This is a genomic window from Enterobacter cloacae complex sp. 677-3DZ2D5B (genome assembly GCF_004136695.1).
Lineage (GTDB): Bacteria > Pseudomonadota > Gammaproteobacteria > Enterobacterales > Enterobacteriaceae > Enterobacter > Enterobacter hormaechei_C.
On record NZ_QFLS01000008.1, the window covers coordinates 1 to 57,671 of the forward strand.

The following is a 57,671-nucleotide window of genomic DNA, read 5'->3' on the forward strand; positions in this document are numbered from 1 at the left end:
TGATCGGGGAAGACCCATATAAATACAGCGGTTTTGGGTGGGGTAAATTTGGAATTTGCGAGGAGGATTCAGGAAATAGGGTTGGGTTCATTAAGGTCATATTTTTGTTGGTTACGGGTTGATTGGTCTGGGTTTTGCGAGCATCATCGCAATTATTTACCTTCTTCCGTAACGCGATGGCTTCCAGCAAAACTCTCGAACAGGCTATTGCCGACATCACTATCTGGCACAAAGGCAAACAGCGTGCGCCGCATAAGCCTTTATTGCTTCTGTATGTGCTGGCGAACTATCAGCAGGGGCATGCGCGACTGTTTGATTACGGAACTGAGGTCCACGAGCAGCTGCTTAGCCTGTTAGAACGCTTTGGCCCACAGAGGAAGGCGCATTACCCAAATATGCCCTTCTGGAGGCTCAAAGGGGATGGATTTTGGGATCTGAAGAATACTGAGTTCTGTTCGACCATTGGCAGTAAGCAACCGCCTGTTAAAGAACTTGTGGAACATAACGTCGCAGGCGGGTTTGATGAAGAACACTTTGCGCTGCTAAGTAAGAACAAAAACCTGATCGGCTCGCTGGCGCAGCAGATCCTTGAAGCGCACTTTCCTGAAAGCATTCAGGAAGAGATCGCGGATGAGATGGGCTTTAATATTCAGCAAATCCGTAAGGTTCGCGATCCGCTGTTCCGGCAGCAGGTGCTACGTGCTTATAACTATGAGTGCGCAATCTGCGGGTTTAACATGCGACATGATAACGCCTCTGTTGGTCTTGAAGCCGCGCATATCAAGTGGAAGCAGTTTGGTGGACCGTGTGAGATCCCAAACGGGCTGGCGCTGTGTGCGATTCATCATAAGGCGTTTGATAAGGGATCGATTGGACTAGATGAGAGTATGCGGATACTGGTTTCCGAGGCGGTGAATGGGGGCGGGATTGTTGGGCAGCTGTTCTGGGATTTTGCCGGGAAGCAGATTGCGCTACCAATGGTGAAAGGGAACTATCCAGGAGAGGGGTTCGTGGAGTGGCATTGGAGAGAGGTGTTTAGAGGATGAGTGCGAAGGCCGGACTCGAATTTCACACCTAATAGACTGATATAAATGTTGTTTATAAGCAGAGATAAATAGTTATACCCGCACTTGTACCCACAAGTTAAAATCCGTACAAAAAATAGACATCGCGAGTGGGTATTAAGCCATACCAGTAGAACACTGATATGGCTGTTGAAGCAAGACTCAGGCAGGCAGGAACGTTTTCTTCAGAGGCACCAAAAGTTTAGTCTCGATATCAACTTGTTCGTAGTTCTCAATAAGCGCACGGACGAGATCATCAAGTGTCCAGAGCGTCAGTGGTATTGTCGAACGGTCGGCTTCATATCGAGCATCTTTCGTAAAACCCCCTGTACTGACATAAAGCCCGCGATCGTCTTTATGGCGACCGCCGATAAAGCTGCGTATCTGTTGGCTTCCCATCTGTTCCCTGCGGTGCTTTACTTCAACGACGATACGTGGATTCTCGAATCCAAATCCATCAGGCGAAGCAATGATATCCTTCCCACGATCAGGACCCACAGGAGACACCTGTGTTTTATATCCCATGCTGCGTAAAACACCTGCAACCAGATATTCCATCTCTTTCGGATCGAGCCCATTAACTCGATCTTTAATACCTTCACGCGCCAATGACTCCACATCGCGAAGCGGATCAGAAACGACCTCATCTTCATCTGCCGCTGTTGGATTTTGAGCAATAACCTCTACAGTGGGTTTCTTATCCTGCAAAAGCTCTTCTAGCGCATATTCTGGAAGCTGGAAAACCGTCAGCGTAGAACCCAATGTGTTTTTGGTAGCAACAGACAGTCTATCGCGGTCGATTTCTTGAGTATTCCATTTAACCTGCCGAGCGATACCCATCCCCTCTTCCACCCATTCAGGATGATACTGGAAGTCTGAAGTAACTTTGCCTAGCAAATAAGTACGGTTGGCTGGCGAATAGGTAATAACCCAATCTCCCTTTTGGATCTCATTCACAAAACGCCAGACCTGCGATGCGCCAGAACGCGCAGTTCCGAGCTTTGTTAAGGGAGCAGCCTCATGGTATAAGGCGAGTAACTGGGCTCGGGATAGGCCGGGTTTGACTAATGGAGCCAGCTGAGACCAATCGATACCTACAATTTGCTTATCGCGAAAATCGTCATAGAGCTTGCCGCCGTCACCGCGGATCATCCACATTCTGTTGCCCATACCAGTCCCTTCATGAGGAAAAGAAATTATGCTGGATCATAAGCTTGTTCGAAGTATGCGTCAAAACCATCAACAACGACGGCCCAGCATTCCCGGATTGTGCTTGCGATAATGTGCCCAGTTAAAATTACAGCTTCAATTTGCATGATATTTCGTCCATATAAGTAAAAGCACCAACCAGCATCGGCAGGTGCTTTTTGGAATGAGTAAAAAAGTAAGACTGCAATGTGAATCAGGGAGGCTATTCCCAATGTTCACCGTGCCGTGCTAGTACGATCTTTTTTCAATAAACCAGTTGCCTGTCGCGCCCGCAGAATATCGACTGCCCGCAGATATGGGGACTGTTCTTGCCAGTTGAATCCCCTGCGGTCAATACGAACCAGCCCGTACTTTTCCACCAGAAAATTAACGGCATCGGCCAAAGATATACCGGCATCGATATGTTCCTGAATTACCGTTTCATCACTGAATGGCGTGTCGTTGAGTGTCAGGCCATAATGTTGTTCCAGCAGGCGTGCAAGCAGCATTTGCCAGACAGCCACGGGCGACAGACATAGCTTCGCCGCCTGCGGATTTGTTGCAGGTAGAGTTTTCATATTTGCTCTTGTGAAAGTAGTTAACGATGGGTGGAGTAAACGGCGATGTATACGTAGCCGTAACTGCCGAGGGTAACGCAGTATTCATGTCAGATATTCCTCAGTCGATGAGATGCATAATGGCGCTGCATTCCGGATGCTTTAGCGCGAAGTCACGTAAGCGATAATAATGCTCAGTCATCGCATCACATTCGGTACGACAAGCGTGGTGGCTGTAAGCCATCAGACAGGCGACTATCCCTGCAGCTTCACTGGTAAGCTCTGCACCATTACCGTTCATGCTGTTAAACAATGCCCACGTTTTATCGTTCTCTGATTCAGGAGCCATGAAAGCACCGCCGTTACCGAGCGTCGAAAAGTGCCAGATACCACCGTGGTAATCGGCACACAGCCGGTCCATCCAGCCAAAAATACAGGGTTCAAGGGTTATCCATTGTGGAATGGAGCCAAAGTGCTGCGGCCAGAAGGCAGTACGCTGTTCATCAGGTACGGGCGTACACACGATGCACACTGTATCAGCGTGTGGTGAAGCGGGGGATCTAGCCACTGTGCTGGTCAGGGTGAGAATGTTGTTCATTTAGTTTCCTTCGTATTTTCATATGGGTTGCCGAAACGAAGTGACGGGCAGGACTGCATGTAGCCATCCTCATGACAGAGCTAAGGCCTGCTCCCCTCAGTGATGTTTAAACTGCATTGGTTGAGTTCACCGAGTCGATAAAGAAGGTGTGAGCACCATGCGCACAAGTCGTCATCTGAGATGGAGCGGCTGCATGGATTATTCTCCAGGGCGGTCGGATAAAGTGTGGCCTGCCGGGCGCTATCAGGCAGCGGTGGCATCAGCTCAGCGCCTGCCGCAGTTCTTCCGCCATCATCCAGAGTGCCCGGTTGAGCTTAACGTCGCCGTCTATGCCTTTAACCGCGCGGGTATGGCTGCGTTTGCCTTTGGCCGTGCGTCCTGGCAGCCCCCCTTTCAGCAGGTTCTCCTGCAGGCGGTTGAATACCGTCCACAGGTTGTCCTGCCGATCTTCATAGCGGCGGGGTGTCAGTATCTGTGCCGCAGTGACCGGCTGGTGCTCTTCACCAAAGCGGTACGTCAGCGCGGCTCTGGCAAACGCCTGCTGTGCCGGTGGAGGAAGTAACAGCAACTGCATGGCATCCCGCTTCTCTTCCACCCGGTCAAATATCCCCAAAACCTCGTAAGCCCCTTCAATGACTTTCTCCACCACATTGCCTTTGTGCGGCACGCGTATCTCACCAAAGGTTTCACCACAGACAAGTCCGTTCTGACAGACAAAGCGAAACAGGCCCGGCAGCATCTGGTATGAGCTGGAGCCGTCGTGACTGTTAAGCAGGATAATTTCGGGGACCTGTTTGCCGGTGATTTGCCCCTCACGCCTGAAACGCAGCATGTGCTTTGTGTGGTCGCGTTTATTCAGGTCGCGCACGCGTGTCTGGCAGGCAAAGAACGGCTGAAACCCTTCGCGCTGCAGGTTCTCCAGCAGGGTAATCGTCGGTATATAGCTGTAACGCTCAGAGCGTGACGTGTGCTTGTCTTCGCTGAAAACGCTGGGAACATGTTGCATCAGTTCTTCACGGGTTAACGGACGGTCACGGCGTATCTGGTTAATCCGGCCAAAGCGGCTGGCTAAGCGCATGGGTAACTCCTTTGATTACATAAATGAAAAGGCCATACCTCCGGAAGGAAGTACGGCCTTTTAGTGAACAAAAATAACGGGATTAATACCCGGGTGAATACGGTCAGTACCAGGGATGTCAGACGAGCAGGCTGTAACCCAGAACAAGGACTGGGACGTAAACAATGCAGGATGTCAGATAGATAACACCTGCTATCATGTCAGTATCCTTACTGATGGTCGACCAGTCGCGCGAGAGAGGCAATACGGGTTTCACCCTGTGCCAGGCTGCAGTTATTTGCCCTGGCGGATACCAGTGCGCCAGCTAGCGCAGGGGCCAGTTTCCGGGCCGGATATTGCCAGCTCCATGCAAGTGGACCGTGATCGGATACGCCGTCATTTTCATAGAAATGGAAAACAAAGCTTCCCTTTTTATAATCCAGCATACGTGACGCTGCGCGTGTAAGATCCGGAGATAGCTGGCTGTCGAACAGTGTCAGTGGCTGCTCCGCATGAGCCTTCATCTGATGTTCCCTCTCCGGGTAATATTGGATGGTCATACCCGTTGCGCCTGATGCCTTGCCACCAGTGATATCTTTCAGCCAGTAGAGAATGTTCAGGCGCTTTTCCGGACCGTTACAGGTAAGAATAAGCTTCTGCGTTTCCTTACCTTTTGTGGCGCTAATGATAAAATCATCCACGCCATCCATGATGTGGTCATGCATGACCTGTACATTTCCTGCCACCTCGCCTGTGACGAGAACGGGTTTAATGTCATATGCAGCAGCGCGGCTCACCTGAGTCCATAACACCGCGACGACAATCAGCAGCCGGGCGATAACGTTTACCGTTTTCATCTTTTTCACTCTCCCGCTTCGGGTAAAACGACATAAATATCCCGGCCCCTGACCTCAATGGTCACGGGCTCCTTTACACCGGTATTCAGCAATGCCTGCGCCTGCCAGAAACGACCGCGGACCTCTTCATGCATATCCATCACGCGGATACAGCGCTCATCACTCCCCTCTTTATGCAGGATTTTCGTCACGACGGCACAGGCACTCTGCGCCAGATTTTCCGTACCTGACTGCCGGTTAAGGAGATATATTCCCGCAAACGACATGGCAGTACATAACAACCAGACCTGCATCAGTCGCCAGGGTTTATCCTGCATCTGGTCACGCTGACGGAGATACACCACCGGGAACCAGAACCAGATAAAGGATGGCGGCGAAATGCCCTGTTTCACCAGGTTAGTACGGTCCAGCAACACCCAGACCAGGGCAATGACCAAATAAATGACAAGCGCGAGAGCTTGCGGAAAATTCAGAACCAGGACAAACCAGAGGATCGGGAGAACAACCGCAAGGCACCAGGCGAACAGGTCTGCACGAAGCAACGGATAGGATCTCATCCCATTTCCCCCCGGAATGTTATTTCCTCATTGAAGACAGTGACGAACAAAAACATCGAAAGACTCCTTTATAAACAACTTACTGGAATGGTTAAGGAAGAGGCTGCGGGTTATTTTCAGCGCAGATCGTACTGCCTAACTTTCTGGTGTGATAATCGTTAATTCAGATCGATAATTGATTACCGATCGTTATTTTCTATCGAGAAAGACGATCAATAAACTTAATTTGATAGTTAATATCTATTGAATAATTTCATTTCGATCGTCGAAACAGATCGAACAGGTGCTGATAAAAGACACGATAAAATCAGAACAGGAGATGCCAGACGGCGCGGGCAACAGTCAGCAACCGGTGGCGGAGCTGGTGGAGATAGCGAACCAGCATCCCGGAAGTCTTCAGAGTGTTCACCGCTTCATCAAATATCTCCCCGGTCACGCGGACAAATCCCTCACGCGCTGTCTCCCTGACCGTGTCGGTCCGAAGTTCGGGGTGAAGATGTCGGGAAACAGCGCTGCCGCTGTGTACCGGTAACGCCAGTATCAGGGCCTCCACCCAGTGATGCAGGTTGTAGTGCTCTGCAGCAGAGACGGCAACGACCGGGTGGGCGGTGGCGAAAAGGGTTTCGGCCAGCCGGGTTTTGGCCTGCAGGTTATGTTGCTGCTGCTGCGAGGGCCGGTGATTCAGCCCATCCCATTCCCGGCAGGGCTCTATTTTATCTGCCTGGCTGAGGACAAACAGAAAGCGTGCCGGTACTGCTCCGCTGCTAAGTAACTCGCGGTAATAGCGGATATCCTCGTTCCAGGCCCGTTCATCGGCTTTGAGTACCCAGACAATCAGGTCCAGCCTGCGGGACCACGCCTGATACAGGCGACGGTAAAGGCTGTCCAGCTCCGGAGTTTCGCCAATACCCGGAAAATCTACCAGTGTCAGGGTATGTGTGCCGTGAGTGACCCGATAGCGCTGAACGGTACGGGTACAGCCGCTGATAGCATCAACCCTGGCGGGAGGTGGACTGAACAGGGTATTGCAGAGGCTGGATTTCCCCGCGCCACTTTTTCCCATCAATCCGATACAGGGTTCATAACTTATGATACTGCTGAGTTGACGGTATATCTTTTCAGTAGCATCAGCAGGCAGCCTGGAGAGGAGCTGCCTGAATGGCGTTTCTTTCGGAGATTCAGTGTACATATTTCACCTGTAATAAAAAGAATCTTGTTCACTATCACAGGAGTAATGTAGGGCTGAAGTTATTTACAACTAACCTGGAAAATTTAACATCTTCTTTGAATGCCTTTTCTTTTGAGTTTCATTCATTGCTTTTAATTTCAGACGTTCTTTGTGGAAAGAAACATCAACCCCCTTGATAAGGACGCGCCCAGGGTTGTTCTTTTCTGGAAATTTCATGGGTAACGTTGACACCGGTATAAAGAATGCACCGGTTTTATCTTTAGCGGATATCTCCGCCACCTTACAAAGCCCTCCGGGAATTCCCCGCCCCGCCTTTGCAATATCTTCATATTTTATATAGCGTATTTTTTCGAAATTGAACCTCCCGTCGTGCTTATCCCATAACGTCCTGTTGACGATAATAACTCTGCATGTTGCGGTGAACATCCCTTCGTAAATACCAGATTGAGCACAGGGGCCACTGTAATAACAGGCGATATATGTCTTTAGCACAACCAGAAAGTGGCCTTCATTTTGTTCCTCACGTTTAAAACTATCTTGTTTAATGACATCTTCATGAATTTTTAACTCGATCGCCTCCATTAAAGATTTGTGCTTTAACCGCATCAAGGCGCTTTCTTTTTCCTGTGGCTGAACTACGTGAGCAAGTCCCCAAAATGTAATCTGGCCGCTCACAGTGAATTCACGTGACGTAGTAAATTCGGGAAAAAGTTGTACTGAAGCGGGTTGACTCTTACCCTCGTTATCAGCCTGATGTTGGCCTTCTCTTTCGTTCGTTACCAGAGAGTAAAGATAGTGGGATTCGCTTCTTTTCCCATTGGTCTTCACCGCCTTGCCGAGAAGAAACGCTTTCGTCTCCTCATCTGAATAGTACATCGTTGACTTAAATTTATATGCCATAAATCCTTATCCCTCTCCTGTTTTCCCTGAGCTTATCTTTTGATTTGCCTTCCATCTCTGCAACCTGTCCATGTCTGATATCGTGCAAATGCACCTTATAATAATATAAATAAAAAATATTAAGTAACCTATTTGTTAAGTGTTTAAGGTTACTTGTGATTTTAACTATAAGAAAAAAGTGACCTACAATAGTAGGTCACTTTTTGTTTTATGCATTAAATACAATTAATTATGAAATTTTATATCAATCTGCGATTCCTCCCTGTACACCTTTCCCCAACCTACTCACTCCCTTAGCAATCTCATGGAAAAGATGCTTCGTTAAAAAAATACTACACCATCAATCTCCACTGCAGCGATCCACTGTGCGCTATGAACTGAGTTCTCGTGGCACCGGTCCGGTTAGAAGAGGCGGCGTTTAACGCTTCACTGACGCGCCAGCTGAAAGCAAAAACCCTTATGCCTCATTAATTTTTTACACGGTCTTCCATCCCCTGAGGAAGGCTGCAACACAACACTGAGAACCAGTCATTCCTCCTTTCACTTTTACCTTAAAGGAGATATCCCCATGAACACATCACCTGCTCTGCTGAACGACCAGCTTGTCGATATGGCATTCATCACCACCTATACCGAAATGACAGATAAATGGTTCTACAAACTCATCAGTGAAGGACTCTTCCCTAAGCCAATCAAACTGGGTCGCAGCTCGCGCTGGCTAAAGAGCGAAGTGGAAGCCTGGGTGCAGCAGCGCATAGCAGACTCCCGGGGTAACTGAGCATGGCTGTAAAAGAGTGGAAGCAAGGCTTAGCTCCTGGTGGCCTGGCAGAAGCAAAAATGGATAAAACAGACGTTGTCCATGAGCACTTCCAAATGTCCTGATTATCAGATTTTCATTTATGTTCTGAATTGCTAACCCTGGAGTAAATTCTGAACACCAATAATATAAAGCCCCGCATGTGAAAAGGCTTTGGTATATATCAGCTATCTTCCATCATACAGTATATATATTATATGCAAAGTAATTAACATATAAAATAATTATTATATATAAAGAGATTAGTATATGATGAAATGATATGCAAAGATATTCACATATAAGGGGGTTAATATATGTAACCATGGATAAGCAAGCTAGTGGCATATACTGGTAGATATGTATGTGGATATGCAAGGTGATTAGTGAATTATTTATTGGAGTGTGGGTGATTTTATTTGAAAATGTGCGATCCTGGCAAGCTAAACGTAAGTGTAACAGAATGTGCGTAAGGGGGTGGCTTATTTAAGCTACATGCGTTACTTCACTTCAAATAGCTTGGTGCACATTCAAAAAAATAATTGTTAAATATCAAGAGCAAGAATGGTCTCATCTCACAAAAAGCAATCACACTGTCCATCCCTCAATAACCGCCAGGCGATGATAACGGGGAAATAACGAAACCTTCCCTGTCCCAGGCAACATATAAAGTTCAAACCACCAACGCATTTATTACTGCCATTCGCTCTGGCAGAGGTTTCTCTCGCCTGAGAAAAAACGCAAAAGGAGTAATACCTATGACTAACCTTAAATTTGGGGAAATCAATCCGGGCTATATGAATCGTATTACGGATATCATCAACTTCGCGACAACAGCCCACGCTAGGACATCCGTATTCACCTTCGTACTCAGGCTGCCTGAACATCGTGATACAGGCGACAGTATTGCCTGTGCCCCTGACCTGAGTTCAGGATTGATGGAACGAGTAACTGGGGCGCTGAGAGCTCGTCTCACAGCCCATCAGAAACGACGTAAGCGAGAAGGCCTTCAGGTGTGTCCAACGGACCTGAGACACTTATGGGTACGAGAGGTGGGAACCAGTGGTAAATCCCATTACCACATGGCGATATTCGTCAACAAAGATACGTTTAATGGATTAGGGAATTATTCGAAAGAAGACCATAACCTGGGGAGTTACATCTGCGAGGCATGGCTAAGTGCGCTGGGGCTGCTCGAATTTCCTGAGTACAGGACGCTCGTTACTTTCATCAACAAGCCACATTATCTGGAGCGTCTTCGGGTGGATCGTTATGGTCAACAGCTCCTGAGTTTACGGAGCCACTTGGAATACTTTGCCAAAGAGCGTACCAAGGCATACACCAAAGAAGAACGCTCTTTCGGGGGAAGTACGAAATAAACCACATGCCAGGGATGTGCTTAAATGGCCCCCAGGCCTGTCATCTAGAGGGGCTACTGGAAATTATCTCTCGGCAACAATACGCTGGCACCTTTAGCTGATGATTTATAACACAGCCAAAGTAACAGTTTTTATGGGGAAAAAGGGCTCATTCAGGAATACAAATGCTGAGTCAATTCGGGGACTCTTATGTCTCCTTAAACATGTCACACCTCAACCGCAAAGCAGCTTGCGGCTATGCAAAGATGCATACACGTAAAACCCATGATAGACTCAAAATGACTCTCAGAAACAGATAAAACAACTACCCACACATAAACTCAGAACGGTGGATTGCAGTTGAAAAGGTTGCCCGGCATCAGTATGTCCCCAAGGACACCGTCTACTGCTCGAGAGAGTAAGAGATTTCCGCACATCGTGTATGTGGTTAAGGAACTTCCAATTGTCCGAGATAGGCGAGTTGAAGAGGGCAATGACGTAACTATAAAAGAGTGTCAAAAAGAGAATTCAGGGCATTCAAACACAATGGCATTAACAAATCTGTGTGACAGTTAGGATAACTTTTTTGGTATTTGGGGCAGGATTCATGGCAACATCAGAACAACACATCGAAAATGACCTGATCGCTAAGCTCAGCGACCTAAAATATACCTACCGTCCCGATATCCGCGATCTTACTACGCTAAAAGCCAATTTTCGTGAAAAATTCGAGGCACTTAACCGGGTGCATCTGACGGATAGCGAATTTCAGCGACTGATCGATGGCATTATCACACCCGATGTGTACAACGCTGCCCAGATACTGCGAAGTATCAACAGCTTTGAGCGCGACGATGGTACTCCGCTTAACTACACCTTAGTAAACATTAGAGACTGGTGCAAAAACGACTTCGAAGTAATCAATCAGTTACGCATTAATAACGATAACAGCCATCATCGCTACGACGTAATACTGCTTATCAACGGTATACCAATGGTGCAGATTGAGCTTAAAACGCTGGCCGTAAGCCCGAGACGTGCCATGCAGCAGATCGTGGATTACAAAAACGCGCCTAGCAATGGCTATGGTAAAACGCTGCTGTGTTTCATCCAGCTCTTTATCGTCAGCAACCGCAGCGATACATGGTACTTCGCTAACAACAACCAGCGACACTTCAGCTTTAATGCCGACGAGCGTTTCCTTCCTGTCTACCAGTTTGCCAGCGAGGACAATAAGAAAATCACCCAGCTTGACCGTTTTGCTGAGAAGTTTTTGGCAAAGTGTACCTTGGGTCAGATGATAAGTCGCTATATGGTCATTGTAGCCAGCGAACAGAAGCTGCTCATAATGCGGCCATATCAAATCTATGCGGTCAAAGCAATTGTCGAATGCATTAACCAGAATTGTGGCAACGGGTATATTTGGCACACCACAGGCTCGGGCAAGACTCTGACCTCCTTTAAGGCCTCTACCCTGCTTAAAGACAATCCGGATATAGACAAATGTCTGTTCGTGGTAGACCGAAAAGACCTCGATCGTCAGACCCGTGAAGAGTTTAACCGTTTTCAGGAAGGCTGCGTTGAGGAAAATACTAACACCGAAACATTGGTGCGCCGTTTGCTGTCCGACGACTACGCAGACAAGGTCATTGTCACCACTATCCAGAAATTGGGGTTGGCATTAGACGGCACCAATAAACGTAACTACAAAGAGCGGCTAGAGCCACTGCGCAAAGCTCGCATAGTATTTATCTTCGATGAATGCCACCGCTCACAATTTGGTGATAACCATAAAACAATAAAGGACTTTTTCCCCTACGCCCAGCTCTTTGGCTTTACAGGCACACCTATTTTTGAACAAAACGCCAACTATCAGCAGGTCGAAGGTCAGAAGGCCAGTTACCGCACGACCGATGATTTGTTTCAGCGCAGCCTGCATGAATACACCATCACACATGCTATCGAAGATCGCAACGTATTGCGTTTTCATGTGGACCACTTCAAGCCCGAGGGCAAGAAGCCACCCAAGCCCGGCGAAAGGATTGACAAAACCAAGGTCATTAAGACCATACTGGCTAAGCACGATGCGGCTACTAATGAGCGCAAATTTAACGCCATACTGGCTACTGCGAGTATTAATGATGCCATCGAATACTTCGAGTTGTTCACAAGCATTCAAAGTGAGCAAGCGGAGCAAGACCCTGATTTTCGCCCTTTAAGTATTGCTTGCGTGTTCTCACCGCCAGCTGAGGGGAATAAGGATATACAGCAGATTCAGGAAGACCTGCCCCAGGAAAAGCAAGATAATCAACAGGATCCAGAAGGCAAGAAAGAAGCACTCAACAATATCATCACAGACTATAATATTCGCTTTGGCACCAACTACCGTATAAGCGTTTTTGATCTGTACTATCAAGATGTGCAAAAGCGCATCAAGGATCAACAGTATCCCAATGCCGATTTTCCGGCTGCGCAAAAAATCGACATCACAATAGTGGTGGACATGCTGCTCACGGGCTTTGATTCCAAATACCTCAACACGCTTTATGTGGATAAGAACCTCAAACACCATGGTCTGATCCAAGCATTTTCGCGAACCAATCGCGTGCTTAACGACAGTAAGCCCTACGGCAATATCCTTGATTTTCGCCAACAGAAAACGTCAGTAGACGAGGCTATCGCACTATTCTCCGGCGAGAAGATCGATAATCCTCGCGAAATCTGGCTCGTAGATCCTGCTATCAAAGTAATCGACACACTACAAATCGCCACCCAGAAGCTGGCAGATTACATGCATTCACAGGGCCTAGCTAATGCTCCGGAAGAGGTCTCTAATCTTAGAGGTAATGCGGCTCGTGCACAGTTTGTTAACCTATTCAAGGAAGTACAGCGCTTAAAAACGCAACTTGATCAGTACACAGATCTCACCGATGAGCAAAAGACATTGATCGCGCAAATTGTACCACCTGATCAGTTGCAAGGGTTCAAGGGCGTATACTTGGACACGGCTAAACAACTAAAGGAACAGCAAGATCGTGACCAAGCACCGTCTGAAGTACAACAACTTGATTTCGAGTTTGTTCTCTTCTCCTCCGCAGTGATTGATTACGATTATATAATGGATCTCATTGCAAAACTGACACAACAGAAACCCGGCAAGAGCACAATGAGTCGTGAGCAACTCATCGGCCTGATCCAATCCGATGCCAAGTTTATCGATGAGCGTGAGGAGATTGCTGAGTATATTCGAGGTCTCCCAACCGATGAGGCATTGAATGAAAAACAAATACGTGATGGCTTTGCTAGGTTCAAAGCAGAGAAAAAAACGCGAGAACTCGCCAACATTGCCAACCGTCACGGGCTTTCGCTCGATGCCCTTCAAGTGTTTGTAGATGAAATCATGCGTCGATGTATTTTCGACGGCGAAAAACTCACTGACTTTCTGAAGCCGTTAGGGCTCAACTGGAAGAGCAGAAGAGTGAAAGAGTTGGCACTTATGGAGGAATTAACTCCAATACTGCATAAACTTTCGCAAGGTCGAGAAATAGCTGGTCTAGCGGCTTATGAGGAAGAACGATGATAAGTATAGATTTCGTACAAAGGTTACGGGTAATGGATTCCTGGTCACTTATCGATTTTGTCGATGAAAACGCACGCTGTCTATTTATGGTACTACAGGAAGAAGTAGTATGACTGGAAACCAAAAATATTCACTAGTGCCACAGTTGAGATTTCCTGAATTTCGGAATGCGGGGGAATGGTTCACAATCGAACTAGGTGAAATATCTCAATTTGTAACTGAAAGGGCTGGTACTACTATCTGCACGCCTTATACAATTACATCTGGGGTTGGCCTTATTAGCCAAGAAGAAAAACTTGGTCGCACCATTGCAGGTAATTCTCTGAAAAACTATATAGTCCTGCAGAAGAATGACTTCGCATACAATAAAAGTGCTACAAAAGCATATCCGCAAGGTTTTATTGCCTGCTATCTCGGCGATGATCGGGCTGCTGTTCCGAACAGCATATTTACGTGTTTTCGCGTAAATAAAAAGCTAGTTATTCCTGCTTTTTTGGATGCGCTTTTTTTTAATAATCTGCATGGAAATTGGCTGAGAAATCGTATCGCAATCGGTGCTCGCGCTCATGGCTCACTACAAGTTAACGATGATGATATAAGGGCGATACCAGTACCGTTACCTAGTGGTTCTCTATCCCTTGCAGAGCAACAAAAGATCGCTGACTGCTTGTCTTCCCTTGATGAACTTATTACAGAAGAATCCCTCAAACTGGATAGACTCAACACTCACAAAAATGGCTTGATGCAGCAGCTTTTTCCTCGCAAAGGCGAATCCATAGCACGGTTGCGGTTTCCTAAGTTTCAGAAAGATCCTGAGTGGCGACAAGTATTGCTTGGCGACCTTTGCCATATGCAAGCCGGGAAATTCATCGCTGCAGCCGATCTTTCAGAAGAATTTTCAGATGGTCTTTACCCTTGCTATGGTGGTAACGGTCTACGCGGTTATGCCAAGAAGTTTAATCGGTCAGGAAGATTTTCACTTATTGGCCGCCAGGGTGCCTTATGTGGGAACGTCAATCTTGTTGATGGCAATTTTTATGCAACCGAGCATGCAGTCGTAACGATGCCTAAACCTGGAGTAAGTACAGATTGGCTTTATTATTGCCTAAAATTCCTAAATTTGAATACTTATGCCACTGGACAAGCCCAACCAGGACTTTCTATAGAGAGTCTTGAGAAGGTTCCATGTGTCATTCCCCAAGACAAAGATCAAGAAGAACAACAGAAAATCGCCGATTGTTTATCTTCCGTTGATGACCTGATCGCGGCTCAAAGCCACAAAGTTTATCTTCTAAAGACATGGAAGAAAGGCTTGATGCAAAAACTCTTCCCTAAGTTCGCTGAGGTGTGTATATGAGTGGCATTCGAACCTACAAAAGCCTTCGTAATGTAGTGACCCGGTTACGTGATGATCTGAATCAAAAGGAAACCGTTTCTCAGAAAAATATAATCAAGAACCCGGCTTCCATAATTCTCATATATGCTTATAACCGGACCGGAAAAACTCGGCTCTCTATGGAATTCAAGAATGCCGGAAAACGGAAATCCAAGAAAAATCCTGAGAGAAAAGCAGATACTCTATATTTTAATGCGTTTACTGAAGATCTATTTACGTGGGAAAACGATTTGGATGGCGATAGTGTACGCTATCTGCAGCTTAACAATAAATCCAAGTTCTTCAAAGCAATGGATGAGCTTGCTTTAGATGAAGCAATAGCTGGTTTTGTCAGCCATTACGCCGACTTTGATTTTGATATTGATTATGGAAATTGGCAGGTAGCTTTTCGAAAAGGTGACGAAGAAAACATCAAGATATCTAGGGGTGAACAAAATATTTTTGTCTGGTGTCTTTTCATGGCTATTTGTGAACGTATGCTTGATGGGCATGAATCCTACCAATGGGTGAAATACCTTTATATAGATGATCCTATTTCTTCTCTTGACGACAATAACGCAGTAGCGATTGCCTGCGATCTTGCCAAGCTTCTCCGCCGCGCTGCCAATAGGAAAAACAGCAATGGTGAGTCTGTCCCAATTAAGATTATCTTTTCTTCTCATCACGCTCTTTTCTTCAACGTGATGTGCAATGAGATTGGCAGATCAAAGGAGGGAGAGCCTAAAGTGACCCACAAACGTTATTTCCTTCACCGTCCCAATGGCGGCGAAGTATATACATTGCGTGCGACAGAAGATACGCCTTTTTTTCATCATGTTGCGTCTCTTGCTGAACTACAGCGTGCAGCTTTCCACACTTCAGGTACTCTCTACACTTTTCACTTCAATGCGATGCGTAGTATTATGGAGAAAACAGCATCTTTTTTCGGCCACTCTAATATCTCCTTTTGTCTTAAGACACTTAATAATGAGGATGACAGAATACTCTATAATAGAGCACTCAATCTCCTTAGCCATGGTAAATACGCCATACATGAACCAACCCAAATGGGTGAGGATACAAAAGAATTGTTTCGCCGAATTCTTAGAGACTTTGTAGCCGAATTTCAATTCGCTCTCCCGGAGATTTTAGGCGCATCAGTTGATGGAAATCTGCAAATCTCTTCACAAAAAGTCGCTCTAGAAAAGAAAGAGCAGGAAATAACATGACAGATCTTGAAAAGCAAAAACTTGGTAAAACCCTTTGGGCTATTGCGAATAAACTACGTGGTGCAATGAATGCGGACGACTTTCGCGACTATATGCTGGCTTTCTTGTTCCTGCGTTATTTGTCGGACAACTACGAGGCTGCCGCACAAAAAGAGCTAGGGTCAGACTACCCACAGCAAAATGAGGATTCAACTTTCACACCATTGCAACGTTGGTACGAAAGTAACCTAGAAGATGTCTCCGAGTTTGAGCAACAGATGCGCCGTAAAGTGCATTATGTGATCAAACCTGATTACTTGTGGGGTAATATTGCTGAGATGGCACGAATACAAGATGCCACATTACTCAGCACATTACAGGAAGGATTTAAGTATATTGAGGAAGAGTCTTTCGCAAGTACATTCCGAGGATTATTTTCTGAAATTAACCTAGCCTCAGAAAAACTTGGCAAAACCTACATCGAGCGTAATACTCTGTTGTGCAAAGTTATTGCCGAAATTGCTAAAGAACTGCGCGAATTTTCCACCGACAGCGATACCCTAGGTGATGCCTATGAATATCTAATTGGCCAATTTGCAGCCGATTCAGGCAAGAAGGCTGGTGAATTCTACACGCCTCAGCAAATTTCCAGCATTTTGTCGGCAATCGTCACGTTAGATGGGCAGGAACCCGCCACAGGCAAGCGCCCACATCTTGATAGTGTATTTGATTTTGCCTGCGGCTCTGGCTCTTTGTTGCTAAATGTACGCCATCGAATGGGTCAGCATGGGATCAATAAAATTTTCGGTCAGGAAAAAAACATCACCACCTACAACCTTGCGCGCATGAACATGCTACTACACGGTGTGAAGGATTCGGAGTTTGAGATTTTCCACGGCGATACTTTGCTTAACGACTGGGACATTCTGCGTGAGACCAATCCGGGCAAAATGCCGAAGTTTGATGCAGTGGTGGCAAACCCACCATTTAGCTACCGATGGGATCCGAGTGAAGCGCTGGGCGAGGACACACGATTCAAAAACCACGGCCTTTCACCCAAGTCGGCGGCAGATTTCGCTTTTCTGCTGCACGGATTCCACTTCCTGAAACAAGACGGCGTGATGGCGATTATCCTACCTCACGGCGTATTGTTCCGTGGCGGTGCCGAGGCGCGAATCCGCACTAAGCTACTTAAGGATGGTCATATCGACACAGTCATCGGATTACCAGCTAATCTGTTCTTCTCTACCGGTATTCCAGTGTGCATCCTGGTGTTAAAGAAGTGTAAGAAACCTGACGATGTATTATTTATCAATGCAGCTGAGCACTTCTCTCCAGGGAAGCGTCAGAACCAGCTATTAGATGAGCATATCGACAAGATCATCGCCACTTATCAATTCCGTAAGGAAGAGCCACGTTACTCGCGGCGTGTAGATATGGAAGAGATCGAGAAGCATGAGTTCAACTTGAACGTATCACGTTATATTAGTACTGCTGAGGATGAGAAGGAAATAGATCTTACCGCTTCACATGCAGACCTGTTAGCCGTCGAAGGTAAGATCATTTCAATTAAGGAGACGCATAACCAGTACCTGGCAGAACTGGGTCTGCCCTTATTGCCGTAATCACAGTCGGGTATAGTGTAATATCTATGGCGCTACATAGCCGGAACGTCCTAAAATCGGTTTTTTAGTCACATACTACCTATACTTTCGGATAAGCGGAGCCTGGTAGCAGGCTCCGCTCAAATCTCTCAAGAGCAATTTATGTCACCAAGTGGTGCTTCTCACAATGCAATTTCCTACGAGATGTTCCTGCTTGCTCGGTTTTTATTTTTATAGCCCTTACGAGACAGTTAGTAGTTGGCAAATGTTAGCTCATAAGATGTTATCTCAGTGTATGACTTTTTGTTGCCGTTTCGAGGTATGGCGAATTCGACAGCCATGCTCAGGCACACATCTGCGTTGATTTAGGGTACTAAAGATATCAGGGACAACGATTAATATTGAATCAAATACGTTTGTAATCTAGAGAACAATCGGGCAAAAATGCATACCAAATGTCCCCTAACAATATGAAAGCCAATCTCAATTCAATTTAGCAAAATCAAACGGACTAACTCCCTTCTCCCGATTGGCATCCAGATAATCAGCCCACCACTGCAGCATCAACCTACGCTCCCCCATATGCTCCGCCTTATGGATATAAGCCGCACGCACAGTGTTACGCTCCTGGTGACTCATCTGCCTCTCCACAGCATCTCTCGACCACAAACCTGATTCAATCAGGGAGCTACAAGCCATCGTCCTGAAACCATGCCCACACACTTCCGTTTTAGTGTCATAGCCCATCACTCGTAAAGCCTTGTTCACCGTGTTCTCACTCATGGGTTTACGCGGATCGTGATCGCCAACGAAGATCAGCTCTCGATTCCCATTCATGCTTTTGATCTTTCCCAAAATAGCCAGAGCCTGCCGCGACAAAGGAACAAGATGGGGAGTCCGCATCTTTGAACCACGCTGCGAATGTTTAACGCCTTCCAGCGGTTCACGCTCACCTGGAATCGTCCACATGGCAGTATCAAAATCAACTTCTGACCAGCGAGCAAAACGCAGCTCGCTTGAACGGATGAAAACCAACAATGTGAGTTCAACCGCCAGTCGAGTTAAGGGCCTGCCAGAATAGTGATCAATGCGATGAAGTAATTCAGGTATGCGATTCAGTTCAAGAGCTGCACGGTGTTGTCTTTTAGCCGTAGCAACCGCACCTGCAATCTCTTGCGCGGGATTGTAGTCGATTAAGCCACTCTGAACGGCAAAGCGCATAATCGAGGTAGTACGCTGCTGTAAACGGGCGGCAACTTCGAGTCGTCCGGATGATTCCACAGCCTTAATGGGTACAAGCAAATCTCGTGTCTTCAGTTCAGAAATGTTTCGCTTACCTAGGGTAGCGAAGAGATTATCTTCGAGGCTTTTCAACACACGAGCGCTATGCGATGCCGACCATTTCTGATTGCTGGCATGCCAGTCTCTTGCGACCACTTCAAACGTTATCGCCTCTTCTTCCTGCTCTACTTTAACGGCTTTCTTGTTCTCACTTGGATCGACACCATTAGCTAACAGCTTACGGGCTTCATCTCGACGAGCCCTGGCATACGCCAGCGAAACCTCAGGGTATTTCCCTAGCGCCAGCATCTTCTCTTTACCACCGAAGCGATAACGTAGCCGCCAGTATTTGGAGCCGTTAGGGTGAACCAGCAAAACCATACCGTCGCCGTCAGTCAGTTTATAGGCTTTTGCTTCAGGCTTAGCCGAACGAACCTTCACATCACTTAGAGCCATAATGAATATCCTTTCAAGGGTTCTGTGTGGGTACAAACATTATCGAACCGGGATATACCCACAGTTGTACCCTCATCAGTAAGTTGATGTAGATTGAATCAGGTTGACTTAGATTGAGTGAAAAAGCGAGGAAACCCTTGCGGATACTGGATTTCAGGCACAAAAAAAGACGTCTGTTGACGTCTATTGATGTTCCGATGGTGCCGAAGGCCGGACTCGAACCGGCACGTATTTCTACGGTTGATTTTGAATCAACTGCGTCTACCGATTTCGCCACTTCGGCACTGAAGGGGATGCGGAAACGTTGTGGATTATACCTGTCGCGCGCCGCCATGCAAGCGACGACGCGCTAAACCCGCGCTAAGTGCCCAAAAAACCAGCGCCCTTCGTCAGTCCAGCTCAGACACCGCCAGCCGAATCACCCTCGCCGCCTTCTGCTCCGGCAGCACCAGCACCTTCGCCCACATCTCCTGCACCATATCGCAAGAGAGCTTCTCTTTGCCCGCCGCCTTCTCCGGCATCTGCAGCAGCTGGATGTCCTCGCCGTACTTATCGGCAAGTTGCTTCATAATCGGTCGCACATCTTCGACAGCCGCCTCGCGTTCGGCGGGGGTCACGGTGTGGCGGTTTTTGCCATAGGCCGCGCGCATCATGTCGGCGTCGGCCTGCATGCGCCGCGCCATCAGGTCTTTATCCAGCATGCGCATCGGGTTGATGCCGCCCTTCACCATCGGGTAGAGGAAGCGGAAACAGGCGTCGTCGCTCACCTTCTGGATGGCGGCGGTCTGCTCCATGTTGATGGTCATGTAGTTCACCACGTTGGCGTCCGGGGCGTTTTGCAGGCGCGTCATCTGCAGATGCAGGATCTGCGGCTGGATGGTGTCGATAATCTGCTGCTCCGGCTCGCCCGCGTTTTGCAGGGCGGCCATCTGGTCGAGGATGCGCTGATGCAGCGCGGGCTCCTGCTCCTTAATCACCTGCCAGGCGGGCATCGCGTTGAGTGCGGAATCCATCTGCCGTTCAGGGGCGCGCTGCCTGTCGAAAAACACCCAGAACGCCACGGCGGCAGCCGCAATGACGACAATCACAATACGGGTCCACGTTTTATTCATCTCGCATCCTTATCCTTGAGTTATGCCGGTTTACACCGGCACGCCGCTGTGGAAGCGAAACTCGTTGTCCGGTGTCGAGATAAGTGTGGCTTCAATTTCGCCAAAATGCTGTATGCGCGGTGAGATATCGTCGTCGCTTACCTGCTGGGCCAGCGTCAGGTAGTCCTGATAGTGGCGCGCTTCCGAGCGCAGCAGCGAGAGATAGAACTTCTGTAGGTCGTCGTCGAGGAACGGGGCCAGCGCGGCGAAGCGTTCGCAGGAGCGGGCTTCGATGTAGGCGCCGCAGATGAGCTTGTCGATCAGCGTCAGCGGTTCGTGGGTGCGCACGTCCTTCAGCATCCCTTTGGCGTAGCGGCTGGCGGTGATTTTGACGTACGGAATGTCGCGCGCCAGCATCGCCTCGCGCACCTGCCAGAAGTGGTGCAGCTCCTCTTTAATCAGCAGCACCATGCTGTCGATGAGCGCCTGGCCCCACGGGTCGTCGGTTTTGGGCATCACGCTTTTGCCAATCTGCCTGTGCAGGGCGATGAAGTCCGGCTCCGGGCCGTCGCGGAAGGTGAACTGTTCGTAGGGTTTGAGCCACTCGAGCAGCGCGTCGGCACCGCTTTCGTCGGCGACGTATTTACGTACCAGCAGCAGCGCGGTCTGGGCGGCCTTGAGCTCGCACACCATGTGGTCGGTGAGCAGCAGCGGCAGGTTCGCCGGGTCGCGGGCTTTATCAATCCATGCTTGCGGGGTCGGGCACTGGAGGAAGTTGAGTACGGGGGCGAGTATCTGCGGGTAATCCATGGTTCTGCCTTGAAAAAGCGGTGGCGCGCGCCACCGCCTGAAACGCTTAGTGACGCACGCCGTCGTCGTCTTCGTCGACGTAATCTTCGTCGTCGCCTTCTTCGCCGTCTTCACCGTTCGGATCTTCGAAGTAGGTTCCCCAGCCGTCGTACTCCACCTCAAACTTCTCGGCCAGGTTCATCAGCTGTTCTACCTGCGCGTCGATCAGTTCCGCCTTCAGCGCGCCTTCGCTCAGGATGTCGCAGCAGATGACGGTGTCGCCCTCTTCCACTTCCAGCTCTTCCGGCTCGGTCACTTCGTAACCCAGCTTAAAGGCTTCCACGGCCATTTTTTCCAGCGCGTCGAAATCATCCGCAGAGAAATGGTGCTCGATGGTGTACAGCGCGTCCGGATCGCTACCGTCTTCCAGCAGCTCTTCAATAATCAGACGCGTCTCTTCGCGTTGCTCTTCCAGTAATTCCGGGTTTGCCATGGCTCAATCCTCTTTAAAGTGCGGCAGATACTTCTATTTTCACACACGGACGGGTTTGCCTCCACCTTTGTTGGAAAGATTTGTGAAACGGGGTTGCAAATGAATAATTACACATATAAAGTGAATTTTAATTCAATAAGTGGCGTTCGCCATGTGAGGATAAAATGTCTGTTCTGTACAAGAAACACTTTCTGAAATTGCTCGACTTTACCCCTGCACAGTTCACTTCTCTGCTGACCCTTGCCGCACAGCTCAAAGCCGATAAGAAAAATGGAAAGGAAGTACAGAAACTTACCGGTAAAAACATCGCGCTCATCTTCGAAAAAGACTCGACCCGTACCCGTTGCTCTTTCGAAGTTGCCGCATTTGACCAGGGTGCGCGCGTTACCTATTTAGGGCCGAGCGGCAGCCAGATTGGGCATAAAGAGTCAATTAAGGACACCGCGCGCGTGCTCGGGCGGATGTACGACGGCATTCAGTATCGCGGCCACGGCCAGGAAGTGGTCGAAACGCTGGCGCAGTATGCGGGCGTGCCGGTGTGGAACGGGCTGACCAACGAGTTCCACCCGACGCAGCTGCTGGCGGACCTGCTGACCATGCAGGAGCACCTTCCGGGCAAGGCGTTTAACGAGATGACGCTGGTCTATGCGGGCGACGCGCGCAACAACATGGGTAACTCGATGCTGGAAGCGGCGGCGCTGACCGGGCTGGATCTGCGCCTGGTGGCCCCGAAAGCCTGCTGGCCGGAAGAGAGCCTGGTGGCAGAGTGCAGCGCGCTGGCGGAAAAGCACGGCGGGAAAATCACCCTGACGGAAGACGTGGCGGCGGGCGTGAAGGGCGCAGACTTTATCTATACCGACGTCTGGGTGTCGATGGGCGAAGCCAAAGAGAAGTGGGCGGAGCGGATTGCGCTGCTGCGGGGGTATCAGGTGAACGCGCAGATGATGGCGCTCACCGGCAACCCGAACGTGAAGTTCCTGCACTGTCTGCCGGCGTTCCATGACGACCAGACCACGCTCGGCAAGCAGATGGCGAAGGAGTTCGACCTGCACGGCGGGATGGAGGTGACGGACGAGGTGTTTGAGTCGGCGGCGAGCATTGTGTTCGACCAGGCGGAAAACCGAATGCATACGATTAAGGCGGTGATGGTGGCGACGCTTGGGGAGTGATTGACTCCTCTGCGGTCTGGTGCCCTCACCCCGGCCCTCTCCCACGGGGAGAGGGAGAAAACACTAAAAACGACAACAGCGTTATCGTCGGGCAGAAAAATTCATTTTACTGACGCTTTCTCAGATAGGCATGAACCATAATAGATATTTATTTTTTTATTGACCATTATTTACTGAGTAGATAATGGTTAATATCAGGTCATTATCAATTACAAAAGACCGTATATTATCGGCGTAATATTTCCTTATTGCTGCATTTCGTTAATAAGGATTATTTATGTCATGGAATAAGCATGAAGCTGTGTCATACGCCCGTAGCCACGCGCACCATTACAGCACGGGTTACTGCGCTCGCGCCGTAGCCGCGGCTATCCGCGCCGGAGGATTAGAAATTAATGGCGCTGATGCAAAAAACTTCTGGCGCTCTCTTGAGAAAGCAGGATTCAGCAAGGTGTACGGCACCCTCATTGAGGGTGATGTTGCAGTCATTGACGCATTGCCTGGTGCGCATCAGAACGGGCATGCATGCATCTATGACGGTTCAGGTACCTGGTATTCAGATTTTAAACAGAATAGTCTTTATCCCGGCCAGAGATATCGGAAGATACAGCCAAAAATCACCTTTTACAGGCACTACTGATATGAAAAGCACCTTACTTCTTTGCTGCCTGTTTTCTTTCTCTGCTATGGCCGGCCATTCTGACCCGATTGAGCGTGCTGTAAAATTTAACAGCTGGTACGTAAATCAAATCAACAAAGACGTATTTCCCATTACTGATGGAAACGAAATAGATAAATATGTCACAGCATCAACAATGAAAAAACTCCGTCACGCGCAGGATCCTCGCTATGCAGACGAAGAGTTTTACGAGGCCGATATATTTTTAAAAGCGCAATACATCGGCGATGACTGGCCGCAGAATGTAACAGCCATAGCCGGGGATACCGATCCAGTCTGTGTCAACGTATACATTGCATTCGGTAAAAAGAAGGACCACATAGTCATAGACTGCATGGTTAAAGAAGACAACTTATGGAAGGTACAGTCAGTTTCTGCTGTTGAATTTTCAAGAAACCTGACTATACCGAACTGAGCCAAACGACGTACCGGCAAAAATATTGATACTGCGCGCTCTTTTTGCCGGGTGGCGCTGCGCTTACCCGGCCTACACAACCCGTAGGCCCGTGCAAGCGAAGCGCCGCCGGGCGAATCAGGCCAGCTCCATTTCATTGATTTTTCACCCCGAAAAAGGTACGTTTTCGCCTTAATTCCAGCGTGGACATACCAGCATTATGCCGATTATTCAGTCTGTTGAACGTGCGTTGCAGATCCTCGACCTGTTCAACGAGCAGGCCACCGAGCTTAAGATCACCGACATCAGCAAACTGATGGGGCTGAGCAAGAGTACCCTCCACTCGCTGCTGAAAACTCTGCAGCTTCACGGCTATATCGATCAGAACCCGGAGAACGGCAAATATCGCCTCGGCATGAAGCTGGTCGAGCGCGGCCATTTTGTCGTGGGCTCCATCGATATTCGCCAGAAGGCGAAGGGCTGGCTGACGGAGCTGTCTCAGCGGACCGGGCAGACCACCCATCTGGGGATCCTGGACGGGAGTGAAGGGGTCTATATCGAGAAGATTGAAGGCAAGCTGGCCGCCATCGCCTATTCGCGCATCGGCCGCCGCCTGCCGGTTCACGCCACCGCCATCGGCAAGGTGTTGATTGCCTGGCTGGGCGAGGCCGAGCTGAACGCCCTGCTGGAGGGCTATCACTACACCACCTACACCCCTTCCACCCTCGCCTCTCGCGAAGCATTAATGGCCGCCCTGACGCAGACCCGCGAGCAGGGCTATGCCCTGGATAGCGAAGAGAACGAGCAGGGCGTGCGCTGCGTGGCGGTGCCGGTGTGGAACCATGAATCCCGCGTGATTGCCGCCCTGAGCCTGTCGACGCTGACCTCGCGCGTGGACGATGCAGAGCTGGCTAATTTCCGCGAGCAGCTTCAGCAGGCCGGGCTCGCGCTGTCACGCGCGCTGGGCTACCCGGCCTGAGCCGTTAAACCGGCTCGTAGGTGAAGTAGTCGAAGTCCGCGTGACAGCCGTCACCGCTGATGTCCTCGCAGTGCAGCCCCACAAACGCACCGGTAAAGAAGCCGCGCCCGCCGATATAGTCATCCGACAGCTTCCACGCCTCATACGTCACCGGCACGGTGTGCCACGTCTCGCCGTCGAACGAGTAGCTGTAGCGGTAGACCAGCCTATCCACATCCACCCGGAGCCATACGCTCTCCGCACTCTCCGGCACGGGAATCGGCTGCTCGTGCAGCGGCCATGACGGCACGTTGTGGTCAAGCCGGATCACCTTAATCGTTCTGCCCTGCCCCTCCTCGTAATCCACAAAGCAGTAGCTCCAGTTTTTGCTGTTGTAGTAGCAGGTCAGCCCCGCGCTCTGCTGGAAGTGAACCGGCGAGAACTGCATCCGCGTCTCCGCCCGGAAGGTGAAGTGCTGCCAGCGGCGCGCCACGGTCGACTGTGTAAAGGTCGAGTTGAGCGAGTCGTTGCCGTACAACCGTAAATAGCCGGGGCGCGCGGTGAGCGAGCCGAGGGTGTCGTCGAACGGAATGCGCAGAGTCTGCAATTCAGGGTCAAGCGTGCTGCCGTCAAAGTCCTCCCGCCAGTTGCCTTGAATGGATACAGGCTGTTCCGCCATCTGCGGGCCTTTCACGGTCAGCTGCGCGTGCTTGCCGCCTTCCACGTACGGCCAGCCGTCGCGCCATTCAATGCGGGCGATGCCGGTCTCGCGGCCCAGCGGGCAGTAGCCGCGTCCGCCGGAGGCCAGCAGCGGCACGCCGGGCAGGCGCAGCGGGCGGCTGGTGAGGTAGGCCATGTACCACTCCCCGGTGTGGGTCTGCAGCAGCGAGCCGTGGCCGCTCTTCTGTAGCGGGTTCTCCGGCAGGTGCCAGCTGGTCATCATCGTCACGTCCGGGTGCAGCTCGTACGGCCCGTCGATGTTTTTGGAACGCAGTACCACGACCGCGTGCTCGTAGCTGGTGCCGCCCTCGGCAACCATCAGGTAGTAACAGCCCGCGTGGCGATAAAGATGCGCCCCCTCGGTGTAGCAGAGCGGCGTGCCGGTAAACAGGGTTTTACGCTCGGGCGAGAGCGTGCCGGTCTGCGGGTCAAACGCCTGCATCACGATCGTGTTGTGCGGGTTGCTGTGGTGGCGCGGCCCCCACGGGCGATACAGGTAATATTTGCGGCCATCGTCGTCGTGGAACAGGGACGGATCAAACCCGCCGTTGCCCATCGGGATCCGTTCGCTCCATGGCCCTTCGATGGAGGGCGCGGTAACCAGGAAGTTGCGGCCATTTTTCCACGGCGAGTCGACAATCTTCACGTCGGTGTAGAGCAGCCAGAATGTGCCGTCGGCGTAGCTGAGGCACGGCGCCCAGATGCCGCCGGAGTCTGGGTTGCCCTTCATGTCCAGCATCGACACGCGGTCCAGCGGCGTGCTGACCAGCGACCAGTTTTTCAGGTCACGGGAGTGGTAGATGCGCACGCCCGGGAACCACTCGAAGGTCGAAGTGGCGATGTAGTAGTCCTCGCCCTGGCGGCAGAGGGACGGGTCCGGGTTGAAGCCGGTCAGAATGGGGTTAGTGATTTGCATAGTGCCTCCGGTTAATGGGATGCGGCTGTCGCGGCGTCGGGAACGGCCTCGCCCTGCGCCGCGCGGTGCTTGATCAGCTGCTGGCTGATGGCCTCCACGCGGGCGTCGGTGAGCTTGTAGAACGACAGCATGATGAACATGCCCGCGTAGAGCACCACCGGCACCACGCAGAACAGAATTTTGATGGTGGTCAGCACCTCTACCGGCTGCACGCTGCTGCTGGCGGAGTAGTTCACATACGCGAGGATCCAGCCCACCACCGCCCCGCCAATCGCCAGGCCAATCTTCAGGCTGAACAGGTAGGTGGAGAACACCAGCCCGTCGAGGCGGCGCCCGCTGCGGCTCTCCTCGTAGTCCACCACGTCAGAGGCCATAAGCCACTGCAGCGGCGTGGTGGTGTTAAAGACGAACAGGAACAGGATGTTAAGGGCGAAAATCAGCGCGATGTGCTCCGCCGGGGTGACGAAAATCAGCAGGCTGATCAGCGAGTAGGCGACGATGATCCACTTGAAGGCGGTGACGCGATCGAAGCGGCCCAGCAGTCGGGAGGAGCAGAGCGAGCCAAACATGGTGGCGAGGCTGCCGTAGAGTAAGAACTGGGTCGCCATCTCCGGGTGATCCATCACGTATTTCACGAAGTAGAGCGTCGCCCCGCCGCGCACCACGTTGGAGCAGGTCGCCATCATCTTGAACGCGCACATGATCCGCCACTGGCCGTTGCCCAGCAGCAGCTTGAGGTCTTTCGCCACCGACGAGCCCGGCTGCACTTCAAAGGTGTAGCGCTCTTTGGTGGTGAAGAAGCAGACGTAGAGCAGCACCACGCCGGTCAGGCCCAGCACGCACATGGCACCGAAATAGCCCACCTGCTCGTTCCCCTTGCCGATGATGCTCACCAGCGGCAGCGCGATGCCGCTGATGGCGAGCGATCCCGCCGCCGCCAGGAAGAAACGCCACGACTGCAGGGCGTGACGCTCTTTCGGGTCGGCGGTAATGACGCCCGGCATGGCACAGTACGGCACGTTAACGAAGGTGTAGACCAGGGTCAGGAGAATGTAGGTCACGCAGGCGTAGATGATTTTGCCCTGCGCGGAGAAGTCCGGCGTGTAGAAGGTCAGCACGCAGACGATGCCAAACGGGATGGCGCCCCACAGCAGGAACGGGCGGAACTGGCCGTGACGCGTGCGGGTGCGGTCCACCAGCAGCCCCATCAGCGGGTCGGTCACGGCATCGAGCACGCGGGAGATTAAAAACAGCGTCCCCATAATGCCCGCCGACAGGCCGAAGACGTCGGTGTAGAAGTAGGCCAGCAGGAACATCGTGGCCTGCCAGACGAAGCCGCAGGCGGTGTCACCTAACCCGTAGCCAATTTTGTCTTTCATGGTTAATTGCGTCATCAGAATTACACCCTTATGTAGTGTGCTGAATTACAACATCGTGTTAATGGAGTGTAATGAGCTGTTCAATTAACCAGCAATGGTCATATCTTATTTCTGAATTACGTTATTTCGCTTTTGTGACGCCAGCGATATATCGCAACTTATTGTTTAAATTAATAAATTACAGATACAAAAAAGCCGTCCGCGGATTATTTTCCGCAGACGGATTTATCTCACAAAATAATTAAATACCGAGCGCTTTTTTACCGGCGTTAATTACCTCAATGATTTTATCGGTGTCATAAATACAGCCTTTCCAGGTGCCGCCGCTCACGGACTGCAATGCCGCCCACAGCCGGGTGTCGTCCGGCAAAAAGTCGTGGGCGTGCAGGTTCGGGTGCGTCTGCCGCATTGCCAGCTCGCGTGCCCCCTCCTCAGGCGTCAGCGGGTTATCCGCGGTGCCGATAAAGTTCACGCTGCCCGTTAATGTCAGCCTGTCGACGGCTATCTCGATGATGTCGTTATCGCGCAGCTTGCCAATCGGCCCGCCCGCCAGCGCCTCCGGCGACACGTGGCCGAAGCAGGCGCCCGTCGACACGCCCGAGAAGCGCGCATCGGTGATGAGCGACACCGTCTTGCCCCACGAGATATGCTTCAGCGCGGAGGTAAGCTGGTAGGTCTCTTCCATGCCGGTGCCGGACGGCCCGCCGCCGATCACCACCATGATATCGCCCTGCTTGATCTCTTCCCGCTTGATGGCCTTGATCGCCTGCGCTTCCGAGACAAACACCCGCGCCCGACCGGTGTGGCGGTAAACGCCATCTTCACCGACGACCGACGGGTCGATCGCCGTGGCCTTGATCACCGAGCCTTCCGGCGCGATGTTGCCCGTCGGGAAGCAAACCGTTGAGGTCAGCCCTTTCGCTTTTGCCTTCTCAGGCGGCAGGATCACGTCATCCGGATCCACGCCATCCTGCTCGCGCAGGCACTGGCGGAAGCGCGCCCGGCGTTCGGACGTCTGCCACCAGTCGAGGTTTTCGCCCACCGTCTGGCCGGTGACGGTCATGGCGTCCAGATGCAGCAGGCCAAGATCGCGCAGGTGGAGCATCACCTCCGGCACGCCACCCGCGAGGAAGGCGCGCACGGTCGGGTGATAGTCCGGGCCGTTGGGCAGCACGCTCACCAGGCGCGGCACCCTGCGGTTGACGCGCGTCCAGTGCTCTACGTCCGGGATCGTGCAGCCCGCCGCGTGGGCGATGGCCGGAATGTGCAACAGTAAATTGGTCGAGCCGCCGAACGCCGCGTGGATCACCATGGCGTTTTCGATGGCTTTATCGGTGAGGATATCGCGCGTGGTGATGCCGCGGTTATCCAGCTCGCTCACCGCCCGCGCAGACTGGCGGGCGATCTCCAGCCACACCGCCTGTCCGGACGGGGCCAGCGCGGAGTGCGGCAGCGCCAGCCCCAGCGCTTCGGCCACCACCTGCGAGGTGCCCGCCGTGCCGAGAAACTGACACCCGCCGCCCGGCGAGGCGCAGGCGCGACAGCCCAGCTCAGCGGCCTCCTGCAGGGAGAGTTCATGGTTGGCAAAGCGCGCGCCGATAGTCTGCACCTTGCCCGCGTCTTCCCCCACGGTTGGCGGCAGCGTCGCCCCGCCCGGCACCAGAATGGTCGGCAGGTCGTGCATCGAGGCCAGGGCAATCATGGTGGCGGGCAGCCCTTTATCACAGGTCGCGACGCCGATCACCGCCCGCCGCGTGGGCAGAGAGCGGATCAGACGGCGAAACACGATCGCCGCGTCGTTGCGGTACGGCAGGGAGTCGAACATACCGTGCGTGCCCTGCGAGCGACCGTCGCACGGATCGCTGACGAAGGCCGCAAACGGGATCCCGCCGTTGCGGGTGATCTCCTTCGCCGCCGCCTGCATCTGCATGCCGATCTCCCAGTGGCCGGTGTGGTAGCCCAGCGCAACCGGGCGTCCGTCCCCGGCGCGGATGCCGCCCTGGGTGCCGATGATCAGCACCTCTTTGCCGGTCAGCTTGTTGGCATCCCAGCCCATCCCGGCGTTCTGCGTCATGCCGAACAGGTTGCCGCTGGGGGATTCCATCAGCATCTGCGGGGTCAGCGGCAGCGCGCCCTGCGGCCCCGCCGCGTGGGTGATGACGGCATAAAACGCCTCGTCCTGCGGGGTGAAAATCTTCTCGATGGTCATGGTTATCGTCCGGCTCAGCAGAGCTTGAGCTGTTGCAGCAGGGTTTTCAGCTGCGCCTTACGCGGCTCGTCCAGCGCAGAGGCGGGCGGCAGCACGTGCGTGGAAATCGGGCGGCCGCAGAGCACAATCGCCTCTTTAATGACGTTCACAAACGGCGTATCCAGCTGATACATCTGCGGTATTTGCAGTAAGGTCTGATGATACTCAGCCGCTTTCGCCACGTCTTTATCCCGCCAGGCTTTCAGAAGATTTACCGACACCTGTGGGGCAAAGTTGCCGCTGGCCGAGATCGCCCCGTCGCCGCCGAGCAGCAGGGTATTAAACAGATGATCGTCGTAGCCGCACAGCACCGTGAAGTGCGGATGGGCGCCTTTGACGGTGTGGATCATGCTGCGCAGATGGGCGACGGAGTCGATGGTATCTTTGATGCCGACGATGTTGCTGCGCGAGTCGGCCAGGGTTTTCACCAGCGCCGGGGTCAGATCCTGCCCGGTCAGCGCCGGGAAGTTATAGAGCATCACAGGCAGCGTGACGCTGTCCGCCACCTGCTCGAAATAGCGGATCAGATTCGCTTCCGACACTTTCCAGTAGTAAGGGTTGATCACCACGATGCCGTCCGCCCCCGCCTGCTGCGCGTGCTGGCTGAGCGCAATGGTTTCCCGGGCGTTGGTGCCGCCGGTGCCGATCAGGACCGGCACGCGACGATCGACATGATCGATAGCAAATTGGGCAATGGTTTTACGCTCTTCGGCGCCGAGCTGGGAGAACTCGCCGCCGCTGCCCAGGAAGAACAGGCCGTCAACGCCTGCTTTGATGAGATCGTCGATCAGCGCGGCGGTGCCCTGCTTATCGAACTGGCCATCGGCGGTAAAAATGGTGGAGACAGGGGGAATGATTCCCGTAAACAACGCGGACTGCGGCATGAGATCTCCTTGCTGAATCATTTTGTTCTACATTATAGAACAGTGTTCGTTAAATTAACGATCATACTATGACGCAGGAAAAGCGCAGGTAAATGAGAGATGGAGAGGGAGTGCGGGAAATTTAAGCTGGATCACATTATGCGTGGGTGCGGTCTGGTGCCCTCACCCCGGCCCTCTCCCACGGGGAGAGGGTGTAAAAGTTCCCTCTCTCCGTGGGAGAGGGTTAGGGTGAGGGAAAATTACTCCACCAGCATTTTAACAACCACTTTCCTGACCTGAGCAGGTGCTCCCGCCGCGCACAGCGGCTTATGCACTTCGCCCGGCCAGAACACCACAAAATCCCCTTCGCTCAGCACCACGGTTTTCTCCTGCTCGCCTTCCGGCAGGAACGCGATGTCTTTGTCCGCCAGCCAGTCGGTATCCGGCGTACCGTGCGGCAGGGTACTGAAGGTCATCCCTTCCTGCCCCTTCAGCACAATCTGAATATCCAGATAGCGTGCATGGTATTCAGCACGACGCTCGGCGAACGGCTGGGTCATGTCCTCCGAAACCAGATAAAACAGGCTGTTGCCGTTGATGTCGTGCTTGCCGGTCGGCGTCGCGTCGGTGACGTGGGCCTTAACGTGCTCAATGGCCTGACGCAGCTCTTCTGGCAGCCAGGACTGGAGATGATGAATATTGCCAATAATCATGATACAACCCTCAGATTAAAACATTGTTTCATTTTCATGTTTTATACGAGAAATGCTTCTTCCATACCAGCCCTTTTTTGACAAGATTTGCGTCAGCGCATGTTTATCGGGAAATGTGTTAATCCACTGTTAATTGCACACAGGCATTTATGCAGTGGTTATGCATAACCTCATTTCATGCACTTTGCACATAGGGTCTAACTCACTGAATTTAAAACGTAACTCACAAAACCTGTTGGCATATCACACTTTATCACTTTGGTTATTTCCTTTAAAAATCCATAATTATTTATTGATTTATCTTAAGTGAAAAATAGTTAACTGTCATTATTGCATAGCTATTCCCGAATCAACATTTTATCCATTAAAATCAACCATATAACTAAATATTTCAAAACATGTAATTCTACAAAATAATAACAAACTCAAATATTGCCACCCGTTCCTGCTTAGCTATTCATCCCGTAATAATATGAAATTAATCATTATCTGATACGAATCATGCAATTGAAAACAAACTCATCAATATCGGTTTTCGCGTGAGCAATGTCACAATAACCATTATTTAAGCGCCTACTATAACTCACGAAATCTATTGAGCTTAGCCGCCATGAAATTAAACACCTCACATGGCGCATGCCCTTTTTATTCTGAAAAAAGTTAAAGGAATAATTATGGAAAAGCATTACGTCGGTTCTGAAATTGGTCAATTGCGTAGCGTTATGCTGCACCGTCCTAATTTAAGTCTGAAACGGTTAACCCCCTCAAACTGTCAGGAGCTGTTATTTGATGACGTGCTCTCGGTTGAACGGGCGGGTGAAGAGCATGACATCTTCGCAAACACGCTGCGCGAGCAGGGTGTGGAAGTCCTCCTGTTGACCGACCTTCTTACGCAAACGCTTGATATTGCGGAAGCAAAAGCCTGGCTTCTTGAAACACAAATCTCCGACTATCGCCTGGGGCCAACCTTCGCCGCCGACGTACGCGGCTGGCTGGCGGATATGCCGCACCGCGAACTGGCGCGCAGGTTAAGCGGCGGATTAACCTACGGTGAAATTCCGGCGGCCATTAAAAATATGGTGGTCGATACCCACACGGCGAATGATTTTATTATGAAGCCGCTGCCGAACCACTTATTTACCCGCGATACCTCCTGCTGGATATATAACGGCGTCTCCATTAATCCGATGGCGAAACCCGCCCGCCAGCGTGAAACGAATAACCTGCGGGCAATATATCGCTGGCATCCCGCATTTGCCGACGGCGAGTTTATTAAGTATTTCGGCGACGAGAATATTAATTACGACCACGCCACTTTAGAAGGCGGCGACGTATTAGTCATTGGTCGCGGGGCGGTATTGATCGGCATGTCCGAACGCACCACCCCGCAGGGCGTGGAGTTCCTCGCTAACAGCCTGTTTAAACACCGCCAGGCCGAGCGCGTGATTGCCGTTGAGCTGCCAAAACACCGCTCCTGCATGCACCTCGACACCGTCATGACCCACATCGACGTGGATACCTTCTCCGTCTACCCGGAAGTGGTGCGCAAAGACGCCCAGTGCTGGACGCTCACCCCGGACGGCCGCGGCGGCCTGCTGCGCACCCAGGAAACCGACCTGCTGCACGCCATCGAGAAAGCGCTCGGCATTAACCAGGTACGTCTGATCACCACCGGCGGCGATGCCTTTGAAGCCGAACGCGAGCAGTGGAACGACGCTAACAACGTCCTGACCATCCGCCCGGGCGTGGTGATCGGCTACGAGCGCAACGTCTGGACCAACGAGAAGTACGACAAAGCGGGCATCACCGTGCTGCCGATCCCGGGCGACGAGCTGGGACGCGGCCGCGGCGGCGCGCGCTGCATGAGCTGCCCGCTGGAACGCGACGGAATTTAAGGAGCCATCATGGAACGAAAACCCACTCTGGTTGTGGCCCTGGGCGGCAACGCGCTGCTCAAGCGCGGCGAACCGCTTGAAGCGGAGATCCAGCGCCAGAACATCGAGCAGGCTGCCCGCACCATCGCCGGCTTAACGGCGCAGTGGCGCGTGGTGCTGGTGCACGGCAACGGCCCGCAGGTCGGACTGCTGGCGCTGCAAAACAGCGCCTACGACAAAGTCACGCCCTACCCGCTGGACGTTCTTGGCGCCGAAAGCCAGGGAATGATCGGCTACATGCTCCAGCAGGCGCTGAAAAACAATCTGCCCCAGCGCGAGGTCAGCGTCCTGCTCACGCAGGTGGAAGTGGACGCCGCCGACCCGGCCTTCAGTAACCCGACCAAGTACATCGGCCCGGTGTACCGCGAAGCCCAGGCCAAAACGCTGGCCGCGGAGAAAGGCTGGGTGTTTAAGGCCGACGGCAGCTACTTCCGCCGCGTGGTGCCCTCTCCGCAGCCGAAGCGCATTGTCGAGAGCGACGCCATCACGGCGCTGATCCAGCGCGACCATCTGGTGATCTGCAACGGCGGCGGCGGCGTGCCGGTGGTGGAAAACGCCAACGGCTATCGCGGCATTGAGGCGGTGATCGACAAAGACCTCTCCGCCGCCCTGCTGGCGCGCCAGATCGAGGCCGACGCCCTGCTGATCCTGACCGATGCCGACGCGGTGTACCTCGACTGGGGCAAGCCAACCCAGCGTCCGCTGGCGCAGGTGACGCCGGAGCTGCTCAGAGGCATGCAGTTCGACGCCGGATCGATGGGGCCGAAAGTAGCCGCCTGCCGCGAGTTTGTTGAGGCCTGCGGCGGCATTGCCGGGATCGGCGCGCTGAATGACGGCGCGGAGATCCTGGCGGGCGAGAAAGGCACGTTGATTCGTAACTAAACCCCTCCCCTCACCCTAACCCTCTCCCGGAGGGAGAGGGAATGTAAGCCCCCCTCTCCCCGTGGGAGAGGGCCGGGGTGAGGGCATCAGACAGCTAACAATTTAAAAAGGATTTCCCCATGACCATTAACCTGAAAAACCGCAACTTCCTGAAACTGCTGGACTACACCCCGGCGGAGATCCAGTACCTGATTGACCTCGCCATCGAGCTCAAGGCCGCCAAAAAAGCCGGGCGCGAGAAGCAAACCCTGGTCGGGAAAAACATCGCCCTGATCTTTGAAAAAACCTCCACCCGCACCCGCTGCGCCTTCGAAGTGGGCGCGTTCGACCAGGGCGCGCAGGTCACCTATCTCGGCCCAAGCGGCTCGCAGATTGGCCATAAAGAGTCGATGAAAGACACCGCCCGCGTGCTGGGCCGCATGTATGACGGCATCGAATATCGCGGCTACGGCCAGGCCATCGTTGAAGAGCTGGGCGAGTACGCGGGGGTGCCGGTGTGGAACGGCCTAACCGACGAGTTCCACCCAACGCAAATTCTCGCCGATCTGATGACCATGCTGGAACACTCCCCAGGCAAAACCCTGCCGGAGCTGAGCTTTGCCTATCTCGGCGACGCGCGCAACAACATGGGCAACTCGCTGATGGTCGGTGCGGCCAAGATGGGGATGGATATCCGCCTCGTGGCGCCGAAATCCTTCTGGCCGGAGGCAGGCCTGGTTGAGCAGTGCCGCGCCATTGCGAAAGAGACGGGCGCGCGCATCACCCTCACCGACGACGTGGAAGAAGGCGTGCAGGGGACCGATTTCCTCTACACCGACGTGTGGGTCTCCATGGGCGAGCCGAAGGAAGCCTGGGCCGAGCGCGTCAGCCTGATGAAGCCATATCAGATTAACGCGGACGTGATGAAGGCCACCGGTAACCCGAACGTCAAGTTCATGCACTGCCTGCCGGCATTCCACAACGAGCACACTAAGGTGGGCCGCGAAATCGAGATGGCGTACGGGCTGAAGGGGCTGGAGGTGACGGAAGAGGTCTTCGAATCACCGAACTCCATCGTCTTCGACGAAGCAGAGAACCGCATGCACACCATTAAAGCGGTCATGGTGGCGACACTCGGCGACTAATCACCGCCCGGCGCGCCGCGGGGTGCGCCGGGTTCAGGAGAACATCATGGGCAAGTTCAAGTTTCCCTCCGCTTACACCATTCTCTTTTTTCTGATTGCCGTGGTTGCCGTGCTGACGTGGATTGTTCCGGCCGGGCAGTACCATATGGCAATGAACGAGGCGCTCGGTAAAGAAGTGCCGGTTGCTGGCACCTACGCGCACGTGGCAGCGCACCCGCAAGGTCTGGTCTCCGTGCTGATGGCGCCGATTGCCGGGCTGTACGATCCGGAATCCGGCCAGGCCGGAGCCATCGACGTGGCGCTGTTTATTCTGATCATCGGCGGATTCCTCGGGATCGTTACCAAAACCGGGGCGATAGACGCCGGGATCGAGCGCGTCACCACCCGGCTGCGCGGCCGCGAAGAGTGGATGATCCCGATCCTGATGGCGCTGTTTGCCGCGGGCGGCACGATTTACGGCATGGCAGAAGAGTCGCTGCCCTTCTATACCTTACTGGTGCCGGTGATGCTGGCGGCGCGGTTCGATCCGGTGGTTGCGGCCTCTACCGTGCTGCTCGGCGCGGGGATCGGCACCCTCGGCTCCACCATCAACCCGTTCGCCACGGTGATCGCCGCCAACGCCGCCGGGATCCCCTTCACCAACGGCATCATGTTGCGCATCGCGCTGCTGGTGATCGGCTGGATCATCTGCGTGGCGTGGGTAATGCGTTACGCCCGTAAGGTGCGCAAGGATCCGTCGCTGTCGATCGTGGCGGATAAGCAGGAAGAGAACCGCGCCCACTTCCTCGGCAACAAGGGCGAGCAGTCGCTGGAGTTTACCCCGGTGCGCAAACTCATCCTGGTGATCTTCGCCCTCGCCTTTGCGGTGATGATCTACGGCGTGGCGGTGCTGGGCTGGTGGATGGCGGAGATCTCGGCGATGTTCCTCGCCAGCGCCATTATCATCGGGCTGATCGCCCGCATGAGCGAAGAGGAGCTGACCTCAACCTTTATCAACGGCGCGCGAGATTTGCTGGGCGTCGCGCTGATTATCGGCATCGCGCGCGGTATCGTAGTGATCATGGATAAGGGCATGATTACCCACACCATTTTGCACAGCGCCGAGGGAATGGTCACCGGATTGTCGACGGTGGCGTTCATCAACGTGATGTACTGGCTGGAAGTGGTGCTGTCGTTTCTTGTGCCTTCTTCGTCCGGCCTGGCCGTTCTGACGATGCCGATCATGGCGCCCCTTGCCGATTTCGCTAACGTCAACCGCGACCTGGTGGTTACGGCTTACCAGTCGGCGTCCGGCATCGTTAACCTGATCACTCCCACCTCTGCCGTCGTGATGGGCGGGCTGGCTATCGCCCGCGTGCCCTACGTGCGTTATCTGAAATGGGTCGCGCCGCTGCTGGGGATTTTAACGGTGGTGATTATGGTGGCGTTAAGCCTGGGCGCTTTGTTGTGATTTGCCGGATGGCGCTGCGCTTATCCGGCCTACGGATCGGTGCGGTGCCACCGGTTATTTCGGGAACTGATATGGGAACTATGATGGATTACGAAGAGTACTCTCCCAAAGAGCAACTACAGCTAACGGTCTGCCAGCGTCTGATCGCGGAAAAGAGCTATCTCTCCCAGGAAGAGATCCGCCGCGACTTACAGGAGCGGGGTTTTGAGACCATCAGCCAGTCCACCGTTTCACGTCTGCTCAAGTTGCTTGGTGTCATAAAAATTCGCAATGCCAAAGGGCTAAAGATTTATTCGCTGAATCCCCAGCTGCGCCCGGCCCCCGATGCGGCGCGTACCGTCTCTGAAATGGTGGTGAGCGTGGAGCACAACAGCGAATTTATCCTTATCCATACCGTCGCCGGATATGGCCGCGCGGTGGCGCGTATTCTGGATTATCACCAGTTACCGGAAATTTTAGGCGTGGTGGCCGGAAGCAGTATTGTCTGGGTCGCGCCCCGCATAGTGAAGCGCACCGCGCTGGTGCATAAGCAAATTAATTATTTACTCAGAACGCATTAATATTCATAAAGAACCGTTTGCATTGAGTAAAGCGTGCATTAAATCGCTTGATCCCAAAAGCGAGCTGCGTATAATGCCCGACAATTTGCCGGGAGGAAGCATGGTCAAGCGTGTACGACATAACGTCTTACCGCGTCTGAAATCAGACGCTGGCCTGCCGTTTTTCTTCCCGTTGCTAAACCTATTCCCAGAGCCCCTCATTTGAGGGGCTTTTTTTTGCCCGGCGTCAGGAGATAAACATGAATCCGCTTTATCAAAAACACATCATTTCCATAAACGACCTCAGCCGCGAAGAGCTGGAACTGGTTCTGGAAACCGCGGCAAAACTGAAGGCCAATCCGCAACCGGAGCTGCTGAAGCACAAGGTGATTGCGAGCTGCTTCTTTGAAGCCTCGACCCGCACCCGCCTCTCCTTTGAGACCTCCATGCACCGCCTGGGCGCGAGCGTGGTGGGCTTCTCTGACAGCAGCAACACGTCGCTGGGTAAAAAAGGCGAGACCCTGGCGGATACCATTTCAGTGATCAGCACCTACGTCGACGCGATTGTGATGCGCCACCCGCAGGAGGGCGCGGCGCGTCTGGCGACCGAGTTTTCCGGCGGCATTCCGGTGCTGAACGCCGGTGACGGTGCCAACCAGCACCCAACGCAGACCCTGCTGGATCTGTTCACCATTCAGGAGACGCAGGGCACGCTTGAGAACCTGAACATCGCCATGGTCGGGGACCTGAAATATGGCCGAACCGTCCATTCCCTGACCCAGGCGCTGGCGAAATTTAACGGCAACCGCTTCTTCTTCATCGCGCCGGACGCGCTGGCGATGCCGCAGTACATTCTCGATATGCTGGACGAAAAAGGCATCGCGTGGAGCCTGCACGCCAGCATCGAAGAGGTGATGGGCAACGTGGATATTCTCTACATGACCCGCGTGCAGAAAGAGCGTCTTGACCCATCCGAGTACGCCAACGTGAAGGCGCAGTTCGTGCTGCGCGCCGGCGACCTCGAAGGCGCGCGCGACAACATGAAGGTGCTGCACCCGCTGCCGCGCATCGATGAGATCACCACAGACGTGGATAAAACGCCGCACGCCTGGTACTTCCAGCAGGCCGGAAACGGCATCTTCGCCCGCCAGGCGTTACTGGCACTGGTTCTGAATCGCGAATTAGCTCTGTAAGGGGAGACGACCATGACACACGATAACAAACTCCAGGTTGAAGCCATCAAGCGTGGCACCGTGATTGACCACATCCCTGCGCAGGTGGGCTTTAAGCTGCTGACGCTGTTCAAACTGACCGAAACCGACCAGCGCATCACCATCGGCCTGAACCTGCCGTCGGGCGAGATGGGCCGCAAAGACCTGATCAAAATCGAGAACACCTTCCTGACCGACGAGCAGGTTAACCAGCTGTCGCTGTACGCGCCGGACGCCACCGTCAACCGCATCGACGAGTACGAAGTGGTCGGCAAATCACGCCCGAGCCTGCCAGAACGTATCGAAAGCGTGCTGGTCTGCCCGAACAGCAACTGCATCAGTCATGCTGAGCCGGTTTCCTCCAGCTTTGCAGTGAAAAAGCGCGCCAATGACATCGCACTCAAATGCAAATACTGCGAAAAAGAGTTTTCTCATTATGTGGTGCTGGCCAACTAATTGAGGTTGGTAATGAAATCCCGGCTGTTATAATGGCCGGGAACATTCTTAACGCTGTAATTCTGGAGAAAAAATGAGCAAAGTACTCGCGACGGAAAATGCACCAGCGGCTATCGGCCCATACGTTCAGGGCGTTGATCTGGGCAGCATGATCATCACTTCTGGCCAGATCCCGGTGAACCCAAAAACCGGTGAAGTACCTGCCGACGTAGCGGCGCAGGCGCGTCAGTCGCTGGAAAACGTGCAGGCGATCGTCGAATCTGCCGGTCTGAAAGTGGGCGATATCGTCAAAACCACCGTGTTCGTGAAAGATCTGAATGATTTTGCGACCGTTAACGCCACTTACGAAGCGTTCTTCACCGAGCACAACGCCACCTTCCCGGCGCGCTCCTGTGTGGAAGTGGCGCGTCTGCCAAAAGACGTGAAAATTGAAATTGAAGCGATTGCCGTACGTCGCTAATTTATTTCAAGAAAGAGAAGGCAGCTCTGGCTGCCTTTTTTTATTTCGACCATTTTTACTCTCTCCGGGAAATGACGCATCCGCCACTCCATTAATAGACTGACGCTGCCTTGCTCTATTCTAATTAATGGATGATGAATGAAACTCTCTAAAATTGCGCTGGCGGTAACCACATTAACGGTTGCGTCTTCCGCACTTGCACACGGATATATAGAATCCCCTGCCAGCCGCGCTTATATGTGTAAGCTCGGCCAGAATATTGACTGTGGCTCTGTACAATATGAACCGCAGAGCGTAGAAAAGACCTCCGGCTTCCCGACGGGTGCGATGCCGCCTGACGGCCAGCTTGCCAGCGCCGGTATTGCCAGCTACTCCCAGCTTGATAAGCAGAGCCTGAACGCCTGGACCAAAAATCCCATGACGGCAGGCCCGCATGAATTTGTCTGGCACCATACCGCGCCGCATAAAACCACCAACTGGCGTTATTACATTACCAAACAAAACTGGGACCCCAATAAACCGCTGACCCGTGACCAGTTCGAATTAACGCCGTTCTGTACTATTAACGGAAATGGTCAGGCACCGGCGATGACAAAATCCATGACCTGTAATGTCCCGGAACGTACGGGCTACCAGGTTATTTATGGCGTGTGGGAAATTGCGGATACCGCAAACAGTTTCTATCAGGCCATTGACGTTGATTTCGGTAACGGCGGCAACGTCACGCCGGACGACACCCCAGCGGTGATATCCCAGTGGAGTAAAACCCTGAGCGGACAGATTGCCGGGAATAACCTGAACACGGGCGATAGAGTGATTGCACGCTTCTTCGACGCCAACGGGGAAGTTGCCGCCCTGCGTACCGAGCTGACCATCGGCTCCGTTGCCCAGGGGGATACGAACCAGTGGTCCTACGATCTGGCGCAGAAGATCAACGCCGCGTACAGCGATGTGCGTGTCGGGGTGAAGGATGAAGCGGGCGAAATTAGCCCGGTTCACGGCGCGAACAGCGTCTTCGTCAAAGACGGCAGCGCCCTTCAGTCCGTTGCGATTTCGTACGAAGAGCAGAAGGCGGAAGTGAATGAAACCATCGCGGTATCTAACCTGCACTACAGCAAAATCGAGAATGGCAAGGCGTCCGTCACCTTCCACGTGAACACCAAAGGCGACGTGAACGTTGAAGCGCACGTGATGAACCACAGCGGTGCGGAAAAGGGGTATCTGAAGCAGGAGATGAATAACGCCAGCCAGGACGTGACCATGACCCTGACTGACGTCACGGCGGGTCACCATATGCTGAAATACTACGCCACCAACAAAGACGGCACCCTGTTCGCGCAGGACGTGCTGGATCTGATGCTGGAAAGCGACGCGGCGGACAGCAACGGCCCGCATGACTTTATCTTCCCGGATAACGTCGCGTCCTACAAAGCGGGCACCGTAGTGCTACAGCCGAAAGACGGTAAGACCTACGAATGCAGGCCTGTCCCGTTCAGCGGCTACTGCGTGCAGTACAGCCCAACCGCAAACCAGTTTGAACCAGGCGTGGGCGCGCACTGGAGAGAGGCATGGGTGTTGAAGGACTGAGTGATCTGATTCCCTCACCCTAACCCTCTCCCAAAGGGAGAGGGAATTTATACACCCTCTCCCTTTGGGAAAGGGCTGGGGTGAGGGTTCTTTACTACTGATTCCGCGTCGCGCGCAGCAGCGTTTCCAGCGGGTACACCGCCGCAATCATTACCTCGTCCTGAACCTTCGCCGCGTTATCCAGTTCGCTCTGGATCGACGCAATCTCTTTATCATCCAGCGTGCCCTGGCGCGCCACCAGATCCGTCAGCCTCAGGCCAATCGCGGCCAGCTTATCCACCTCCTGGATCACCGGCTTAATGGCCTTCAACTGATAGCTGTTTTCGCTTAGCGCCAGCGCGTCGCTGGTGTTGTTCTGCCAGCGGTTAAAGACGTGGCGCAGCGCGTCGGCGCTTTCCGTGTCTTCCGCGTCGCTCACCAGACGGTCCGCCCATTTATTCATCTGACGCACGGTCGCACTTTCCGGGTTTAGCGCATCAGCGAGCCGGTTGAGCGGCTCAAACTGATGATAGTTTCCAGCCTGGAACTTAAGATGCTGGCGGGTGTAATACTGCGCCGGTTCAAGCGCCTGGGTGAGAATTTGCAGCGGAAGGGTATCCGCATTGTTGGCGAGGCGCGTGAACTGCACCTGCTGCTGGGTATGCTGCTGTAGTCCAGCCGACACCGTCGACCAGCTGTCCATCGCCTGGAGCCGGGTATACATGTTGTCGATGTCGTTGACGTCCTTCGCCGACCATAGCCGCTCCGCCACCGCAAAGGCGCGCGGCCACAGACGGATATCCAGCACCGGCGCGACCACGTTTTCCGCCCACAGCGCGGCTTCACCGCCGAGCAGATTGGCCTCGTTCGCCGGGTCCGGCACCACCGGCGGTATGCCTTTTGGGACCGCGTCCAGACGCGTGCCGCTAATCGGGTAGCGGGCGTTACCCACCAGGAAATAGCCGCTGAGCTTATCGTTCTCAACAGAAACGACCGGACGCGTTTCACCCATCCAGGTATCAACGGTAAACGTTACCTGATTGTCGTCCCGCCATTGAATGTTATCCACCGCCCGACGCGATTTCCCGGCAAAATCAATAAATCCGCGCCAGCCAGCATCGCCTTTCACCAGCGTAAAGCTGCCTTCCACCGGCTTGCCTTTCAGACGCGGCATGGAGAAAGCCCAGCTCTGGACGCTGTCGGTGTCCGCTATCACATCCACGCCGTTCAGCCCCTGCGGCACAATTTCATTGCGGTAGTGGTAGGCGGTGGATTGCGGCTGATCGAGGTAGAAACCGGTTGAGAGAATGCCCTTATAGCCGTTCTGCGCCACCTGCCCCAGCGCGTCCTGTCCCTGCCAGGACTGGATCAGAATGCTTTTCGGCAGATCGGGATGGTAGATCTCATCCCAGCCAACCATCTGCCGGTGGTGCTTCTCAAGGATCGTCTCCAGCTTGCGGTTGAAATACGCCTGCAACGCGTGGCTGTCCGCCAGTTTGTTGTCGCGCAAGAATCTCTGGATCGCAGCGTTCGCTTTCCACTGGCTGTCGTCAACCTCATCGCCGCCAATATGCAGATATGGATCCGGGAAGATCGCCGCCAGTTCGCTGACCATCGCGTCGGCAAAGGTATAAGTTGCCTCTTTGGTGGGATCCAGCACTGGCTTCAGCACGCCCCAGTGGCGCTCCATGGCGTATGGCCCCGGCGCGCTCATCAGCTCCGGGTAGGCGACGGCAATCGCCGACGCGTGGCCCGGCATATCAATTTCCGGCACCACGCGTATGCCGCGTTCGGCAGCGTAACGCACAATCTCGCGCATCTGCTCAGGGGTGTAGAACAGCCCGTCGCTGGCAAGCTGGGTCAGCTTAGGGTAGCGCTTTGAGCTGAAGCGCCAGCCCTGATCGTCGGTCAAATGCCAGTGCAGCACGTTGAGCTTCGCCGCGGCCATGCCGTCGATCTGGCGTTTAATATCCGGAATCGGGAGGAAGTGGCGCGCCGAATCGAGCAGCAGCCCGCGCCACGGGAAGCGCGGCGAATCTTCAATGGTCACCCACGGGATCGAGGTGTTTTCGGCGCCGTTCTGCATCAGCTGAAGCAAGGTTTCCATGGCGCGCAGCGCGCCGAAGCGGGTATTGGCGGAGATATTTACGCCGTTGGCGTCCACCGTGAGTTTATAGCTCTCATCGCTGTCCGGCAGCGGCTGCGGCTTCACCTTTTTGGCGATGGCGATGCGGATGGTCGGCTTGTCAGGTTTTTCGGCCTGCGGCTGTAGCGTCCAGCCGGTTTGAAGGGCGATGCGCTGGCGCAGGCGGTTGACCGCATCCCCCAGATCGTCGCCACTTACGCTCACGGTGAGTTGATTGTTAAGCTCCAGCGCGCCCTGAGTGGTCGGGCGTTCAACCTTCGCAGGCCAGGGCATTAAGGGAAGGTCGCCTGCCGGTGCGGCAAAGGCGGAGGCGCCGAGCATGAGCCCGGCGGTTAAGAGACTGTACCGTAACATGAATGTTCCTTATCTGACGGGCCAAATACAGGCAAAACATTCTGTTAACATGCGCTCAAATTGTCGTCAAGCGAATGCGCCGACGGAGATCACAGGTTGTTGAATTTGGGAGGAAAGCCAGCTGCCGGGTGGCGGCTTCGCCTTACCCGGCCTACGTTCGGATCGTAGGCCCGGTAAGCGCAGCGCCACCGGGCTTGCCGTTACTGCCACCCATACCGACGGCTATAGAACCCCTTCACCATCTGCGTCAGCACCATGTAACCCGCGAGGATCGCCACCAGCCATGGGAAGTAGCTCAGCGGTAGCGCCTGGAGTTGCAGGTAGCTTGCCATCGGCGAGAACGGCAGCGCGATCCCGAGCGCCATCACAATGCCCGTCATCACAATCAGCGGCCACGCGGCACGGCTCTGGATAAACGGAATGCGGCGGGTGCGGATCATGTGCACAATCAGCGTCTGGGACAGCAGCCCCACCACGAACCAGCCGGACTGGAACAGCGTCTGGTGTTCCGGGGTGTTGGCGTGGAACACAAACCACATCAGGCAGAAGGTCAGAATGTCGAAGATGGAGCTGATCGGCCCAAAGAACAGCATAAAGCGCCCCAGATCGGCGGGGTTCCAGCGCTGCGGCTTCTGGATCTGCTCGTCGTCCACGTTATCAAACGGGATGGCGACCTGTGAGACATCGTACATCAGGTTCTGGATCAGCAGATGCAGCGGCAGCATCGGCAGAAACGGCAGAAACGCGCTCGCCACCAGCACGCTGAAGACGTTGCCGAAGTTCGAGCTGGCGGTCATTTTGATGTATTTGAGCATATTGGCGAAGGTGCGACGCCCTTCGATGACGCCCTCCTCCAGCACCATCAGGCTCTTTTCCAGCAGAATGATATCCGCTGCTTCGCGGGCAATATCCACCGCGCCGTCTACGGAGATACCGATATCCGCCGCACGCAGGGCTGGCGCATCGTTGATGCCGTCGCCCATAAAGCCCACTACATGCCCTTCGCGACGCAGCAGAGTGACGATGCGTTCTTTATGCATCGGCGTCAGGCGGGCAAACAGCGTGGTGCGTTGGGCAAGGTCGGCCAGCTCATCGTCAGACAGGAGCTCAATGTCGCTCCCCACGACGACGTCGCCCGCGTCCAGGCCGACTTCGTGGCACACTTTGGCCGCCACCAGCTCGCTGTCGCCGGTGAGAATTTTGACGGTGATACCGCTCGCTTTCAGCGCTTTCAGCGCAGGTGCGGTGGTCTCTTTCGGCGGATCGAGGAATGCGATGTAACCCTCGAGGATCAAATCAGATTCATCGATACGCTGGTAGTCCCCTTCCCGCGCGGGCAGGAACTTGCTGGCTACCGCCACCACGCGCAGCCCCTGGCGGTTCAGGTTATCGGTGACGCGTTTGATGCGGCGCAGCATGGTCTCATCCAGCGGCACGATCTCGCCGTTATGGCGCACCTGCGTGGAAACATTCAGGATCTCCTGCAATGCCCCTTTGCAGATCAGCTGATGCACGTCCGGCTGCTCGCTGACCACCACCGACATGCGGCGGCGCTCGAAGTCGAACGGAATTTCGTCCACCTTCTGCCAGCGCCCGGAGAGCATGCGGGCAGACTCTTCATCCACACCTTCCAGCACCGCCACGTCGAGCAGGTTTTTCAGCCCGGTCTGGTAGTGGCTGTTCAGCCACGCGCTGTACAGCACCCGTTCGCTGGTCTTTCCGGCGATATCGGTGTGGTTCTCCAGCACGATTTTGTCCTGGGTGAGGGTGCCGGTTTTATCGGTGCAAAGAATGTCCATCGCGCCAAAGTTCTGGATGGCGTCGAGGTGTTTAACAATCACCTTTTGTTTAGAGAGTTTGACCGCCCCGCGCGCCAGCGTGGAGGTGACAATCATCGGCAGCATTTCCGGCGTTAAGCCAACGGCCACGGAGAGCGCGAACAGCGCCGCTTCCCACCAGTCGCCTTTGGTGTAGCCGTTGATCAGCAGGACAATTGGCGTCATGACCATCATAAAGCGGATCAGCAGCATGCTGACGCGGCCAATGCCTTTCTGAAACGCATTCGGCTCGCTCTCCTGCTCGCTGACGCGTCCGGCAAGCTGTCCAAACCAGGTATTGCCGCCGGTGGCGGTGACAATCGCCTGCGCGGTGCCACTAACCACCGTGGTGCCCATAAAGCACAGGGTGTCGCACTCCAGCGGGTTCATCTGCTGCGGATCGCGGGTCCGCGCCACCTTCTCTACGGGCAGGGATTCACCGGTGAGTGACGCCTGCGCGACGAACAGATCCCGCGCCTGGATGATACGTAAATCCGCCGGGATCATGTCCCCCGCCGCCAGCTTCACCAGATCGCCCGGCACCAGCTGGTCAATGGGAAGCTCAATCCAGGCGTTTTCGCCGAGGTCGTTAATCACGCGCGACACGGTGGCGGTGTTGCTGACCATCGCTTTCAGCGCATCCGCCGCTTTGGTGGAGCGCGCTTCCTGAATAAAGTTCAGCAGCGTGGAGATCCCTACCATCAGGGCAATCACGCCTGCGGCAAACAGATCTTCAGTGGCGTAAGAGATAATCCCGAGCACCGTCAGCAGCAGGTTGAACGGATTGCGGTAGCAGAGCCACAGGTGGACCCACCAGGGAGAGGGTTTCTGCGCCGGGATCTGGTTATCGCCATGTTCCGCGCGGATTTTTGACACTTCTTGCGCGTTCAGCCCTTCCGGGTGGCCGCCAAAGGCGCGCCAGACTTCGTTTTCATCCATCGCCGCCACGTTCAGGCAGCGCTCGGTCAGGGAAGCGGGGATTGCCGCTCCCGCCATGGTGTTGGCATTTGGCAGCGGATCGCGCGCAATCAGGCGATGTGGCAGGTGACGGCTCAGCAGCGCTTGCAGCTGCCGGGTGATATTTTTCAACATAGTCATTCCCCCGCATCCGCAAAGGCGGAAGCAGTCTTTCCCGCAGGCGTGGCAAAGCCGTACCTGTCAGGCACTTAATTTATCAAGCAGGAACGTATGAACGTTGCTGCCTCACGCCGGTGAGACAGCAAAAAGCTGGCTTACCGGTAAGAAGGTTTTCTCCGGGTCAGGAGAGGTGTGGGATCGGGATCCATGTGGCCTCCGGTAAGTAAAAAGTTGGGTATCGGCGCGCAGTATAGAGATTTATCCATACCGTTTGTGACTAATCGGGCGGTATTATAACGCCCTGCAAATAAACCGAACGTAAACCAGACTTTGCCCATAGCGAATTCGCAGGATAGCATTAGGCTCAATTGATTATTTTATCGTTGTTACAGGGAATACAGCATGCAGAACCGCCTTACGATTAAAGACATCGCGCGTTTAAGCGGCGTGGGGAAATCGACTGTCTCACGCGTGCTGAACAACGAAAGCGGTGTCAGCGAGCGCACACGCGAGCGCGTCGAGGCGGTGATGAATCAGCACGGTTTTTCCCCTTCCCGCTCCGCGCGCGCCATGCGCGGGCAGAGCGATAAAGTGGTCGCCATTATCGTCTCGCGTCTGGATTCCCTCTCCGAAAACCTCGCCGTACAGACGATGCTGCCCGCGTTCTACGAGCAGGGCTACGATCCGATCATGATGGAGAGCAAGTTCTCCGCGCAAATGGTGGAGGAGCATCTCGGTATGCTTCAGCGCCGTAATATTGATGGGGTGGTGCTGTTCGGATTTACCGGCCTAAAAGAGGACGTGCTTAAACCCTGGCAGCCGTCACTGGTGCTGCTGGCGCGCGACGCAAGCGGGTTTGCCTCTGTCTGTTACGATGACGAAGGGGCGATCGTGATCCTGATGCAGCGCCTGTATGAACAGGGCCATCGGCATATTAGCTATCTCGGCGTGCCGCATGCCGACATCACCACCGGCAAGCGTCGCCATGAAGCGTACCTGGCGTTTTGTAAAAAACACAATCTCCCCGCCGTGGCCGCGCTGCCCGGTCTGGGTATGAAACAGGGATATGAACAGGTCGCCAGCGTGCTGACGCCACAAACCACCGCCCTGGTATGCGCCACGGATACCCTTGCATTGGGTGCGAGCAAATATTTGCAGGAGCAGCGCATCGGGGAGCTGCAATTAGCGAGCGTGGGAAGCACGCCGCTGATGAAGTTCTTACACCCGGAGATTATCAGCGTTGATCCGGGTTACGCCGAATCTGGCCGGCAGGCTGCCGCGCAGCTGATCGAGCAAATTACCGGGCGTACCGAGCCCCGTCAGATCGTTATCCCAGCCCATCTCTCATAATTCTTTTGAATAGATTATTGTGATCTTCGCCCGATTTCGGGAACGTTCCCATTTTCGCCGTCACGTTGAAGGAGTAGGCTTGCGCACAGGTCATAACCCCTATCACCATCTGTCATGAGGTTTCATGATGAGTAAAGTCAAACAAACAGATATCGATCAGCTGATCGTCCTGGTCGGCGGACGCGACAACATCGCCACCGTCAGCCATTGCATTACCCGCCTGCGCTTCGTGCTGAACGATCCGGCCAAAGCCAACCCGAAGGCCATTGAAGAGCTTTCCATGGTTAAAGGCTGCTTCACCAATGCCGGGCAGTTCCAGGTGGTGATTGGTACCGAAGTGGGCGATTACTATCAGGCTCTGCTGGCGACTACCGGGCACTCTTCCGCAGATAAAGAGCAGGCGAAGAAGGCCGCGCGTCAGAATATGAAATGGCATGAGCAGCTGATTTCCCATTTTGCGGAGATCTTCTTCCCGCTGCTGCCAGCGCTGATCAGCGGGGGCTTAATTCTGGGCTTCCGTAACGTCATCGGCGATGTGCCAATGAGCGACGGCAAAACCCTGGCGCAGATGTACCCGGCGCTGCAAAGTATCTATGACTTCCTGTGGCTGATTGGCGAAGCGATCTTCTTCTATCTGCCGGTCGGGATCTGCTGGTCCGCGGTGCGCAAGATGGGCGGAACGCCAATTCTCGGTATCGTGCTCGGCGTGACGCTGGTCTCTCCGCAGTTAATGAACGCTTACTTACTTGGTCAGCAAACGCCAGAGGTGTGGAACTTCGGCCTGTTTACCATCGCCAAAGTGGGCTATCAGGCGCAGGTGATCCCGGCATTGCTGGCGGGTCTGGCGCTGGGCTTTATTGAGACGCGCCTGAAGCGCATCGTGCCGGATTACCTGTATCTGGTGGTGGTCCCGGTCTGCTCGCTGATCCTGGCGGTGTTCCTGGCGCACGCCTTTATCGGTCCGTTTGGCCGCATGATTGGCGACGGCGTGGCCTTCGCGGTCCGTCACCTGATGACCGGCAGCTTCGCGCCAATCGGTGCCGCGCTGTTTGGCTTCCTCTACGCTCCGCTGGTGATCACCGGCGTGCACCAGACCACGCTGGCGATCGATATGCAAATGATCCAGAGCCTCGGCGGTACGCCTGTCTGGCCGATCATCGCCCTGTCTAACATTGCGCAGGCCTCGGCGGTAACCGGCATCATCATCGTCAGCCGTAAGCACAACGAGCGTGAGATCTCCGTTCCGGCTGCCATCTCCGCTTACCTCGGCGTCACTGAACCGGCGATGTACGGTATCAACCTCAAATACCGCTTCCCGATGCTTTGCGCGATGATCGGCTCCGGTCTGGCGGGCTTGCTGTGCGGCCTGAACGGCGTGATGGCGAACGGGATTGGCGTCGGCGGCCTGCCGGGGATCCTCTCCATTCAACCCGCTTTCTGGCAGGTATTTGCGCTGGCGATGGCGGTGGCGATTATCATCCCAATGGCGCTGACTACCGTGGTTTATCAGCGTAAGTTCCGTCAGGGCACGTTGCAGATTGTTTAATTCTCTCTTTCGGGGCGCAGTTGCGCCCCTTCGCATTTGCAGGAACGCACTATGAATACCCTTCCTCACTGGTGGCAGAACGGCGTCATCTATCAGATTTACCCAAAGAGTTTCCAGGATACCACCGGCAGCGGCACGGGCGATCTACGCGGCGTAACGCAGCGCCTGGACTACCTGAAAACCCTCGGCATTGACGCTATCTGGCTGACGCCGTTTTATATCTCGCCGCAGGTGGATAACGGTTACGACGTGGCGAACTACACTGCCATTGACCCGACCTACGGCACGCTGGACGACTTTGACGAACTGGTTGCCCGGGCGCATGAACACGGTATCCGCATCGTGCTGGATATGGTCTTTAACCACACGTCCACGCAGCACGCCTGGTTCCGCGAGTCGCTGGATAAAGCGAGTCCGTACCGCCAGTTCTATATCTGGCGCGACGGTACGCCGGATACGCTTCCCAACAACTGGCGCTCCAAATTTGGCGGCAACGCCTGGCGCTGGCACGCCGAAAGCGAACAGTATTATCTGCACCTGTTCGCACCGGAGCAGGCGGATCTCAACTGGGAAAACCCGGCGGTGCGCGCCGAGCTGAAAAAAGTGTGCGAGTTCTGGGCCGATCGCGGCGTGGACGGCTTACGTCTGGACGTCATCAACCTGGTTTCAAAAGATCAGGATTTCCCGGACGATACCCTCGGCGACGGTCGCCGCTTCTACACTGACGGGCCGCGCATCCACGAATATCTTCAGGAGATGAGCCGGGACGTCTTTACCCCGCGTAACCTGATGACGGTGGGCGAGATGTCCTCCACCTCGCTGGAGAACTGCCAGCAGTACGCGTCTCTTGATGGCCGCGAGCTGTCGATGACCTTTAACTTCCACCACCTCAAGGTGGACTACCCCGGCGGCGAAAAATGGACGAAGGCAAAGCCGGACTTCGTGGCGCTGAAAACCCTTTTCCGCCACTGGCAGCAGGGGATGCACAATAAAGCCTGGAACGCGCTGTTCTGGTGTAACCATGACCAGCCGCGCATCGTGTCGCGCTTTGGTGACGAAGGGGAACACCGCGTGGCGGCGGCGAAAATGCTCGGCATGGTGCTGCACGGGATGCAGGGCACGCCGTATATCTACCAGGGTGAAGAGCTGGGTATGACCAACCCGCATTTCAGCCGTATCACCGACTACCGCGACGTGGAAAGTCTGAACATGTTCGCCGAACAGCGGGCTAACGGACGCGATACCGATGAACTACTGGCGATTCTGGCGAGTAAGTCACGCGATAATGGCCGCACGCCGATGCAGTGGGACGCCTCGCATAATGCGGGCTTTACCGAGGCCGAGCCGTGGATTGGCGTTTGCGACAACTACGAAACCGTGAATGTCCGCGCGGCGCTGGACGACCCCGATTCGGTGTTCTACACCTACCAGTCGCTGATTCGCCTGCGCAAAACCCTGCCGGTACTGACGTGGGGGGATTATGAGGATCTCCTGCCTGACCACCCTTCCCTGTGGTGTTATCGCCGCCAGTGGCAGGGGCAAACGCTGATGGTGGTGGCGAACCTGAGCCATTTGCCTCAGGAATGGCAAGCGGACGCTCTCAGCGGCGAGTCGCAGGTGGTGATAAGCAACTACCCCGCCCCTCAAACCTCAATGCTTCGTCCGTTTGAAGCCGTGTGGTGGCTAAAGCAGTAATTCCTCCGCCGGGCACGATGCCGTGTCCGGCTTACTTTGCTGTTTTTGTTGAATAATTAATCAGATTTTTCCTTCGCGTCTTTACAATTGCCCCAGCGCCCGCCGTTTGTACTCTCGTCTTTTTACTTTGTCCTGCATCAAAAAAATCGCAAACATGTTTGATGCAAATCACTATATGTAGCACTTAAAATGCACGCCGACCCAACATCTTGTATTTATCGTCTACTATTCCAACAACAAGACGGCGCTTACGCTGGCCGGAATTGTGGATAACACGGGCTGGGCACGCGGGAAGTCTTTGCCGCGGCGAGGAATACGCCCGGTGAATACTTCTCCACCTCTGTGGATAACCTGTTTTTAAAATGGAGTGATCATGACACCGCATGTGATGAAACGTGATGGCTGTAAAGTGCCGTTTAAATCAGAGCGCATCAAAGAAGCCATTCTGCGTGCAGCTAAAGCAGCGGGAGTCGATGACGCAGATTACTGCGCCACCGTCGCAGAAGTCGTTAGCAGCCAGATGCATGAACGCAGCCAGGTGGATATCAGCGAGATCCAGACCGCGGTTGAAAACCAGCTGATGTCTGGTCCGTACAAGCAGCTGGCGCGCGCCTACATTGAGTATCGTCACGACCGTGACGTCCAGCGTGAGAAACGGGGTCGCCTTAACCAGGAGATCCGCGGCCTGGTAGAGCAAACCAACTCGTCGCTGCTCAATGAAAATGCCAATAAAGACAGCAAAGTGATCCCGACCCAGCGCGACCTGCTGGCCGGTATCGTCGCCAAGCACTATGCCCGTCAGCATCTGCTGCCGCGCGATGTAGTCTCGGCGCACGAGCGCGGTGAGATCCACTATCACGATCTCGACTACTCGCCGTTCTTCCCGATGTTTAACTGCATGCTGATCGACCTGAAAGGCATGCTGACCCACGGTTTTAAAATGGGTAACGCCGAGATTGAGCCGCCGAAATCCATCTCCACCGCGACGGCGGTCACGGCGCAGATCATCGCCCAGGTGGCGAGCCACATCTATGGCGGCACCACCATTAACCGCATTGATGAAGTGCTGGCCCCGTTCGTGACCGAGAGCTTCAACAAACACCGTAAAACGGCGGAAGAGTGGCAGATCCCGAATGCTGACGGTTACGCCCGTTCCCGCACCGAGAAAGAGTGCTACGACGCCTTCCAGTCGCTGGAATATGAGGTAAACACGCTGCACACCGCCAACGGCCAGACGCCGTTTGTGACCTTCGGGTTTGGCCTCGGCACCAGCTGGGAATCACGCCTGATCCAGCAGTCTATTCTGCGCAACCGTATCTCCGGCCTCGGTAAAAACCGTAAAACGGCGGTGTTCCCGAAACTGGTGTTCGCCATTCGCGACGGCCTGAACCACAAGTTTGGCGATCCGAACTACGACATCAAACAGCTGGCGCTGGAGTGCGCGAGCAAGCGTATGTACCCGGATATCCTCAACTACGACCAGGTGGTAAAAGTCACGGGTTCGTTTAAAACGCCAATGGGCTGCCGCAGCTTCCTCGGCGTGTACGAGGATGAGAACGGCGAGCAGATCCACGACGGGCGCAACAACCTGGGCGTCATCAGCCTGAACCTGCCGCGCATCGCGCTGGAAGCCAAAGGGAATGAAGCGGCCTTCTGGACGCTGCTGGATGAACGTTTACAGCTGGCACGTAAGGCGCTGATGACCCGCATCGCCCGTCTTGAAGGGGTGAAAGCCCGCGTCGCGCCAATTCTCTATATGGAAGGGGCCTGCGGCGTGCGCCTGAAAGCGGACGATGATGTGTCGGAGATCTTCAAAAACGGTCGCGCGTCGATCTCTCTTGGCTATATCGGCATTCACGAAACGATTAACGCGCTGTTTGGCGACAAGCATATCTATGACAACGACGCCCTGCGTGAGAAGGGTATCGCGATTGTGCAGCGCCTGCGCGATGCGGTAGACCAGTGGAAAGAGGAAACTGGTTACGGTTTCAGCCTGTACAGCACGCCGAGTGAAAACCTCTGCGATCGCTTCTGCCGCCTGGACACCGCCGAATTCGGCATCGTGGAAGGCGTGACCGACAAAGGTTACTACACCAACAGCTTCCACCTCGATGTGGAGAAGAAGGTGAACCCGTACGACAAGATCGACTTCGAAGCGGCTTATCCGCCCATCGCGAACGGCGGTTTTATCTGCTATGGCGAGTACCCGAACATTCAGCACAACCTGAAGGCGCTGGAAGACGTGTGGGATTACAGCTATCAGCACGTGCCGTACTACGGAACCAACACGCCAATTGACGAGTGCTACGAGTGCGGCTTTACCGGTGAGTTCGAGTGCACCAGCAAAGGCTTCACCTGTCCGAAATGCGGTAACCACGATGCAGCCCGCGTCTCCGTGACCCGCCGCGTGTGCGGCTACCTCGGCAGCCCGGATGCCCGTCCGTTTAACGCCGGTAAGCAGGAAGAGGTGAAGCGCAGGGTGAAACATCTGGGGAATGGGCAGATCGGGTAAGTTCTGCGCAGGGTGTCCCCCCCACCCTACCCCTCTCCCTCAAGGGAGAGGGAACCGATCGAGCACATTGTTATTCCGGCCACCGGTTTTCTCCCTCTCCCTGTGGGAGAGGGCCGGGGTGAGGGCATCAGGTTAACGCTATGAATTATCACCAGTACTACCCCGTCGACATCGTCAACGGCCCCGGCACCCGCTGTACCCTGTTTGTATCAGGCTGCGTTCACGAGTGCCCCGGCTGCTACAACAAAAGCACCTGGCGCCTGAACTCGGGTATGCCGTTTACCGCTGAGATGGAAGACCGCATCATCAACGACCTGAACGACACGCGCATCAAACGCCAGGGGATCTCGCTCTCCGGCGGCGACCCGCTCCATCCGCAAAACGTGCCGGAGATCCTGAAGCTGGTAAAACGCATCCACCACGAGTGCGCGGGAAAAGACATCTGGGTCTGGACGGGCTATAAGCTGGATGAACTGAATGCGCAGCAGATGGAAGTGGTGGATCTAATTAACGTCCTGGTCGACGGCAAGTTCATGCAGGATCTAAAAGATCCTATGCTTATCTGGCGCGGCAGCAGCAACCAGGTTGTGCATCATCTGCGTTGAATGAAGGCGGATATCCTCTGTCCGCCTGAACGTCAAAACCGACTCAAACTCTCCATCGCCACAGCCTTAAACGCCGCAAAATTCTCGCACTGGCACAGGCGCGCCATCGCGCGTTCACGCAGGAAAGTGACAAAGATGTCGTAAATCGCCATTGCCTCTTCGTACTCGCTTTTGCTGATGGCGAGCAGGAAGATGACATGGGCGGTTTCATCTCCCCACTGAATGCCCTGCGGCGCCAGCACGGTGTAGACCACCGTTTTTTGCGCCAGCAGGCCGAGGGAGTGCGGCAGCGCAATGCCGTCGCCGAGCATGGTGCTGACGATGGCTTCACGCTCGATAACCGAATCCAGAAACTCCGCACCGACAAAGCCCTCTGCTTCAAGCTGTTCACACAGCTCGCGGAACAGCGTTTGCTGGTCGACAGGCTTGTCGATAATGCGGAAATGGGCCGCGTCGAAGTATTTTTCCAGCATCCACGGCCGGGTGCGGTCCACCAGCACCAGCTTGCCGATCTGCTCTAACTGATAATCGGTCGGGAACGGGGCGATCATCACCACCGGTTTGGATTTTTCGCTCACGCGGGCGGTGGAGATCACAAAGTCTTCGCCAATGGCATCGGCAAGCTCGTACTCGCGAAGGGTGAGCGTGCGCGTCACCTCAATCTGCGGGTATTTACGCTGAAGTACCGCCTCGATCATGCGCACCATCGCGTTACCTGCGTCGCATACCAGCAGCACCCGCGGCTGGCGCTGGTAGCCGATGTTGTAGTGGCGCTCCAGCCCGACGCCGATATGCAGCACCAGAAAACCAATTTCGTTTTCGCTGATCACATACGGGGTGTATTTTCCCCAGCTCGACACCGCCGCGAGGGTCATATCCCACGCCATCGGGTAGTGCTGCTTGATGTTATCCAGCAACGGATTGGGGATCATGATTTGATACCGCACGCGGGTAATCATGGTTTTTATGTGCGTGAGCAGATCTGCATGCAGTTGCTCGTCGCTCAACAGGTTGTAGTTATAGTGGGTGTTGATGTAGCGCAGAATGTAGTTGACCAGGGCTTCGTCGTCGTCAGCATTAATGGCGCTCGGGGCGATCTCCTGGATCTGCCGCGCCGCAATGTGCACGCACAGCCAGCTCTCTTCTGACGGCGACAGCGCTTTGCCCGCCAGCTCCTGGATAGCCACCGCGATATCTTTCGCCGCCTCATGCACGTTCTCTTCCACGTCTTCCGCGTGGAATTCCGGCAGCGGATACCCTTCGCTGATGCGCCGCACCGACACCGCGCAGTACAGGCGCAGGAACAGCTCGCCTTCGTCGGTCAGGCGAATGTGATGGCGCGTCAGCGCATCGTGCAGCACCGGCACCATCTTTTCCGCCACGCCCGCGTTCAGCGCCACGTCGGTCACCAGCGGGTTCAGGCTGTCCTGCTGCGCCAGCTCCCACAGGAGGTCGGTCAGGCAGGCGCGGATCGCCATCTCGCTGCCAAACAGCTTCATGCCGTGGCGAGGGCGGGTTTCCAGCGTCAGGTTGTAACGGTGAAACCACTCGCGCACTTCCACCATGTCGCTCTGCAACGTGGCCCGGCTGACGAACCACTCATCGGCCAGATCCTCCAGCTTGATGGAAAAGGCTGACGTCAGAAAACGCACCACCAGATAGTGCACGCGCTCAGGTCCGGTTCGCGGAATACGCAGCGCGCGCGGGTGGGACGCCTGCAATTGCTGATAGCGCGCCACATCATTAATTTTGAGCTGATAGCCGTTGCCCCGGCTCAAAATGAACTGCGCGCCGTGGCTAGCCAGCAGCGCGTTCAGGGCGGTGATATCCGCCCGGACGGTTCGCGTGGAAACCGACAGCCGCTGCGCCAGCTCGTCCTGCGGCAGCGTCTCGTTTTGCAACAGATCGAAAAGTTGCGCTAAACGTTGGTTCGGAAATCGCACGTCGTTGTCCTCTTACGGCTTAAGGTGAAATGACCATCTGGGATGGGCTGCCGACCGGGGTATAGTCTGGCTCGGCGCTCAGCTTGCCGTCCGGCGCCACGCGGAAACGGGTAATGTTGTCGCTGCGCTGGTTCATGACGTACAGCCAGCGACCCTGCTTATCGAGCGTCAGGGTGCGCGGATAGTCGCCGCGCGTCCAGACATCATCCTGATGCGTCAGCGTACCCTCTGCCGTTACGGTAAAGTGCCCGATGCTGTTATGCAAACGGTTAGCGACATACAGCTGTTTCCCGTCGGCACTTAGCGCCAGCCCGGCAGCAAAACTGGTGCCTTTATAACCGTCCGGCAGGGCTGAAACCGTTTTACCCTCTTTCAGCCTGCCATTACTGTCCAGCGCATAATGGGTGAGCGTAGACGCCTCTTCGTTAATCAGCCACAGGGCATCACCTTTCGGCGTAAAGACGAAGTGGCGCGGCCCGGCCCCTTTTGAGGAGGCGCTGATAAACGGCGGATCGTTCGGAGTCAGCTTCCCGGTTTGATCGTCAAAACGGTACTGATAGATGCGATCCAGCCCCAGATCGGTGGAAAAAACGTATTTCCCGCTCGGATCGGCGGCGATCATGTGCGCATGCGGGCCGTTATGATCGCTGATGGCGAAACTGCCCTCGACGGCAGCTTCCGGCTTCGCCGCGCCCGGTTCGCCTTTGTCCTGATGGGTGTCCGTAGCATCGCTCAGGCTGCCGTCTGCGTTAACGGGCAGCACCGCGACAGTTCCGCTGATGTAGTTTGCCACCAGCAGATGTTTACCGTTCGGCGTCAGGGAAAGATATACCGGCCCCGCGCCGCCGGAGGCCACCTGATTCAGCTCGCTCAGCGTGCCGTTATCGCCGATGCGCAGCGCCTGCACCACGCCCTGCTCCACTTCGCTTGCCAGATAGAGCGTTTTGCCGTCGTGTGAGACGGTTAA

47 protein-coding genes, 1 tRNA gene and 1 pseudogene (1 of these 49 running past the window's edge) are annotated in these 57,671 nt (G+C 54.3%); 26 read left to right on the top strand and 23 right to left on the bottom strand.

The annotated features are described in order from the left end of the window. The first annotated feature begins 176 nt into the window (after positions 1–176). The gene (locus tag DD597_RS12580; protein WP_045894225.1) at positions 177–1,046 is read left to right on the top strand and encodes a phosphorothioated DNA-binding restriction endonuclease; all 870 of its coding nucleotides are present in this window, start codon (positions 177–179) and stop codon (positions 1,044–1,046) included. A gap of 180 nt (positions 1,047–1,226) precedes the next feature. Here the strand turns inward: DD597_RS12580 and DD597_RS12585 are convergent, their stop codons facing one another. From DD597_RS12585 to DD597_RS12625, 8 genes are all read right to left on the bottom strand, one after another. Beyond that, positions 1,227–2,234 (bottom strand): restriction endonuclease, encoded by a 1,008-nt coding sequence (locus tag DD597_RS12585; RefSeq protein WP_129256245.1) that lies wholly within the window; start codon positions 2,232–2,234, stop codon positions 1,227–1,229. Positions 2,235–2,488: 254 nt separating this feature from the next. After that, positions 2,489–2,830, bottom strand: a complete 342-nt coding sequence (locus DD597_RS12590; protein ID WP_129256246.1) for a TA system toxin CbtA family protein — start codon at positions 2,828–2,830, stop codon at positions 2,489–2,491. Positions 2,831–2,930: 100 nt separating this feature from the next. Beyond that, a complete protein-coding gene (locus DD597_RS12595) occupies positions 2,931–3,407 on the bottom strand; it encodes an antirestriction protein (RefSeq protein ID WP_129256247.1) in 477 nt (158 codons plus the stop codon). 259 nt (positions 3,408–3,666) lie between these two features. After that, positions 3,667–4,485 (bottom strand): DUF932 domain-containing protein, encoded by an 819-nt coding sequence (locus tag DD597_RS12605; RefSeq protein WP_129256249.1) that lies wholly within the window; start codon positions 4,483–4,485, stop codon positions 3,667–3,669. 209 nt (positions 4,486–4,694) lie between these two features. Continuing rightward, positions 4,695–5,321: a hypothetical protein gene (locus DD597_RS12610; protein WP_129256250.1), complete on the bottom strand. Its 627-nt coding sequence runs from the start codon at positions 5,319–5,321 to the stop codon at positions 4,695–4,697. A 5-nt stretch (positions 5,322–5,326) separates the two neighbouring features. Beyond that, the gene (locus tag DD597_RS12615; protein WP_129256251.1) at positions 5,327–5,878 is read right to left on the bottom strand and encodes a hypothetical protein; all 552 of its coding nucleotides are present in this window, start codon (positions 5,876–5,878) and stop codon (positions 5,327–5,329) included. Positions 5,879–6,185: 307 nt separating this feature from the next. Continuing rightward, a complete protein-coding gene (locus tag DD597_RS12620; protein ID WP_129256252.1) occupies positions 6,186–6,941 on the bottom strand; it encodes a GTPase family protein in 756 nt (251 codons plus the stop codon). Positions 6,942–7,136: 195 nt separating this feature from the next. Continuing rightward, positions 7,137–7,967, bottom strand: coding sequence for a hypothetical protein (locus DD597_RS12625; protein ID WP_129256253.1), 831 nt, complete (start codon positions 7,965–7,967; stop codon positions 7,137–7,139). Between the two features lie 568 nt (positions 7,968–8,535). On the opposite strand from DD597_RS12625, the gene DD597_RS12630 reads away from it, so the two are divergent. The 6 genes from DD597_RS12630 to DD597_RS12655 all read left to right on the top strand — a co-directional run bounded on the left by DD597_RS12630 (position 8,536) and on the right by DD597_RS12655 (position 17,909). Next, positions 8,536–8,745, top strand: coding sequence for an AlpA family transcriptional regulator (locus tag DD597_RS12630; RefSeq protein WP_050863320.1), 210 nt, complete (start codon positions 8,536–8,538; stop codon positions 8,743–8,745). A 776-nt stretch (positions 8,746–9,521) separates the two neighbouring features. Further along, positions 9,522–10,142, top strand: a complete 621-nt coding sequence (locus tag DD597_RS12635) for an inovirus Gp2 family protein (RefSeq protein ID WP_129256254.1) — start codon at positions 9,522–9,524, stop codon at positions 10,140–10,142. Between the two features lie 586 nt (positions 10,143–10,728). Then, a complete protein-coding gene (locus tag DD597_RS12640; protein ID WP_129256255.1) occupies positions 10,729–13,701 on the top strand; it encodes a type I restriction endonuclease subunit R in 2,973 nt (990 codons plus the stop codon). Positions 13,702–13,810: 109 nt separating this feature from the next. Next, positions 13,811–15,058 (top strand): restriction endonuclease subunit S, encoded by a 1,248-nt coding sequence (locus tag DD597_RS12645; protein WP_129256256.1) that lies wholly within the window; start codon positions 13,811–13,813, stop codon positions 15,056–15,058. Then, positions 15,055–16,305, top strand: coding sequence for an AAA family ATPase (locus DD597_RS12650; protein WP_129256257.1), 1,251 nt, complete (start codon positions 15,055–15,057; stop codon positions 16,303–16,305). Before DD597_RS12645 ends, DD597_RS12650 begins: the two co-directional genes overlap by 4 nt. Beyond that, positions 16,302–17,909, top strand: a complete 1,608-nt coding sequence (locus DD597_RS12655) for a type I restriction-modification system subunit M (RefSeq protein WP_129256258.1) — start codon at positions 16,302–16,304, stop codon at positions 17,907–17,909. Before DD597_RS12650 ends, DD597_RS12655 begins: the two co-directional genes overlap by 4 nt. Before the next feature lie 462 nt (positions 17,910–18,371). Here DD597_RS12655 and DD597_RS12660 read toward each other — a convergent pair whose 3' ends face one another. From DD597_RS12660 to rraB, 5 genes are all read right to left on the bottom strand, one after another. After that, positions 18,372–19,625: an integrase arm-type DNA-binding domain-containing protein gene (locus DD597_RS12660; protein WP_129256259.1), complete on the bottom strand. Its 1,254-nt coding sequence runs from the start codon at positions 19,623–19,625 to the stop codon at positions 18,372–18,374. A gap of 198 nt (positions 19,626–19,823) precedes the next feature. Then, a tRNA-Leu gene (locus tag DD597_RS12665) sits at positions 19,824–19,908 on the bottom strand. 106 nt (positions 19,909–20,014) lie between these two features. Further along, complete coding sequence (locus tag DD597_RS12670) at positions 20,015–20,737, bottom strand: topoisomerase II (protein WP_129256260.1); 723 nt, start codon at positions 20,735–20,737, stop codon at positions 20,015–20,017. 30 nt (positions 20,738–20,767) lie between these two features. Next, positions 20,768–21,526 carry a tRNA isopentenyl-2-thiomethyl-A-37 hydroxylase MiaE gene (gene miaE / locus DD597_RS12675; RefSeq protein ID WP_112017669.1) on the bottom strand — a complete coding sequence of 253 codons (759 nt, stop codon included), beginning with the start codon at positions 21,524–21,526 and terminating at the stop codon, positions 20,768–20,770. Between the two features lie 46 nt (positions 21,527–21,572). Continuing rightward, positions 21,573–21,998 carry a ribonuclease E inhibitor RraB gene (rraB, locus tag DD597_RS12680; protein ID WP_003862940.1) on the bottom strand — a complete coding sequence of 142 codons (426 nt, stop codon included), beginning with the start codon at positions 21,996–21,998 and terminating at the stop codon, positions 21,573–21,575. Between the two features lie 99 nt (positions 21,999–22,097). Here rraB and DD597_RS25030 point away from each other — a divergent pair, with 99 nt between their 5' ends. The 4 genes from DD597_RS25030 (at position 22,098) to xynR (ending at position 25,219) form a co-directional block, all read left to right on the top strand. Beyond that, positions 22,098–22,193, top strand: coding sequence for a hypothetical protein (locus DD597_RS25030; protein WP_214599523.1), 96 nt, complete (start codon positions 22,098–22,100; stop codon positions 22,191–22,193). Then, a complete protein-coding gene (gene argF / locus DD597_RS12685; RefSeq protein WP_063868775.1) occupies positions 22,163–23,167 on the top strand; it encodes an ornithine carbamoyltransferase in 1,005 nt (334 codons plus the stop codon). The genes DD597_RS25030 and argF (DD597_RS12685) overlap by 31 nt, the downstream gene beginning before the upstream one ends. Positions 23,168–23,562: 395 nt before the next feature. Then, the gene (locus DD597_RS25330) at positions 23,563–24,261 is read left to right on the top strand and encodes a DUF3828 domain-containing protein (RefSeq protein ID WP_306768271.1); all 699 of its coding nucleotides are present in this window, start codon (positions 23,563–23,565) and stop codon (positions 24,259–24,261) included. A 199-nt stretch (positions 24,262–24,460) separates the two neighbouring features. Continuing rightward, a complete protein-coding gene (gene xynR, locus DD597_RS12700; RefSeq protein WP_129256262.1) occupies positions 24,461–25,219 on the top strand; it encodes a DNA-binding transcriptional repressor XynR in 759 nt (252 codons plus the stop codon). A 4-nt stretch (positions 25,220–25,223) separates the two neighbouring features. Here xynR and DD597_RS12705 read toward each other — a convergent pair whose 3' ends face one another. From DD597_RS12705 to DD597_RS12725, 5 genes are all read right to left on the bottom strand, one after another. Further along, positions 25,224–26,834 carry a glycoside hydrolase family 43 protein gene (locus DD597_RS12705; protein ID WP_129256263.1) on the bottom strand — a complete coding sequence of 537 codons (1,611 nt, stop codon included), beginning with the start codon at positions 26,832–26,834 and terminating at the stop codon, positions 25,224–25,226. 11 nt (positions 26,835–26,845) lie between these two features. Next, positions 26,846–28,228 (bottom strand): MFS transporter, encoded by a 1,383-nt coding sequence (locus DD597_RS12710; protein WP_047054596.1) that lies wholly within the window; start codon positions 28,226–28,228, stop codon positions 26,846–26,848. A gap of 226 nt (positions 28,229–28,454) precedes the next feature. Next, complete coding sequence (gene yagF / locus DD597_RS12715; RefSeq protein ID WP_129256264.1) at positions 28,455–30,422, bottom strand: xylonate dehydratase YagF; 1,968 nt, start codon at positions 30,420–30,422, stop codon at positions 28,455–28,457. Positions 30,423–30,436: 14 nt separating this feature from the next. Further along, entirely contained in the window at positions 30,437–31,345 is a 909-nt protein-coding gene (gene yagE, locus DD597_RS12720) for a 2-keto-3-deoxygluconate aldolase (RefSeq protein WP_129256265.1), read from the bottom strand. A 239-nt stretch (positions 31,346–31,584) separates the two neighbouring features. After that, complete coding sequence (locus DD597_RS12725; RefSeq protein WP_015572526.1) at positions 31,585–32,037, bottom strand: YhcH/YjgK/YiaL family protein; 453 nt, start codon at positions 32,035–32,037, stop codon at positions 31,585–31,587. Between the two features lie 674 nt (positions 32,038–32,711). On the opposite strand from DD597_RS12725, the gene arcA reads away from it, so the two are divergent. The 5 genes from arcA to DD597_RS12750 all read left to right on the top strand — a co-directional run bounded on the left by arcA (position 32,712) and on the right by DD597_RS12750 (position 37,987). Further along, positions 32,712–33,932: an arginine deiminase gene (gene arcA, locus DD597_RS12730; RefSeq protein ID WP_023305333.1), complete on the top strand. Its 1,221-nt coding sequence runs from the start codon at positions 32,712–32,714 to the stop codon at positions 33,930–33,932. Between the two features lie 9 nt (positions 33,933–33,941). Continuing rightward, on the top strand, positions 33,942–34,853 hold the full coding sequence (locus DD597_RS12735) for a carbamate kinase (RefSeq protein WP_023315296.1): 912 nt from the start codon (positions 33,942–33,944) through the stop codon (positions 34,851–34,853). Positions 34,854–34,972: 119 nt separating this feature from the next. Next, on the top strand, positions 34,973–35,977 hold the full coding sequence (argF, locus tag DD597_RS12740) for an ornithine carbamoyltransferase (protein WP_003863360.1): 1,005 nt from the start codon (positions 34,973–34,975) through the stop codon (positions 35,975–35,977). 46 nt (positions 35,978–36,023) lie between these two features. Beyond that, entirely contained in the window at positions 36,024–37,427 is a 1,404-nt protein-coding gene (locus DD597_RS12745) for a YfcC family protein (protein WP_129256266.1), read from the top strand. Positions 37,428–37,507: 80 nt separating this feature from the next. Continuing rightward, entirely contained in the window at positions 37,508–37,987 is a 480-nt protein-coding gene (locus DD597_RS12750; protein WP_032608385.1) for an arginine repressor, read from the top strand. A gap of 3 nt (positions 37,988–37,990) precedes the next feature. On the opposite strand, the pseudogene DD597_RS12755 reads toward DD597_RS12750, so the two are convergent. Beyond that, positions 37,991–38,108: pseudogene (locus tag DD597_RS12755) on the bottom strand (hypothetical protein). Between DD597_RS12755 and DD597_RS12760 the strand changes: the two are divergent. From DD597_RS12760 to gbpA, 5 genes are all read left to right on the top strand, one after another. Continuing rightward, positions 38,088–38,192: a pyrBI operon leader peptide gene (locus tag DD597_RS12760; protein WP_022646880.1), complete on the top strand. Its 105-nt coding sequence runs from the start codon at positions 38,088–38,090 to the stop codon at positions 38,190–38,192. The pseudogene DD597_RS12755 and the gene DD597_RS12760 sit on opposite strands and share 21 nt — an antisense overlap. Before the next feature lie 34 nt (positions 38,193–38,226). Beyond that, positions 38,227–39,159, top strand: a complete 933-nt coding sequence (gene pyrB / locus DD597_RS12765) for an aspartate carbamoyltransferase (RefSeq protein WP_022650292.1) — start codon at positions 38,227–38,229, stop codon at positions 39,157–39,159. A 12-nt stretch (positions 39,160–39,171) separates the two neighbouring features. Then, positions 39,172–39,633 carry an aspartate carbamoyltransferase regulatory subunit gene (gene pyrI, locus DD597_RS12770; protein ID WP_008501390.1) on the top strand — a complete coding sequence of 154 codons (462 nt, stop codon included), beginning with the start codon at positions 39,172–39,174 and terminating at the stop codon, positions 39,631–39,633. Between the two features lie 73 nt (positions 39,634–39,706). Next, entirely contained in the window at positions 39,707–40,093 is a 387-nt protein-coding gene (gene ridA, locus DD597_RS12775) for a 2-iminobutanoate/2-iminopropanoate deaminase (protein WP_003863373.1), read from the top strand. 138 nt (positions 40,094–40,231) lie between these two features. After that, the gene (gene gbpA, locus DD597_RS12780; protein ID WP_003863387.1) at positions 40,232–41,680 is read left to right on the top strand and encodes an N-acetylglucosamine-binding protein GbpA; all 1,449 of its coding nucleotides are present in this window, start codon (positions 40,232–40,234) and stop codon (positions 41,678–41,680) included. 94 nt (positions 41,681–41,774) lie between these two features. On the opposite strand, the gene DD597_RS12785 is transcribed toward gbpA, so the two are convergent. Beyond that, on the bottom strand, positions 41,775–44,159 hold the full coding sequence (locus DD597_RS12785) for a beta-N-acetylhexosaminidase (protein ID WP_129256267.1): 2,385 nt from the start codon (positions 44,157–44,159) through the stop codon (positions 41,775–41,777). Positions 44,160–44,359: 200 nt separating this feature from the next. Next, entirely contained in the window at positions 44,360–47,068 is a 2,709-nt protein-coding gene (gene mgtA / locus DD597_RS12790) for a magnesium-translocating P-type ATPase (protein ID WP_129256268.1), read from the bottom strand. A gap of 387 nt (positions 47,069–47,455) precedes the next feature. Between mgtA and treR the strand changes: the two genes are divergently transcribed. The 5 genes from treR to nrdG all read left to right on the top strand — a co-directional run bounded on the left by treR (position 47,456) and on the right by nrdG (position 54,761). Then, positions 47,456–48,403 carry a trehalose operon repressor TreR gene (gene treR / locus DD597_RS12795; RefSeq protein WP_015572520.1) on the top strand — a complete coding sequence of 316 codons (948 nt, stop codon included), beginning with the start codon at positions 47,456–47,458 and terminating at the stop codon, positions 48,401–48,403. Positions 48,404–48,530: 127 nt separating this feature from the next. Beyond that, a complete protein-coding gene (gene treB, locus DD597_RS12800; RefSeq protein ID WP_003863402.1) occupies positions 48,531–49,949 on the top strand; it encodes a PTS trehalose transporter subunit IIBC in 1,419 nt (472 codons plus the stop codon). Between the two features lie 51 nt (positions 49,950–50,000). Further along, positions 50,001–51,644, top strand: coding sequence for an alpha,alpha-phosphotrehalase (gene treC, locus DD597_RS12805; RefSeq protein WP_047054020.1), 1,644 nt, complete (start codon positions 50,001–50,003; stop codon positions 51,642–51,644). A 373-nt stretch (positions 51,645–52,017) separates the two neighbouring features. Next, on the top strand, positions 52,018–54,156 hold the full coding sequence (nrdD, locus tag DD597_RS12810) for an anaerobic ribonucleoside-triphosphate reductase (protein WP_023315287.1): 2,139 nt from the start codon (positions 52,018–52,020) through the stop codon (positions 54,154–54,156). Positions 54,157–54,296: 140 nt separating this feature from the next. Beyond that, on the top strand, positions 54,297–54,761 hold the full coding sequence (nrdG, locus tag DD597_RS12815) for an anaerobic ribonucleoside-triphosphate reductase-activating protein (protein ID WP_003856093.1): 465 nt from the start codon (positions 54,297–54,299) through the stop codon (positions 54,759–54,761). Between the two features lie 32 nt (positions 54,762–54,793). On the opposite strand, the gene DD597_RS12820 is transcribed toward nrdG, so the two are convergent. After that, on the bottom strand, positions 54,794–56,704 hold the full coding sequence (locus tag DD597_RS12820) for a transcription antiterminator (RefSeq protein WP_032608374.1): 1,911 nt from the start codon (positions 56,702–56,704) through the stop codon (positions 54,794–54,796). A gap of 19 nt (positions 56,705–56,723) precedes the next feature. Continuing rightward, positions 56,724–57,671 carry the 3' portion of a lactonase family protein gene (locus DD597_RS12825; RefSeq protein ID WP_023324063.1) on the bottom strand. 189 nt of this gene lie beyond the right edge of the window, so 948 of the gene's 1,137 nt are visible here — the last part of the coding sequence; the start codon falls outside the window, past its right edge; the stop codon is at positions 56,724–56,726.

What these genes read in the sequence shown, in the direction of transcription:
- DD597_RS12580 (WP_045894225.1), top strand. Translation starts at nt 177, where the DNA reads ATGGCTTCCAGCAAAACTCTCGAACAGGCTATTGCCGACATCACTATC.
- DD597_RS12585 (WP_129256245.1), bottom strand. Translation starts at nt 2,234, where the DNA reads ATGGGCAACAGAATGTGGATGATCCGCGGTGACGGCGGCAAGCTCTAT.
- DD597_RS12590 (WP_129256246.1), bottom strand. Translation starts at nt 2,830, where the DNA reads ATGAAAACTCTACCTGCAACAAATCCGCAGGCGGCGAAGCTATGTCTG.
- DD597_RS12595 (WP_129256247.1), bottom strand. Translation starts at nt 3,407, where the DNA reads ATGAACAACATTCTCACCCTGACCAGCACAGTGGCTAGATCCCCCGCT.
- DD597_RS12605 (WP_129256249.1), bottom strand. Translation starts at nt 4,485, where the DNA reads ATGCGCTTAGCCAGCCGCTTTGGCCGGATTAACCAGATACGCCGTGAC.
- DD597_RS12610 (WP_129256250.1), bottom strand. Translation starts at nt 5,321, where the DNA reads ATGAAAACGGTAAACGTTATCGCCCGGCTGCTGATTGTCGTCGCGGTG.
- DD597_RS12615 (WP_129256251.1), bottom strand. Translation starts at nt 5,878, where the DNA reads ATGAGATCCTATCCGTTGCTTCGTGCAGACCTGTTCGCCTGGTGCCTT.
- DD597_RS12620 (WP_129256252.1), bottom strand. Translation starts at nt 6,941, where the DNA reads ATGGGAAAAAGTGGCGCGGGGAAATCCAGCCTCTGCAATACCCTGTTC.
- DD597_RS12625 (WP_129256253.1), bottom strand. Translation starts at nt 7,967, where the DNA reads ATGGCATATAAATTTAAGTCAACGATGTACTATTCAGATGAGGAGACG.
- DD597_RS12630 (WP_050863320.1), top strand. Translation starts at nt 8,536, where the DNA reads ATGAACACATCACCTGCTCTGCTGAACGACCAGCTTGTCGATATGGCA.
- DD597_RS12635 (WP_129256254.1), top strand. Translation starts at nt 9,522, where the DNA reads ATGACTAACCTTAAATTTGGGGAAATCAATCCGGGCTATATGAATCGT.
- DD597_RS12640 (WP_129256255.1), top strand. Translation starts at nt 10,729, where the DNA reads ATGGCAACATCAGAACAACACATCGAAAATGACCTGATCGCTAAGCTC.
- DD597_RS12645 (WP_129256256.1), top strand. Translation starts at nt 13,811, where the DNA reads ATGACTGGAAACCAAAAATATTCACTAGTGCCACAGTTGAGATTTCCT.
- DD597_RS12650 (WP_129256257.1), top strand. Translation starts at nt 15,055, where the DNA reads ATGAGTGGCATTCGAACCTACAAAAGCCTTCGTAATGTAGTGACCCGG.
- DD597_RS12655 (WP_129256258.1), top strand. Translation starts at nt 16,302, where the DNA reads ATGACAGATCTTGAAAAGCAAAAACTTGGTAAAACCCTTTGGGCTATT.
- DD597_RS12660 (WP_129256259.1), bottom strand. Translation starts at nt 19,625, where the DNA reads ATGGCTCTAAGTGATGTGAAGGTTCGTTCGGCTAAGCCTGAAGCAAAA.
- DD597_RS12670 (WP_129256260.1), bottom strand. Translation starts at nt 20,737, where the DNA reads ATGAATAAAACGTGGACCCGTATTGTGATTGTCGTCATTGCGGCTGCC.
- miaE (WP_112017669.1), bottom strand. Translation starts at nt 21,526, where the DNA reads ATGGATTACCCGCAGATACTCGCCCCCGTACTCAACTTCCTCCAGTGC.
- rraB (WP_003862940.1), bottom strand. Translation starts at nt 21,998, where the DNA reads ATGGCAAACCCGGAATTACTGGAAGAGCAACGCGAAGAGACGCGTCTG.
- DD597_RS25030 (WP_214599523.1), top strand. Translation starts at nt 22,098, where the DNA reads ATGAATAATTACACATATAAAGTGAATTTTAATTCAATAAGTGGCGTT.
- argF (WP_063868775.1), top strand. Translation starts at nt 22,163, where the DNA reads ATGTCTGTTCTGTACAAGAAACACTTTCTGAAATTGCTCGACTTTACC.
- DD597_RS25330 (WP_306768271.1), top strand. Translation starts at nt 23,563, where the DNA reads ATGGCGCTGATGCAAAAAACTTCTGGCGCTCTCTTGAGAAAGCAGGAT.
- xynR (WP_129256262.1), top strand. Translation starts at nt 24,461, where the DNA reads ATGCCGATTATTCAGTCTGTTGAACGTGCGTTGCAGATCCTCGACCTG.
- DD597_RS12705 (WP_129256263.1), bottom strand. Translation starts at nt 26,834, where the DNA reads ATGCAAATCACTAACCCCATTCTGACCGGCTTCAACCCGGACCCGTCC.
- DD597_RS12710 (WP_047054596.1), bottom strand. Translation starts at nt 28,228, where the DNA reads ATGACGCAATTAACCATGAAAGACAAAATTGGCTACGGGTTAGGTGAC.
- yagF (WP_129256264.1), bottom strand. Translation starts at nt 30,422, where the DNA reads ATGACCATCGAGAAGATTTTCACCCCGCAGGACGAGGCGTTTTATGCC.
- yagE (WP_129256265.1), bottom strand. Translation starts at nt 31,345, where the DNA reads ATGCCGCAGTCCGCGTTGTTTACGGGAATCATTCCCCCTGTCTCCACC.
- DD597_RS12725 (WP_015572526.1), bottom strand. Translation starts at nt 32,037, where the DNA reads ATGATTATTGGCAATATTCATCATCTCCAGTCCTGGCTGCCAGAAGAG.
- arcA (WP_023305333.1), top strand. Translation starts at nt 32,712, where the DNA reads ATGGAAAAGCATTACGTCGGTTCTGAAATTGGTCAATTGCGTAGCGTT.
- DD597_RS12735 (WP_023315296.1), top strand. Translation starts at nt 33,942, where the DNA reads ATGGAACGAAAACCCACTCTGGTTGTGGCCCTGGGCGGCAACGCGCTG.
- argF (WP_003863360.1), top strand. Translation starts at nt 34,973, where the DNA reads ATGACCATTAACCTGAAAAACCGCAACTTCCTGAAACTGCTGGACTAC.
- DD597_RS12745 (WP_129256266.1), top strand. Translation starts at nt 36,024, where the DNA reads ATGGGCAAGTTCAAGTTTCCCTCCGCTTACACCATTCTCTTTTTTCTG.
- DD597_RS12750 (WP_032608385.1), top strand. Translation starts at nt 37,508, where the DNA reads ATGATGGATTACGAAGAGTACTCTCCCAAAGAGCAACTACAGCTAACG.
- DD597_RS12760 (WP_022646880.1), top strand. Translation starts at nt 38,088, where the DNA reads ATGGTCAAGCGTGTACGACATAACGTCTTACCGCGTCTGAAATCAGAC.
- pyrB (WP_022650292.1), top strand. Translation starts at nt 38,227, where the DNA reads ATGAATCCGCTTTATCAAAAACACATCATTTCCATAAACGACCTCAGC.
- pyrI (WP_008501390.1), top strand. Translation starts at nt 39,172, where the DNA reads ATGACACACGATAACAAACTCCAGGTTGAAGCCATCAAGCGTGGCACC.
- ridA (WP_003863373.1), top strand. Translation starts at nt 39,707, where the DNA reads ATGAGCAAAGTACTCGCGACGGAAAATGCACCAGCGGCTATCGGCCCA.
- gbpA (WP_003863387.1), top strand. Translation starts at nt 40,232, where the DNA reads ATGAAACTCTCTAAAATTGCGCTGGCGGTAACCACATTAACGGTTGCG.
- DD597_RS12785 (WP_129256267.1), bottom strand. Translation starts at nt 44,159, where the DNA reads ATGTTACGGTACAGTCTCTTAACCGCCGGGCTCATGCTCGGCGCCTCC.
- mgtA (WP_129256268.1), bottom strand. Translation starts at nt 47,068, where the DNA reads ATGTTGAAAAATATCACCCGGCAGCTGCAAGCGCTGCTGAGCCGTCAC.
- treR (WP_015572520.1), top strand. Translation starts at nt 47,456, where the DNA reads ATGCAGAACCGCCTTACGATTAAAGACATCGCGCGTTTAAGCGGCGTG.
- treB (WP_003863402.1), top strand. Translation starts at nt 48,531, where the DNA reads ATGAGTAAAGTCAAACAAACAGATATCGATCAGCTGATCGTCCTGGTC.
- treC (WP_047054020.1), top strand. Translation starts at nt 50,001, where the DNA reads ATGAATACCCTTCCTCACTGGTGGCAGAACGGCGTCATCTATCAGATT.
- nrdD (WP_023315287.1), top strand. Translation starts at nt 52,018, where the DNA reads ATGACACCGCATGTGATGAAACGTGATGGCTGTAAAGTGCCGTTTAAA.
- nrdG (WP_003856093.1), top strand. Translation starts at nt 54,297, where the DNA reads ATGAATTATCACCAGTACTACCCCGTCGACATCGTCAACGGCCCCGGC.